Origin of the sequence: Brevundimonas lutea, from assembly GCF_003704105.1 — a bacterium.
In the GTDB taxonomy this organism is placed as follows: Bacteria; Pseudomonadota; Alphaproteobacteria; order Caulobacterales; family Caulobacteraceae; genus Brevundimonas; species Brevundimonas lutea.
The window spans coordinates 1-55,539 of sequence record NZ_QUOQ01000004.1 but is presented as its reverse complement, the minus strand read 5'-3'; the positions used below and the strand labels follow the sequence as shown (position 1 = coordinate 55,539).

The 55,539-nt window shown below is 67.7% G+C and carries 61 protein-coding genes and 1 other RNA gene (1 of these 62 only partly in view); 37 read left to right on the top strand and 25 right to left on the bottom strand.

The genetic code is table 11. The features are described 5' to 3' along the window. The 15 genes from sufC to EES48_RS07495 all read left to right on the top strand — a co-directional run. On the top strand, window positions 1-5 hold the end of the coding sequence (sufC, locus tag EES48_RS07565) for a Fe-S cluster assembly ATPase SufC (protein ID WP_122465797.1). The gene continues 745 nt to the left of window position 1, outside the view; only the last 5 of its 750 coding nucleotides appear in the window; the start codon falls outside the window, past its left edge; the stop codon is at window positions 3-5. Further along, window positions 2-1,015, top strand: a complete 1,014-nt coding sequence (gene sufD / locus EES48_RS07560) for a Fe-S cluster assembly protein SufD (RefSeq protein ID WP_122465796.1) — start codon at window positions 2-4, stop codon at window positions 1,013-1,015. The genes sufC and sufD overlap by 4 nt, the downstream gene beginning before the upstream one ends. Window positions 1,016-1,185: 170 nt before the next feature. Further along, complete coding sequence (locus EES48_RS07555) at window positions 1,186-2,391, top strand: aminotransferase class V-fold PLP-dependent enzyme (RefSeq protein ID WP_240623266.1); 1,206 nt, start codon at window positions 1,186-1,188, stop codon at window positions 2,389-2,391. Between the two features lie 29 nt (window positions 2,392-2,420). Further along, window positions 2,421-2,795: an SUF system Fe-S cluster assembly protein gene (locus tag EES48_RS07550; protein WP_122466198.1), complete on the top strand. Its 375-nt coding sequence runs from the start codon at window positions 2,421-2,423 to the stop codon at window positions 2,793-2,795. Continuing rightward, window positions 2,795-3,199 (top strand): HesB/IscA family protein, encoded by a 405-nt coding sequence (locus EES48_RS07545; protein WP_122465794.1) that lies wholly within the window; start codon window positions 2,795-2,797, stop codon window positions 3,197-3,199. Before EES48_RS07550 ends, EES48_RS07545 begins: the two co-directional genes overlap by 1 nt. 2 nt (window positions 3,200-3,201) lie before the next feature. Further along, entirely contained in the window at window positions 3,202-4,194 is a 993-nt protein-coding gene (locus EES48_RS07540) for a methionine ABC transporter ATP-binding protein (protein ID WP_122465793.1), read from the top strand. After that, entirely contained in the window at window positions 4,194-4,850 is a 657-nt protein-coding gene (locus EES48_RS07535; protein WP_122465792.1) for a methionine ABC transporter permease, read from the top strand. The genes EES48_RS07540 and EES48_RS07535 overlap by 1 nt, the downstream gene beginning before the upstream one ends. Window positions 4,851-4,916: 66 nt before the next feature. Next, window positions 4,917-5,159 (top strand): DUF4170 domain-containing protein, encoded by a 243-nt coding sequence (locus tag EES48_RS07530; RefSeq protein ID WP_122465791.1) that lies wholly within the window; start codon window positions 4,917-4,919, stop codon window positions 5,157-5,159. A 68-nt stretch (window positions 5,160-5,227) separates the two neighbouring features. Next, a complete protein-coding gene (locus tag EES48_RS07525; protein WP_122465790.1) occupies window positions 5,228-5,413 on the top strand; it encodes a hypothetical protein in 186 nt (61 codons plus the stop codon). Further along, on the top strand, window positions 5,410-5,649 hold the full coding sequence (locus tag EES48_RS07520; RefSeq protein WP_122465789.1) for a hypothetical protein: 240 nt from the start codon (window positions 5,410-5,412) through the stop codon (window positions 5,647-5,649). The genes EES48_RS07525 and EES48_RS07520 overlap by 4 nt, the downstream gene beginning before the upstream one ends. A gap of 48 nt (window positions 5,650-5,697) precedes the next feature. Next, window positions 5,698-7,506 (top strand): ABC transporter ATP-binding protein, encoded by a 1,809-nt coding sequence (locus EES48_RS07515; RefSeq protein WP_122465788.1) that lies wholly within the window; start codon window positions 5,698-5,700, stop codon window positions 7,504-7,506. Continuing rightward, window positions 7,503-8,204, top strand: a complete 702-nt coding sequence (locus tag EES48_RS07510) for a lysophospholipid acyltransferase family protein (RefSeq protein WP_122465787.1) — start codon at window positions 7,503-7,505, stop codon at window positions 8,202-8,204. Before EES48_RS07515 ends, EES48_RS07510 begins: the two co-directional genes overlap by 4 nt. Continuing rightward, on the top strand, window positions 8,201-9,508 hold the full coding sequence (locus tag EES48_RS07505) for a 3-deoxy-D-manno-octulosonic acid transferase (RefSeq protein WP_122465786.1): 1,308 nt from the start codon (window positions 8,201-8,203) through the stop codon (window positions 9,506-9,508). Before EES48_RS07510 ends, EES48_RS07505 begins: the two co-directional genes overlap by 4 nt. Then, window positions 9,505-10,521 carry a tetraacyldisaccharide 4'-kinase gene (lpxK, locus tag EES48_RS07500; protein WP_122466197.1) on the top strand — a complete coding sequence of 339 codons (1,017 nt, stop codon included), beginning with the start codon at window positions 9,505-9,507 and terminating at the stop codon, window positions 10,519-10,521. Before EES48_RS07505 ends, lpxK begins: the two co-directional genes overlap by 4 nt. A gap of 47 nt (window positions 10,522-10,568) precedes the next feature. Then, window positions 10,569-11,330, top strand: a complete 762-nt coding sequence (locus EES48_RS07495) for an alpha-amylase family glycosyl hydrolase (protein WP_122465785.1) — start codon at window positions 10,569-10,571, stop codon at window positions 11,328-11,330. A gap of 497 nt (window positions 11,331-11,827) precedes the next feature. On the opposite strand, the gene EES48_RS07490 is transcribed toward EES48_RS07495, so the two are convergent. The 7 genes from EES48_RS07490 to EES48_RS07460 form a co-directional block, all read right to left on the bottom strand. Then, window positions 11,828-12,151, bottom strand: coding sequence for a hypothetical protein (locus EES48_RS07490; RefSeq protein WP_122465784.1), 324 nt, complete (start codon window positions 12,149-12,151; stop codon window positions 11,828-11,830). A gap of 112 nt (window positions 12,152-12,263) precedes the next feature. After that, the gene (gene copM, locus EES48_RS07485) at window positions 12,264-12,707 is read right to left on the bottom strand and encodes a CopM family metallochaperone (RefSeq protein ID WP_122465783.1); all 444 of its coding nucleotides are present in this window, start codon (window positions 12,705-12,707) and stop codon (window positions 12,264-12,266) included. After that, a complete protein-coding gene (locus EES48_RS07480; protein WP_122465782.1) occupies window positions 12,704-14,797 on the bottom strand; it encodes a heavy metal translocating P-type ATPase in 2,094 nt (697 codons plus the stop codon). The genes copM and EES48_RS07480 overlap by 4 nt, the downstream gene beginning before the upstream one ends. After that, entirely contained in the window at window positions 14,794-15,396 is a 603-nt protein-coding gene (locus tag EES48_RS07475; protein WP_122465781.1) for a cation efflux transmembrane domain-containing protein, read from the bottom strand. Before EES48_RS07475 ends, EES48_RS07480 begins: the two co-directional genes overlap by 4 nt. Continuing rightward, a complete protein-coding gene (locus EES48_RS07470; RefSeq protein WP_122465780.1) occupies window positions 15,393-18,614 on the bottom strand; it encodes an efflux RND transporter permease subunit in 3,222 nt (1,073 codons plus the stop codon). The genes EES48_RS07475 and EES48_RS07470 overlap by 4 nt, the downstream gene beginning before the upstream one ends. Window positions 18,615-18,625: 11 nt before the next feature. Then, a complete protein-coding gene (locus EES48_RS07465; protein WP_122465779.1) occupies window positions 18,626-19,834 on the bottom strand; it encodes an efflux RND transporter periplasmic adaptor subunit in 1,209 nt (402 codons plus the stop codon). Then, window positions 19,831-21,084, bottom strand: a complete 1,254-nt coding sequence (locus EES48_RS07460; RefSeq protein WP_122465778.1) for a TolC family protein — start codon at window positions 21,082-21,084, stop codon at window positions 19,831-19,833. The genes EES48_RS07465 and EES48_RS07460 overlap by 4 nt, the downstream gene beginning before the upstream one ends. Before the next feature lie 921 nt (window positions 21,085-22,005). On the opposite strand from EES48_RS07460, the gene EES48_RS07450 reads away from it, so the two are divergent. Both EES48_RS07450 and EES48_RS07445 read left to right on the top strand, forming a co-directional pair. Further along, complete coding sequence (locus EES48_RS07450; RefSeq protein ID WP_205679398.1) at window positions 22,006-22,533, top strand: hypothetical protein; 528 nt, start codon at window positions 22,006-22,008, stop codon at window positions 22,531-22,533. Between the two features lie 9 nt (window positions 22,534-22,542). After that, on the top strand, window positions 22,543-23,004 hold the full coding sequence (locus EES48_RS07445; protein WP_162998080.1) for a hypothetical protein: 462 nt from the start codon (window positions 22,543-22,545) through the stop codon (window positions 23,002-23,004). Window positions 23,005-23,022: 18 nt separating this feature from the next. Here the strand turns inward: EES48_RS07445 and EES48_RS07440 are convergent, their stop codons facing one another. Both EES48_RS07440 and EES48_RS15260 read right to left on the bottom strand, forming a co-directional pair. Beyond that, window positions 23,023-24,342, bottom strand: coding sequence for a DUF3644 domain-containing protein (locus EES48_RS07440; RefSeq protein ID WP_122465774.1), 1,320 nt, complete (start codon window positions 24,340-24,342; stop codon window positions 23,023-23,025). After that, entirely contained in the window at window positions 24,339-24,464 is a 126-nt protein-coding gene (locus EES48_RS15260) for a hypothetical protein (protein WP_276309602.1), read from the bottom strand. The genes EES48_RS07440 and EES48_RS15260 overlap by 4 nt, the downstream gene beginning before the upstream one ends. A gap of 472 nt (window positions 24,465-24,936) precedes the next feature. Here EES48_RS15260 and EES48_RS07435 point away from each other — a divergent pair, with 472 nt between their 5' ends. The 4 genes from EES48_RS07435 to EES48_RS07420 all read left to right on the top strand — a co-directional run bounded on the left by EES48_RS07435 (window position 24,937) and on the right by EES48_RS07420 (window position 27,449). Continuing rightward, the gene (locus tag EES48_RS07435; RefSeq protein WP_205679397.1) at window positions 24,937-25,140 is read left to right on the top strand and encodes a DNA-binding protein; all 204 of its coding nucleotides are present in this window, start codon (window positions 24,937-24,939) and stop codon (window positions 25,138-25,140) included. Between the two features lie 71 nt (window positions 25,141-25,211). Continuing rightward, entirely contained in the window at window positions 25,212-25,433 is a 222-nt protein-coding gene (locus tag EES48_RS07430; protein WP_122465773.1) for a hypothetical protein, read from the top strand. Beyond that, window positions 25,433-26,683 (top strand): tyrosine-type recombinase/integrase, encoded by a 1,251-nt coding sequence (locus EES48_RS07425; RefSeq protein WP_122465772.1) that lies wholly within the window; start codon window positions 25,433-25,435, stop codon window positions 26,681-26,683. The genes EES48_RS07430 and EES48_RS07425 overlap by 1 nt, the downstream gene beginning before the upstream one ends. A 79-nt stretch (window positions 26,684-26,762) precedes the next feature. Beyond that, window positions 26,763-27,449, top strand: coding sequence for an alpha-glucosidase C-terminal domain-containing protein (locus EES48_RS07420; protein WP_205679396.1), 687 nt, complete (start codon window positions 26,763-26,765; stop codon window positions 27,447-27,449). On the opposite strand, the gene EES48_RS07415 is transcribed toward EES48_RS07420, so the two are convergent. Then, a complete protein-coding gene (locus EES48_RS07415) occupies window positions 27,446-27,877 on the bottom strand; it encodes a PaaI family thioesterase (RefSeq protein ID WP_122466195.1) in 432 nt (143 codons plus the stop codon). The two genes, EES48_RS07420 and EES48_RS07415, sit on opposite strands and share 4 nt — an antisense overlap. Before the next feature lie 82 nt (window positions 27,878-27,959). Here EES48_RS07415 and EES48_RS07410 point away from each other — a divergent pair, with 82 nt between their 5' ends. From EES48_RS07410 to EES48_RS07395, 4 genes are all read left to right on the top strand, one after another. Then, window positions 27,960-28,226: a DUF3253 domain-containing protein gene (locus EES48_RS07410; RefSeq protein ID WP_122465770.1), complete on the top strand. Its 267-nt coding sequence runs from the start codon at window positions 27,960-27,962 to the stop codon at window positions 28,224-28,226. After that, a complete protein-coding gene (locus tag EES48_RS07405; RefSeq protein ID WP_122465769.1) occupies window positions 28,223-28,804 on the top strand; it encodes a uracil-DNA glycosylase family protein in 582 nt (193 codons plus the stop codon). Before EES48_RS07410 ends, EES48_RS07405 begins: the two co-directional genes overlap by 4 nt. Beyond that, window positions 28,801-29,808: an alpha/beta fold hydrolase gene (locus EES48_RS07400; protein WP_338067378.1), complete on the top strand. Its 1,008-nt coding sequence runs from the start codon at window positions 28,801-28,803 to the stop codon at window positions 29,806-29,808. Before EES48_RS07405 ends, EES48_RS07400 begins: the two co-directional genes overlap by 4 nt. Window positions 29,809-29,898: 90 nt before the next feature. Then, window positions 29,899-30,993, top strand: a complete 1,095-nt coding sequence (locus EES48_RS07395) for a Glu/Leu/Phe/Val family dehydrogenase (RefSeq protein ID WP_122466194.1) — start codon at window positions 29,899-29,901, stop codon at window positions 30,991-30,993. A 153-nt stretch (window positions 30,994-31,146) separates the two neighbouring features. Here EES48_RS07395 and tkt read toward each other — a convergent pair whose 3' ends face one another. After that, window positions 31,147-33,096: a transketolase gene (tkt, locus tag EES48_RS07390; RefSeq protein WP_122465767.1), complete on the bottom strand. Its 1,950-nt coding sequence runs from the start codon at window positions 33,094-33,096 to the stop codon at window positions 31,147-31,149. Window positions 33,097-33,233: 137 nt separating this feature from the next. Between tkt and EES48_RS07385 the strand changes: the two genes are divergently transcribed. The 8 genes from EES48_RS07385 (at window position 33,234) to EES48_RS07350 (ending at window position 37,971) form a co-directional block, all read left to right on the top strand. Beyond that, complete coding sequence (locus EES48_RS07385; RefSeq protein WP_122465766.1) at window positions 33,234-33,521, top strand: hypothetical protein; 288 nt, start codon at window positions 33,234-33,236, stop codon at window positions 33,519-33,521. Then, complete coding sequence (locus EES48_RS07380; RefSeq protein WP_122465765.1) at window positions 33,521-33,865, top strand: cell division protein ZapA; 345 nt, start codon at window positions 33,521-33,523, stop codon at window positions 33,863-33,865. The genes EES48_RS07385 and EES48_RS07380 overlap by 1 nt, the downstream gene beginning before the upstream one ends. Window positions 33,866-34,060: 195 nt before the next feature. Continuing rightward, a non-coding RNA gene (gene ssrS / locus EES48_RS07375) (6S RNA) lies at window positions 34,061-34,222 on the top strand. 144 nt (window positions 34,223-34,366) lie between these two features. Continuing rightward, window positions 34,367-34,915 (top strand): 5-formyltetrahydrofolate cyclo-ligase, encoded by a 549-nt coding sequence (locus EES48_RS07370; RefSeq protein ID WP_240623265.1) that lies wholly within the window; start codon window positions 34,367-34,369, stop codon window positions 34,913-34,915. Next, on the top strand, window positions 34,915-35,739 hold the full coding sequence (locus EES48_RS07365) for a TIGR00282 family metallophosphoesterase (RefSeq protein ID WP_122465763.1): 825 nt from the start codon (window positions 34,915-34,917) through the stop codon (window positions 35,737-35,739). Before EES48_RS07370 ends, EES48_RS07365 begins: the two co-directional genes overlap by 1 nt. A 164-nt stretch (window positions 35,740-35,903) precedes the next feature. Continuing rightward, window positions 35,904-36,245: a MotA/TolQ/ExbB proton channel family protein gene (locus EES48_RS07360; protein ID WP_162998079.1), complete on the top strand. Its 342-nt coding sequence runs from the start codon at window positions 35,904-35,906 to the stop codon at window positions 36,243-36,245. Further along, a complete protein-coding gene (locus tag EES48_RS07355; RefSeq protein WP_276309605.1) occupies window positions 36,194-36,565 on the top strand; it encodes a BlaI/MecI/CopY family transcriptional regulator in 372 nt (123 codons plus the stop codon). The genes EES48_RS07360 and EES48_RS07355 overlap by 52 nt, the downstream gene beginning before the upstream one ends. A gap of 56 nt (window positions 36,566-36,621) precedes the next feature. Continuing rightward, the gene (locus tag EES48_RS07350; RefSeq protein WP_122466193.1) at window positions 36,622-37,971 is read left to right on the top strand and encodes an MATE family efflux transporter; all 1,350 of its coding nucleotides are present in this window, start codon (window positions 36,622-36,624) and stop codon (window positions 37,969-37,971) included. Here the strand turns inward: EES48_RS07350 and EES48_RS07345 are convergent. From EES48_RS07345 to EES48_RS07330, 4 genes are all read right to left on the bottom strand, one after another. Beyond that, complete coding sequence (locus tag EES48_RS07345) at window positions 37,968-38,870, bottom strand: cobalamin biosynthesis protein CbiG (protein ID WP_122465760.1); 903 nt, start codon at window positions 38,868-38,870, stop codon at window positions 37,968-37,970. The genes EES48_RS07350 and EES48_RS07345 overlap by 4 nt on opposite strands. Before the next feature lie 77 nt (window positions 38,871-38,947). Continuing rightward, window positions 38,948-39,457: a hypothetical protein gene (locus EES48_RS07340; protein WP_122465759.1), complete on the bottom strand. Its 510-nt coding sequence runs from the start codon at window positions 39,455-39,457 to the stop codon at window positions 38,948-38,950. A gap of 64 nt (window positions 39,458-39,521) precedes the next feature. Further along, on the bottom strand, window positions 39,522-40,301 hold the full coding sequence (gene xth / locus EES48_RS07335; protein ID WP_122465758.1) for an exodeoxyribonuclease III: 780 nt from the start codon (window positions 40,299-40,301) through the stop codon (window positions 39,522-39,524). 92 nt (window positions 40,302-40,393) lie between these two features. Then, a complete protein-coding gene (locus EES48_RS07330) occupies window positions 40,394-41,497 on the bottom strand; it encodes a hypothetical protein (protein ID WP_162998078.1) in 1,104 nt (367 codons plus the stop codon). 461 nt (window positions 41,498-41,958) lie between these two features. On the opposite strand from EES48_RS07330, the gene EES48_RS07325 reads away from it, so the two are divergent. The 3 genes from EES48_RS07325 (at window position 41,959) to EES48_RS07315 (ending at window position 44,883) form a co-directional block, all read left to right on the top strand. Beyond that, complete coding sequence (locus EES48_RS07325; protein ID WP_240623264.1) at window positions 41,959-43,038, top strand: MBL fold metallo-hydrolase; 1,080 nt, start codon at window positions 41,959-41,961, stop codon at window positions 43,036-43,038. After that, complete coding sequence (locus EES48_RS07320) at window positions 43,035-43,799, top strand: enoyl-CoA hydratase (RefSeq protein WP_122465756.1); 765 nt, start codon at window positions 43,035-43,037, stop codon at window positions 43,797-43,799. Before EES48_RS07325 ends, EES48_RS07320 begins: the two co-directional genes overlap by 4 nt. Before the next feature lie 64 nt (window positions 43,800-43,863). Then, window positions 43,864-44,883 carry an adenosine deaminase gene (locus EES48_RS07315; protein ID WP_122465755.1) on the top strand — a complete coding sequence of 340 codons (1,020 nt, stop codon included), beginning with the start codon at window positions 43,864-43,866 and terminating at the stop codon, window positions 44,881-44,883. Window position 44,884: 1 nt separating this feature from the next. On the opposite strand, the gene tatC is transcribed toward EES48_RS07315, so the two are convergent. The 9 genes from tatC to EES48_RS07270 form a co-directional block, all read right to left on the bottom strand. Beyond that, window positions 44,885-45,778, bottom strand: a complete 894-nt coding sequence (gene tatC / locus EES48_RS07310) for a twin-arginine translocase subunit TatC (protein WP_122465754.1) — start codon at window positions 45,776-45,778, stop codon at window positions 44,885-44,887. Next, a complete protein-coding gene (gene tatB, locus EES48_RS07305) occupies window positions 45,775-46,347 on the bottom strand; it encodes a Sec-independent protein translocase protein TatB (protein ID WP_122465753.1) in 573 nt (190 codons plus the stop codon). The genes tatC and tatB overlap by 4 nt, the downstream gene beginning before the upstream one ends. 26 nt (window positions 46,348-46,373) lie before the next feature. Then, window positions 46,374-46,592 carry a twin-arginine translocase TatA/TatE family subunit gene (locus tag EES48_RS07300; protein WP_122465752.1) on the bottom strand — a complete coding sequence of 73 codons (219 nt, stop codon included), beginning with the start codon at window positions 46,590-46,592 and terminating at the stop codon, window positions 46,374-46,376. A gap of 126 nt (window positions 46,593-46,718) precedes the next feature. After that, window positions 46,719-47,873, bottom strand: coding sequence for a beta-ketoacyl-ACP synthase III (locus tag EES48_RS07295; protein WP_122465751.1), 1,155 nt, complete (start codon window positions 47,871-47,873; stop codon window positions 46,719-46,721). A gap of 39 nt (window positions 47,874-47,912) precedes the next feature. Continuing rightward, window positions 47,913-49,952: a capsular polysaccharide biosynthesis protein gene (locus EES48_RS07290; RefSeq protein ID WP_205679395.1), complete on the bottom strand. Its 2,040-nt coding sequence runs from the start codon at window positions 49,950-49,952 to the stop codon at window positions 47,913-47,915. Then, entirely contained in the window at window positions 49,949-51,238 is a 1,290-nt protein-coding gene (locus tag EES48_RS07285) for a capsular biosynthesis protein (RefSeq protein WP_240623263.1), read from the bottom strand. Before EES48_RS07285 ends, EES48_RS07290 begins: the two co-directional genes overlap by 4 nt. A 54-nt stretch (window positions 51,239-51,292) precedes the next feature. Then, the gene (locus tag EES48_RS07280; protein WP_122465750.1) at window positions 51,293-52,135 is read right to left on the bottom strand and encodes an HpcH/HpaI aldolase/citrate lyase family protein; all 843 of its coding nucleotides are present in this window, start codon (window positions 52,133-52,135) and stop codon (window positions 51,293-51,295) included. Continuing rightward, window positions 52,135-52,812: an SDR family NAD(P)-dependent oxidoreductase gene (locus EES48_RS07275; RefSeq protein WP_122465749.1), complete on the bottom strand. Its 678-nt coding sequence runs from the start codon at window positions 52,810-52,812 to the stop codon at window positions 52,135-52,137. Before EES48_RS07275 ends, EES48_RS07280 begins: the two co-directional genes overlap by 1 nt. Window positions 52,813-52,859: 47 nt before the next feature. Then, a complete protein-coding gene (locus tag EES48_RS07270; protein WP_122465748.1) occupies window positions 52,860-53,930 on the bottom strand; it encodes a CaiB/BaiF CoA transferase family protein in 1,071 nt (356 codons plus the stop codon). Window positions 53,931-53,993: 63 nt separating this feature from the next. Here EES48_RS07270 and EES48_RS07265 point away from each other — a divergent pair, with 63 nt between their 5' ends. Next, window positions 53,994-55,238: an MFS transporter gene (locus EES48_RS07265; protein WP_122465747.1), complete on the top strand. Its 1,245-nt coding sequence runs from the start codon at window positions 53,994-53,996 to the stop codon at window positions 55,236-55,238. A 2-nt stretch (window positions 55,239-55,240) separates the two neighbouring features. Here the strand turns inward: EES48_RS07265 and EES48_RS07260 are convergent. Continuing rightward, a partial coding sequence (locus EES48_RS07260) for a M10 family metallopeptidase C-terminal domain-containing protein (protein WP_205679394.1) occupies window positions 55,241-55,539 on the bottom strand: 299 nt, incomplete at its 5' end.

The following is a 55,539-nucleotide window of genomic DNA, read 5'->3' as shown; positions in this document are numbered from 1 at the left end:
CGTGAGCGCGCTGAATATCCGCGACAGCTCCACCTTCCCCTCGCGGCGGGTCGAGGCGTGGAAATACAGTGACCTGCGGCGGTGGCTGCGGGAGGCGCCTGAGGTTTCGTCGGCCGTCGCGGTATCGGGCGACGGGCCGTGGGCCGGCCTGGGCGGTGATCAGCTGGCCTTCGGCAACGGCGCGGCGGCGGGGGCGGACGCCTTTGTCGGGTCGGGCGAGCAGGTGTTGAGACTGCGGTTCGTGTCGGAGACTTCGGGCACGGGGCATACTGCGGCGGCGCGGATTTCGGCGCGGCCGGGGGCGCGGCTGCTGCTGCTGGAGAGCCATGAGGGTGCGGGTTCAGGCTATGTCGCGCACAACCGGCTGGAGATCGATGTGGCGCCGGGGGCAGAAGTGACGCGGCTGGTGCTGGTCGAGGAGCCGGAGGACGCGATCTCGGTGACCGAGGCCGAGGTGCGGCTGGGCGAGGGCGCTCGGTATGCCCAGACCATTGCCGCGACGGGGGCGAAGCTGCAAAGGCTAGAGACCCGGATCGTGCACCCGGGCCAAGGCGCCGACGTGCGGATGGACGGGGTCTATGCGCTTTCGGGCGCGCGGCACGTCGATCTGACCAGCGTGGTCGATCACCAGGGGCCGGACGGACGGACCAGTCAGCTGGCCAAGGGCGTGGTCAGGGACACCGCGCGCGGCGTGTTCCAGGGCAAGATCGTGGTCCAGCGCGGAGCCGATGGCACCGATGCGCGGATGGGGCACCATGCCCTGATCCTCGGCGAGCGGGCCGAGATCGACGCCAAGCCGGAACTGATCATCTATGCCGACGACGTGCAGTGCGCGCATGGCAATACGGTCGGCAATCTGGATGAGAGCGCCCTGTTCTACATGCAGCAGCGTGGGCTGCCGGCCGACGAGGCGCGGGCGCTGCTGACCCAGGCGTTTCTGTTTGAGGTCATCGACCGGATCGACCATGAGGGCGCGCGGGAGAGGGTGCGGGAATGGCTTGGAGACAGGCTGTGAGCGCCGACGGCACTCCCTTCCCCCTGGAGGGGGGAAGGGCCGGGGATGGGGGAGGAAGCCTGTCCGCGGGTGGTTCGTCGGCCGCGCGTGACCCGGCGGCTCGCGAGCGCGACGCCGGCGCCTCCACCCCCATCCCAACCCTTCCCCCCTCCAGGGGGAAGGGCTTTGACGTGGCCGCCGCGCGCGCAGACGTTCCCATTCTCGCGCGCGAGGTGAACGGCAAGCCCCTGGTCTATCTGGACAACGCCGCCTCGGCCCAGAAACCGCGCGCGGTGATCGACGCCATGACCGCGGCGATGAGCGGCAGCTACGCCAACGTCCACCGGGGCTTGCACACCCTGGCCAATGAGACGACCGAGGCCTTTGAGGCGGCGCGCGAGACGATGGCGGCGTTCCTGAGCGCGCCGGCGGCTGAAAACATCGTCTGGACCAAGGGCGGGACCGAGGCGATCAATCTGGTGGCGGCAGGCGTGGGCGCGACGATCCAGCCGGGCGACGAGATTGTCGTCAGCCAGATGGAGCACCACTCCAACATCGTGCCCTGGCACATGCTGCGCGAGCGGCGCGGCGCGGTGCTGCGCTGGGCGCCGGTGCGGGACGACGGGTCGCTGGATATGGCGGCGTTCGAGGCTCTGTTGAGCGAGCGCACGCGGGTCGTGGCCGTCACCCACATGTCGAATGTTCTTGGGACCATCAATCCCGTGGCCGAGATCACGCGGCTGGCCCACGCCGCCGCGGCGCGGGTGCTGATCGACGGCTGTCAGGGCGCGGTGCACGCCGCGCCGGATGTCCAGGCGATCGGCTGCGACTGGTATGTCGTCACGGGTCACAAGCTGTACGGCCCAACCGGGATCGGGGCGCTGTACGGGACCGCCGGGGCCCTGGACAGCCTGCCGCCGTGGCAAGGCGGGGGCGAGATGATCGAGCGGGTGACCGAGGATCGGGTGACCTATGCCCGGCCGCCGCACCGGTTCGAGGCCGGGACGCCGCCGATCCTGGAGGCGATCGGGCTGAAGGCCGCGCTGGACTGGATCAATGGATTCGATCGCGCGGCGGTGCTGAGCCACGAGAATGCGCTTTACGACCACGCGCGGGCGCGGCTGGCGGACATCGAGGGCGTGCGGGTGATCGGCGAGGCGGCGGGGAAGGGGGCGATCCTGACCTTCACCGTCGAGGGCGCCCACGCGCATGACATCGCCCAGATCATGGACCGTTACGGCGTCGCCGTGCGGGCCGGGCTGCATTGCGCCGAGCCTCTGGCCGAACGGTTCGGGATCAGTTCGAGCACGCGCGCCAGCTTCGCCCTATATAACACCCTGGAGGACGCCGACGCCTTCGCCGACGCGCTGATCAAGGCGCGGAGATTCTTTCAGTGACCGACGTGAATAGCCAGAACAGTCCCAAGATTTCTGAGAGTTCAGAGTTCGCCGCCGCCTGGGACGAGCCCCAGAAAAGCGCGCTGAGCCAAGCCGAGTTGGACACCCTGACCGACGATCTGGTCACGGCCCTGAAGACCGTGTTCGACCCGGAAATCCCGGTCGACATCTATGAGTTGGGCCTGATCTACAAGGTCGACGTGAACGACGAGAAGGACGTGGTGGTCGAGATGACCCTGACCGCGCCCGGCTGTCCGGTGGCCGGCGAGATGCCGGGTTGGGTCGAGGACGCGGTGATGAAAGTCGACGGCATCAAGTCGGCCCGCGCCAATCTGGTGTTCGACCCGCCGTGGGATCCCTCCAAGATGAGCGACGAGGCCAAGCTGGCCCTGAACATGTTCTGATGACCCTGTCCGCATCCCCACCCCAGGCCACCAGCCCCCGCGAGCCACGCAAGCGGCCGCCGATCGTCACCCTGACCGAGGCCGCGGCCGCCCGCGTGCTGGAGATCATGCGCCGCGCCCCCAGGCCTTATGCCGGACTGCGCGTGGGCGTGAAGAACGCCGGCTGCGCGGGGCAGGAATACACGCTGGACTACGCCGAGGAGGCCCGGCCGACCGACGAGATCGTCGAGAGCCGGGGGGTCAAGATCCTGATCGAGCCCAAGGCCATCCTGTTTCTGATCGGGTCGGAGATCGACTGGGAGGTGACCCGGCTGTCGTCCAAGTTCGTGTTCCGCAACCCGAACCAGACCGACGCGTGCGGCTGCGGCGAGAGCGTCACCATCGTGCCGGCGAAACAGGCCTGAGCATGATCCGGCTAGAGGGGGTCACCCGGCGCTTTCGGAGCGCCGCCGGGGAGCGGACGGCGCTGGACGGCGTCGATCTGGAGGTCGCGCGCGGCGAGGTGTTCGGTGTGGTCGGACGCTCCGGCGCCGGCAAGTCGACCTTGATCCGTACGATCAATCTGCTGGAGCGACCCGACGCCGGACGGGTGTTCGTGGGCGAGCGAGAGATGACGGCGCTAGGCCCCGCCGACCTGCGCGCGGCGCGGCGACGGATCGGCATGATTTTCCAGCATTTCAATCTGCTGGACGCCAAAACGGTGGCGGAGAATGTGGCCTTTCCGCTGAGGCTGGAGGGGCGACTGGCGGCCGAGGTCCGGACGCGGACGGCGGAGCTGTTGGAACGGGTCGGGCTGGTGGAGCATGCGAAGAAGCACCCCGCACAGCTATCGGGCGGCCAGAAGCAGCGGGTGGGCATCGCCCGGGCCCTGGCCTGCGGTCCTGATGTGCTGCTGAGCGACGAGGCGACCAGCGCCCTGGACCCCGAGACCACCGACGAAATTCTGGGCCTGCTGGATCAGCTGAACCGCGAGCTGGGCCTCACCGTGGTGCTGATCACCCATCAGATGGAGGTGGTGCGCCGGGTCTGTGACCGGGTCGCCGTTATGGCCGACGGACGGGTGGTCGAGATGGGCGCGACCGCCGACGTCTTCCTGCATCCCGAGCACGCCGTGACCCGGTCGATGATCGCCGAGACCGATGCGCTGGACGGGCTGGACGAGACGCCGCCGCAGGGGACGCGGCGCCTGCGCCTGACCTTCCGGGGGGCGACCACCTATGGACCGGAGCTGAGCCAGGTGGCGCGAGAGACGGGCGTCGATGTGGCCATCCTGTCGGGTCGCATCGCGCGCATCCGGGGCGAGCCCTATGGCCAGATGCTGGTGTCGATGTCGGGGGGCAACGCGGACGCGGCCGTGGCGCGTCTGACCGAGCGCGGCGTCGCGGTGGAGGCCGTCTGATGTTCGCCAATGTCGCCTGGGACGAGATCGGCCGCGCCACGCTGGACACCCTCATGATGCTGGGCGGGTCGCTGAGCCTGACCATTCTGTTCGGCGTGCCGCTGGGGGTTCTGCTGTATTTGTCGGGACGCGGGCGGCTGACGGCCAATCCGGTGCTGAACGCCATGCTGTCGCTGATCGTCAACGTGCTGCGCTCGATCCCCTTCATCATCCTGTTGATCGTCATGCTGCCGGTGACGGTGCTGCTGGTCGGGACGTCACTGGGGGTGCTGGGCGCCATTCCGCCGCTGGTCGCCGGCGCGGCGCCTTTTTACGCCCGGCTGGTCGAGACGGCGCTGCGCGAGGTCGACAAGGGGGTGGTGGAAGCCACCCAGGCGATGGGCGGCACAACCTGGCAGATCGTCACCCGGGCGCTGTTGCCCGAGGCCATGCCCGGCCTGATCGCCGGGGCCACCGTGACGGCCATCGCCCTTGTGTCCTACACCGCCATGGCCGGCGTGGTGGGAGCGGGAGGCCTCGGTGATCTGGCCATCCGCTTCGGCTATCAGCGGTTCCAGACCGACGTGATGGTGGTGACCGTGGTGCTGCTGCTGATCATGGTCCAGGGGCTGCAGATGCTGGGCGACTGGCTGGTCGGGCGTGTGTCGCACCGGTGAACAGTTGATCCTGAAGCGCGAGCGCCTTATGCCCCGGCCCATCGCCTTCCCAGCCGAGATTTCGCCATGACCGACACCGCCGCTCCGCAACTGCTGCATCTGGTGATCGGCGGCGAGCTGAAGGACATCAGCCGCCCGGAGTTCCGCGACCTGAGCCAAGTCGAGTTCGTCGGCGCCTTCGGCACCTATGCCGACGCCAAAAAGGCGTGGAAGGCGCGGGCTCAGGCCACGGTCGACAACGCCCACATGCGCTATTTCATCCTGCACGCCCATCGGCTGATCGATCCGGCGCAGGACGCGCCCGTCTGACGCAGGCCCGAGGCGGAACCGACCGGGCCGTCGGGGCGCTGACTCCGGTATAGAATCCGGAGGCCATCATGGAAGTCGTGCTTCTCGTCCTTGCCCTCGCCGCCCTGGCGGTGGGGCTGGTGGTGTGGAACATCAAGCGCAAGCCCGCCGAGACACCCCACAAGGGGCCGGACGAGGGCGACACCGCCTGGAACGACCGGGTGCATCCTGACGCGATCGATCGCAGCCAGGACGCGCCGGGACCGCGCCCGTGAACCTGTTCGGCCAGCAGCTGGACGGCGCCATGCTGATGAGCGTGGTGTCGATGGTGCTGTTGCTGGTGTTCTGGGTCTTCGTGCTGAAGCGTCGCAAGGACGGCGACCGCTGGGTCGACCAGCGGCTGCTGGAACGCGAGCGCGAGAAACAGGCGGCTCGTGAACGCATCGTCGCGCCGGCGCGTGACGATGGCGTCGCCCCCCCGGTCGATCCCGGCAAGGGGCCCTGGGGATAGGCGGCCTCTCGCCTTGACAGGGCCACGCTAACCGCCGACCGGGTGAGCATGGCCGCGACGTCCGCATCCGCCGCGATTCCCTCGCCGGCCCCGGCTTCGGAGACGGAGCTTGAGCCCCTGCGGCCGTTGCTGGCGCGCATCTGGCGCGACTATCTGAAACAGCGGCGCGGCAAGCTGATCCTGTCGTTGATGGCGGCGGCGGTGACGGCCGCGACCACAGCCTGGGTGGCCAGCCTGCTGGACCCGGCGGTGGACCGGCTGTTCGTCGAGCGGGACACCTCCGCCCTGTGGCAGATCCCGGCGGCGATCTCGGCGGTCGCCGTGCTGAGGGCCGTGGCGGCGGTGGTTCAGGCTCTGCTGGTCAACCGACTGGGCCACGGTCTGGTCGGAGAGGTCCAGGGGCAACTGTTTGAACGCACCATCCGGGCCGACCTGGCGCGGCTACGCAGCCAGCATTCCGGCGCCTTCGTCTCCAGCGTGCTGTTCGACGCCAATCTGATGCGAGAGGCGTTCACGCAAGGCGTGGTCAGCTACACCCAGCACGCGCTGACGCTGATCGTGCTGTTCGCCTGGATGCTGTGGACCGATCCGTGGCTGACCCTGGTGGTGGCCATTGGCCTGCCGATCGTCTCGAGCCTGATCCGGCGCTTCGGCAAGAAGGCGCGCAAGGCCGCCAAGGGGGCGATGGCGGAGACAAGCGTCCTGTCCACCGCCCTGATGGAGAATCTGGACGGGGTGCGCCAGGTCAAGATCGAGAACCGCGAGGGGGCCGAAAGCGCCCGCGTCGACGAGGTCATCGCCCGGCGCCAGCGGTTCATCATCAAGGGCGCCGACGCCCGCGCCCTGTCGGGGCCGACGTCGGAGATGGTGTCGATGTTCGTGCTGGCGGCGGTACTCGCTTACGCCGGCTGGCGCGCCCAGTCGGGGGCCATGACCATCGGCACGTTCACGGCCTTCATCGCCGTGCTGCTGATCGCCGCCCAGTCACTGAGGAACCTGGCCAATTTGCAGACGGTGATGGCCGAGGGGCTGACGGCGGCGCGCCGGCTGTTCGGGGTGCTGGACGTGCAGCCGACCATCACGGATCGGCCGGGAGCGAAGGTCTTGCCCGAGGGGCCGTGCGCAGTGGCCTTCGACGATGTCAGCTTCGCCTACTCCGCGGCCACGCCGACACTGTCGCATGTGTCGTTGTCGGTGGCGCCCGGAGAGACGGTGGCCCTGGTCGGGCCGTCTGGCGGGGGCAAGTCGACGATCCTGAGCCTGATCCCGCGCTTCTACGAGGCGACCGGCGGCGCGGTGCGGGTTTGCGGCGAGGATGTGCGCGACGTGACCCTCGACAGCCTGCGCGCCAAGATCGCACTGGTCACACAGGAGCCGTTCCTGTTCGACGAGACCCTGGCCTACAACATCGCCTACGCCCGTCCGGCTGCGACGCAGGACGAGATCGAGGCGGCGGCGCGCGCAGCGGCGGCGCACGACTTCATCATGGCCTTGCCCGAGGGATACCAGACGCGGGCGGGCGAGGCGGGCGTGCGACTGTCGGGCGGGCAGAGGCAACGCATCGCCATCGCCCGGGCGTTCCTGAAGGACGCGCCAATCCTGCTGCTGGACGAGGCTACCTCGGCGCTGGACACCGAGAGCGAGGCCCTGGTCCAGTCGGCGCTGGAACGGCTGATGGAGGGCCGCGCCACCCTGATGATCGCCCACCGCCTGTCGACCGTGCGCCACGCCGACCGCATCCACGTGCTGGACGGCGGCCGGGTGGTGGAGTCCGGCACGCACGCGGCTCTGAGCGGAGCGGGCGGCCTCTACGCCCGGCTGGTGCGCCAGCAGAACCTCGAGGGGGCGCCCGCATGAGGCCGCTGAGGAATCCGGTGGTGCGGGGCGTCCTGGCCTTTCTGCTGGCCGAATGGATGCGGTTCTGTTTCGCCACCATCCGCTGGACGCATCAGGATCGCGACAAGGCCGAGGCGGTGTGGGACGCCGGCGGCGGGGTCATCTGCGCCTTCTGGCACCAGCGGATCGGGCTGTCGCGCGCCGGCTGGCCCTTGCCGCGTGCGCAGGAGGCGCGAGCGCTGATCTCGCTGTCGCCCGACGGTCAGTTCATCGCCGACGCCGTGGCGCGGCTGGGCATTCCGGCGATCCGGGGCTCGTCCCAGAAGGCGGCGGCTCCCGAGCGGGCCAAGGGCGGCTCGGCGGCGATGCGCGACGCGCTGCGCTGGTTGCGGACCGGGGCGCTGGCGATCACGCCGGACGGCCCGCGCGGACCGGCCAGGACCATGGGCGAGGGGCTGCCGGTGATGGCGCGGCTGTCGAAGCGGCCGGTGCTGTTCATCGGCCTGGCCTGCAAGCCGGCGATTCGACTGAACAGCTGGGACCAGGCGATCCTGCCGTTGCCGTTCGGTCGCGGCGCCATCGTCTGGGACAAGGGGCATTACCCCGAGGGGCTGGAGCCCGAGGCCGTGGTTCCGCTGTGGATTGAGCGGTTGAACGCGGTCGAGGCGCGCGCCGACCGCCTGGTCGGCGCGACGCCGAATACCGGAGCCGCGGCATGAGCTGGGCGCTGGACCTGTATCGCTGGGTGACCGGCGGGCTGGAGCGTTATGCGCCGCGCCTGCTGGAGATGCGCGTCCGGCGCGGCAAGGAACATCCCGAGCGGTTTCTGGAGCGGCTGGGCCAGGCGTCGGCGCCGCGTCCGCCGGGGCCGCTGGTCTGGCTGCACGGGGTGAGCGTCGGCGAGGCGGTGTCCCTGTTGCCCGTGGTCGAGCGGCTGCGGCAGAAGCGGCCGGACCTGACCGTGCTGATCACGTCGGGCACAGTGACCAGCGCCGAGGTGCTGGCGCGGCGGTTGCCTGAGGGCGTGATCCACCAGTTCGCGCCCGTCGACGGGCCGGAGGCGGCGGCGAGGTTCCTGGAGCACTGGCGGCCGTCGGCGGCGATCTTCGTCGAGAGCGAGTTGTGGCCCAATCTGATCGGTCAGGCCCATGAGCGTGGCGTGCGGCTGGCCTTGGTCAGTGGGCGGATGACCGAGGGGTCGGCGGCCAACTGGCGGCGGTTCCGGGGTGCGGCCGAGGCGCTGTTCGGCCAGTTTGATCTGATCCTGCCGCAGGACCGCGAGGCGGCCGAACGGTTCCAGAGCATCGGGGCGCGGGTGGACGGCCTGGTCAATTTGAAGCTGGCGGGCGGGCCGCTGGGCCACGACAGCTCGGCGTTCGCGCCCCTGTCGGCCGCGATCGGCGACCGGCCAGTGGTGGTGGCGGCCTCGACCCACGCCGGCGAGGAGATCGCCATCGTGCGGGCGCTGGACGCCCTGCATGAGCGGCTGTTCCTGATCCTGATCCCGCGACATCCGGAGCGGGCCGACGGGGTGGGCGAGGCGCTGGCGGCCGAGGGCTATCAGTTCGCACGGCGCTCGCGCGGCGAGCCGATCACGGCGGAGACCGACCTCTATCTGGCCGACACCCTGGGCGAGATGGGGCTGTTCCTGAGACTGGCCGATGTGGTCGTGCTGGGCGGCTCGTTCGGGCCGGCGTTGGGGACGGGCATGGTCGGCGGGCACAATCCGCTGGAGCCCGCGCGTTTGGGCAAGCCTGCGGTCAGTGGCCCTGACATTTCGAACTGGAAGGGCGTATATGCCGATCTTCTGGCGGCCGGCGGGATGCAGATCGTGCCCTGTCCGCATGACCTGACGACGGTTCTGGGGCCGTTGTTGAGCAACCCGCCGATGGCCCAGGCGATGGGGGAGCGAGCGCGGCGGGCGGCGACGGCGGCGGACGCCGACCTGGACCGGTTGTGGGCGGCGCTGCAGCCCCTGTTGCCGCCCACCCCGGCGCGGGCGAACGGCGGCCGCCGCCGGTGAGACTGTCGACGCCCCGCTGGTGGTATCGGCGCGAGCGGTCGCATGCGCCGGTGACGCGGATGTTGCTGAGGCCGCTATCTTGGATCTGGGCAGGGGCGACGGCGCGGCGGATCGCAAAGGCCACACCGGTCGATCCGGGGGCGCCGGTGATCTCGGTCGGCAATCTGACGGTCGGTGGCTCGGGCAAGACGCCGGTGGCGCGGGAACTTCTACGGCTGCTGCGGGCCGAGGGGATCGAGGCGCAGGGGCTAACGCGTGGACATGGCGGGCGGCTGGAGGGGCCGGAGCGGGTCGATCCGGCGACGCACTCGGCTGTCGATGTCGGAGACGAGCCCCTGCTGTTGGCGAGCGAGGCGCCGGTGTGGGTGGCGCGCGACCGGCCGGCGGGCGCGAGGGCTGCGGTCGCCGAGGGGGCGGCGGTGCTGGTCATGGACGACGGCCATCAGAACCCCAGCCTGAACAAGGCGCTGTCGCTGATCGTGGTCGACGGCGAGACGCGCGACGATGAATGGCCGTTCGGCGACGGGGCGGTGTTTCCGTCCGGGCCGATGCGCGAGCCGCTGGCCAAGGGTCTGGCGCGGGCCGATGCGGTGGTCGTCCTGCTCCCGGACGACGCGCCGGGCCTGGATCCGGAACTGCGCGCCGTGTTCGGGGACCTGCCGGTGTTCATCGCACGGCTGGAGCCGGCCGGACCGCCGCCGCCGGGGCCACAGCTGGGCTTCGCCGGGATCGCCAAGCCGTGGAAGGTGGAGCGGGCCCTGACCGCCGCCGGCTGCGAGCTGGTCGACTTCGCGAGCTTTCCCGACCACGCGGCTTTTTCAGACGGCGACCTGAAGGCATTGGCGGATCAGGCCGAGGCGCGCGGCGCCGGGCTGGTGACCACCGAAAAGGACTGGGTGCGCCTGCCGGCGGAATGGCGCGATCGGGTGGCGGCCTGGCCCGTCGCGGCGCGGTTCGAGGATGAGGCGGCGGTGATGGTCCTACTGCGGCGGGTGGTGGCGCCACCAGCTTGACGCAAATCTTTGCCTGACGCCTGCTCGGGAAAACGTCGGAGGACGGGATGATCAAGAGCATGAACCGCTGGGCGCGTGGCGTGGCCGTGGCTCTGGCGCTTGGCGCTGTGGCGGGCGGGGCGGCGGCGCAGACGCCCGTCCCCCTGGATCGGGTCGATCCGATCTATCAGCCGCGACCCATGGTGACGATCGAACACCCCGAGTGGTCGAAGAATGCGGTCCTGTACCAGCTGAACACCCGCCAGTTCACGCCCGAGGGCACGTTCGCGGCGGCGCAGGAACAACTGCCGAGGCTCAAAGAGCTGGGCGTCGACATCATCTGGCTGATGCCCATCCATCCGATCGGAGAGGTAAACAGGAAGGGCACGCTGGGCAGCCCCTATTCGATCAAGGACTATTTCGCCGTGAATCCCGAGTTCGGGACAATGGACGACCTGAAAGCCTTCGTGGACGCGGCGCATTCCCAGGACATGAAGGTGATCCTGGACTGGGTGGCCAATCACACCGCCTGGGACAATCCGCTGACCCAGACCCACCCCCAGTGGTACGAGCGCGATCTGGACGGGGATTTCCGACCGACGCCGTGGTGGGACTGGTCCGACATCATCAACCTGGATTACTCGAACCCCGACCTGCGCCAGTACATGACCGAGGCGCTGATGTTCTGGGTGCGGGAGGCCGACATCGACGGCTATCGGGCCGATGTCGCCGGCTTCGTGCCGCTGGATTTCTGGAACACGGCGCGGGCGCAACTGGACGCCATCAAGCCGGTGTTCATGCTGGCCGAGTGGGAGATGCGCGAAGTGTAGACCAGAGGCTACGAATCTGAGGGTCGGACGTTCGAATCGTTCCGGGCGCGCCATTTTCTCTATATTTTCCAAAGACTTGATTAGGCGCGGCGGGGCCGCTCTTGCGATTCCCGGCGGTAACCGAACGTTTCTGAACGTTCCTGAATGAAAACAGCCCGTTACGGCTAGTGCCACTTTGATTCCGGTTTCTTCGCAGTGCTTCCGTGGAGCATTTTTGGAGCACGGGAAGTGCCTGCGCCGCAGGCCGCCCTTCGTGCCTAGGCGGCTTGAGATACCCGAGGGTGGTCTTGGTGGCCGAGGCGCGAGATGGGTTGGTCAATCTCATTCCGACGGTCCCTCTGACATCGAGGTGAGCGCGAATGACGTCGTATGTCCGACCCGGTGTTAGCCAGGTTGGCAGTGGGTGTTGGGTAGGGTGTCAACGAAATACTCTGACGAGTATCAACGCGGATGACACTGGGTGTCAGGTGCAGTGTGAGCAAAGCTGGCAGAGCGCCTCAGGTAGAGCCTTGACCGCCCTGGCTCTCAACGATGACCGGCTGGACCACGGTCGCATGTCGATGCGGGGATATGACGATGTCCGCTCGCGCTGCGAACAAACCGGCTGTTCCGATCAGCCACAAAAGACCTATGCCACCAGCGACCATCCGGCCGCCCCGGTCCTTCGGGCCGATCGCAAAACAGAGAGCACCAACGCCGCCCAAGATCACGGCGTAGCCGAGGTACAGGGGCACGTTGTGAGACCCGAATAAGATGAAGGCGAGGCAGAAGACGACGCCCCCACTGACGGCGCTGGCGACTCCAGCGACGACGAGGTCCACGACTATGTTCGGCTTGGGCGGACGCCTCGGCCGCGACCGTCTGGTCTTGGGGCGCCCCTCCTTCCACCGAAGGTCGCGTCCCCGGACTGTAAACCGCTTCCCAGCCACTACCCTATGGCCTGACGCCAAGGGCTGGCACATCCTCGTGGCGCGCCAGCAGGATTCTCATACGGATGATCTCGGCTTCCTGTGCCGCGATGATTTCCCGAGCAAGGCTTTGAACGTCTGCTGCCTCGCCGTGGTCGACGGCGACCTTCGCCATGGCGACGGCCCCATCATGGTGCGCAATCATGCCTCGAAGGAAGTCGATGTCGGCGTCCCCGGTGTAGGCGATCGCCATGTTCCGATGCATCCGGTCGTTTGCTTCGCGATAAGCCAGTGTCGAGGGAGCGTCCGCCGTCGGCGTAGCCTGAGGGTCATGGGTTCCGGCATGCTGGACCAACGACGGAGGCGTCGCGTCCGCTGGGGGGCGTGCCCGCGCCGACAACATGCCGTAGGCGAAAGCCGACAGCGCGAGGAAGACGGCGATGACCGACGCCCAACCGATGCGCTTCATGAGATTTTCCTCTTGGGGTTCGGGCCTGCGGCAGGGTCGGCCGCGCCGTGCGATGCGCTGACGAGTCTGGTCGGGTCGCGATAGCCCAGAAGCCGGAGGGCGTTGAATACGACGAGGAGCGTCGAGCCTTCGTGCATCGCCACCGCAGGACCGATGCCAAGCCCAAAGATGGTGGCTGGCACGAGGAAGGCGACTACCCCCAAGCTGACCACCAGGTTTTGCAGGATGATGCCGCGCGTTCTGCGGCTCAGCCCCACCGCGAACGGCAGTTGCGAGAGATCGTCGGACATCAGAGCGACGTCAGCGGTCTCCAGAGCGACGTCAGAGCCTGCGGCGCCCATAGCGATACCCACAGTCGCCGTTGCCATGGCGGGGGCGTCGTTCACGCCGTCCCCGACCATGGCGATTTTACCGTCAGCGCGAAGCCGTTTGATGGCCTCGACCTTGTCCTCGGGCATGAGGTCGCCCCAGGCTTCGGTCAGGCCGACCTGGCTGGCGATGGCCTGGGCCGCCTTCTGATGGTCTCCCGAGATCATGATCATCCGAGAGACACCCAGCGCTCGCAGGGCATCGAGCGTCGTGCGGGCTGTGGCCCGTGGTGTATCCAGCAGGCCGATCACGCCGAGATCGCGCTCGCCCCGCCGGACGACCATCAGGGTTCGGCCATCCAGCCGCAGGCGGGTGACGGCTGCCTCCGCCTCGTTGCTGAGCGGGCCGATCCCGTCCACACCGAACATCTCCGGCTTGCCGATCCAAACCTGGCCACCGTCATACTGGGCCGTCACGCCCTTTCCGGTCAGACTCTGCAGGTCGGAAGCCGCTGCGACCGTTGCGCCCTTGAGGCGCTCCAAGCCGTCACGCGTGATCGCCTCCGCTAGAGGGTGATCGCTCAGCCGCTCCACCGCGACGGCGGTTGTCAGAAGGTCGAGTTCCTTCGCGCCGCCTACCGGCACGATCTCGGTGATCCTGGGCCGTCCCTCCGTTAGGGTGCCGGTCTTGTCGAACGCTATCGCGTTTAACGATCCCAGGTTCTCAAGGGGGGCTCCCCCCTTGATCAGAACGCCGGCTCGGGCCGCACGAGCGACACCCGAGAGAACGGCGCTCGGCGTGGCGATGGCGAGGGCGCACGGGCTGGCCGCCACCAAGACCGCCATGGCCCGATAGAAGCTGTCGCGGAACGGCTCATCGACAACCACCCAGGCGAAAAGGAGGATGAAGGCTAGGCCAAGAACTACCGGGACAAAAATCCGTTCGAAGCGGTCGGTAAATCGCTGGGTGGGGGACTTTTGGGTTTCGGCCTCGCTCACCATACGGACGACTTTGGCCAGCGTCGTGTCGTTGGATTTGCGCGTTGCCTCTATCTCGATCGATCCGGACCCATTGATGGTCCCAGCGAAAACGATCGAAGCAGACGCGATCTGCGCGGGTCGTGCGCGGGCGGCCTCGGCATCGGTCACGGGCTGCTTGTCGACTGGCATACTCTCCCCTGTCACCGGGGCCTGATTGATGCTGGTCGCACCGACCACGACGAAGCCGTCCGCAGGCAGCCGTTCGTTCGGTCGAACTACGATCGTGTCGCCGACCTCGACCTCTTCGACCGGCACTTCAACAACCTCGTCGCCCCGACGGACGTGGGCGGTGCGGGGCGCCAAGTCGGCCAGGGCCTCAATCGCGCGTTTAGCGCGCCCCATGGCGTAGTGTTCGAGAGCGTGGCCGATGCTGAACAGAAAGAGGAGCAACGCGCCTTCCGCCCAGGCACCGAGCGCTGCTGCACCGGCGGCAGCCACGAGCATCAGTGTGTCGATCTCGAACCGCTTGTTGCGAAGGTTGTCGAAGGCCTCGCGAACCGTGAAAAAACCGCCGAAGGCGTAAGCGACGACATATAGCGTGATAGGCAACCACGCCGGGATGCCGGCAACGAGCTTTTCCAGCCCGAAGCCCAGCGCCAGCGCGGCGCCGCTCGACAGCGCGAAAATCACCTCAGTGTTCGGCCCGAGCATGCCTCCATGCGCGTGGGGGTCTGCTCCCGCCTTCTCGCTTGCATGATCGTGGCCATCCCCGGTTTGATGGTCGGCAGCGGACGAACTCATCGGATCACCTCTTCGTTAGTACCGGCAAGAGCCGCGTTTCGGAGAATTTTGACGCCGCCCTTGATCGCGAGCGCGGCGACCAACAGCCCGACGACGAGGTCTGGCCAAGCCTGATCGAGCCACAGCACAAGCCCGCCAGCGACGAGAATGCCGCCGTTCGCGGCGAAATCGTTGAGGCTGAAGGTTTCGGCGGCCTCCATGTTGACGTCGTCCGAGGTGACCCTGTTCAACAACATCAGGCAGATCAGGTTCACGATCGCTGCGACCAGGGCCAGACCCATCATAGTCCAGCCGACGGGCTCCGCGCCGAAATACCAGCGCCGGCCGACGTCGATGACGACGCCGGCCGCAAAGAGCAGCAGCAGGACGCCAGACAGACGGGCTGCACCTCTTTTCCATGACAAGGCTCGGCCCACGGCAAGGAAGCTGATCAGGTAGACGACCGAGTCCGCTCCGTTGTCGACCGCGTTCGCCAGGAGCGCGCTGGAGTCGGCAAGAATACCGCCGGCCCCCAAGCCTACGAACAAGAGCGCGTTGAGCACCAGAACCAGCAGCAGCGTATGTCGCTGCTGCTGGTCGCTTGATTTGGCTCCAGTCAATCGTCCATCCCTTCCGAGGACCTGTGTTTCACGGCCCTGGCGGCAAAAGTCGGCAGGACGAGCAAGGTCAGGATGGTCGCGGTCAGGAGGCCGCCGATAACCACTGTCGCCAGCGGCTTCTGAACCTCGGCCCCGGCGCCGTGAGCCAGCGCCATGGGGATGAAGCCGACGATGGCGACCATCGCGGTCGTCAGCACGGCGCGTAGGCGGCTGGAGGCGCCCTCAATGGCGGCGTTATAAGGCGTTAGACCCGCCGTCAGCCGCTCTCGGATCGCTTGCATCAGAACCAGGCCATTCAGGGTCGCCACGCCGGAGACGGCGATGAAGCCGACTGCCGCAGAGACCGAGAAGGGCATCCCGCGCAGCAGCAGCGCGAGCGCGCCGCCGACCAGTGCCAAGGGAACGCAGGCGAACACCAGACCGGCCTCCGCGAACGATCCCAGCGCCAGGAAAAGCAGCACGCCGATCAGCACGAAGACGATCGGGATGACGAGACCGAAGCGCTGCACCGCCCGCTCAAGGTTCTCGAACTGACCGCCCCACTTCAGATAGACCCCCGCCGGTAGGTCGATCTTCGAGACCTGGCTTTGGGCATCTGTAACGAAGCCGCCCAGATCGCGACCGCGAACATTGGCCTGAACCACCATGCGGCGGCTGCCGTTCTCGCGGCTAATCTGGTTCGGGCCTTCTCCGACCTGAATGCGTGCCACCGAGGACAGCGGCACGATGATCCCCGTGTCGGAGACGATCGGCAGGGCCGCCAGAGACGCCGGATCGTTGCGGGCGTCGTCCGGCAGGCGGACGACGACGTCGAAGCGTCGGTCGCCCTCGAAGATGCGCCCGGCCTCGGCGCCACCGACACCGGCCGAAACTGCCTCGCTGACATCAGCGGCGGACAAGCCGTAGCTGGCGGCAGCGATGCGATCGACGCTGACGGTCAGGGTGGGCAGGCCGGAAGCCTGCTCGACCCGAACGTCCGCCGAGCCAGTCGTCGCCCTAAGCGAAGTTGCGACCTGATCCGCGACGCGCTGGAGCGTGTCGAAGTCGTCGCCATAGACCATGACGGCGAGATCGGTGCGGACGCCGGAGATCAGTTCGTTGAAGCGCAGTTCGATCGGTTGGCTGAACTCGAAGTTGTTGCCGATCTGTAGCGCAGCAACACCTTCGATCCGTTCGATTAAAGCTTCCTTCTCCAGGCTCGGATTGGGCCAGTCCTTGCGGTCTTTCAGCACGATCACGCTGTCGGAGATGTTGGGCGGCATGGGGTCCACCGCTGCCTCCGCCGTGCCGGTGCGCGAGAACATGGTCTCGACCTCGGGCTGAGCCTTGATGGCGCGCTCCAGGGCCATCTGCATGGCGAGGGATTGCTCCAGCGAGGCCGAGGGCACCCGCAACGCCTGCATGGCGATGTCGCCTTCATCGAGCGTCGGGATGAACTCGCGCCCCAGGGACATGAAGGAGACCGCGCCGATGGCGAGGGTCGCCACCGCAGAGATCAGCACGATCTTGGGCCGCGAGACCGCTGCCTGGATCGCCGGTTGAATAAATCGGCGGGCGAACCGCAGTATCCAGGTCTCGTGTTCGATCGCCTGACCATCCGGACCGACGTGAACCGACTTGGGATCACGCACGAGCAGGGCCGTCATGGCGGGCACGAAGGTGAAGGAGAAGATGAAGGCGCCGACCAGTGCCAGCATGACGGTTGCGCCCATGGGCTGGAACGTCTTGCCCTCGACGCCTTCCAGCATCAGCAGCGGGGCGAACACCAGAAGGATGATCAGTTGTCCAAAGGCGGCCGGCTTGACCATCTGGCGGGCGGACTGAACCGCCACGTCCAATCGCTCATGGCGGGTCAGCATCCGTCCCAAGGACGCCCGGCGCTGGGTAAGCATCAGCAGGGTGTTCTCGATCACCACAACCGCGCCATCGACCATGAGACCGAAGTCGAGTGCGCCTAGGCTCATCAGGTTCCCGCTGATACCGAACCGATTCATGCCAATGACGGCGAACAGGAAGGACAATGGGATCATCAAGGCGGTGATGCTCGCCGCTCGGATGTTGCCCAGCAGCAGGAAGAGAACAACGATGACCAGCAGCGCGCCTTCGGCAAGGTTGCGGGCGACCGTCGAGATGGTCGAGTTGACCAGTTCGCTGCGATTCAGCACCGGCACAGCGACGACGCCGGGAGGCAAACTGTCGTCCACGACCGACAGCCGTTCGGCGGCGGCCTGAGCCACGGTGCGGCTATTGCCGCCCGCGATCATCAGCGCCGTGCCCAGCACCGCTTCATGTCCGTCTCGGCTGGCGCCGCCTAGACGCGGAGCCTGGCCGATCTCGACCGTCGCGACATCGGCGACCCGAACGACCAGACCCCCGCGATTTACGACCGGCGCCTGCGCCAGATCGTCGATCGTAAGCGCCAGGGCGTCGGTGCGCACGACCAGGGCCTCGCCCGCGCGCTGGATGTAGCCGGCGCCTGCCTGGGTGTTAGCGCGCTCGACCGCCTCGACCAGATCGTTGAGGCCGAGACCATAGGCGGCCAGTTGCGATGCATTGGGTCGGACGGCGTATTCCTTGACGTAGCCGCCGACAGTATCGACCCCGGCCAGGCCGGTCGTGGTTCGCATTTGGGGCGCGATGATCCAATCCTGAACCGTGCGCAGATAGGTCGCGCGCTGCTCGGGCGTGGTCAGTCGGTCGCCTTCGGGGGTCAGATAGGCCCCGCCAGCCTGCCAGCCCGGCTGGCCGGGCTTGGACATATTGTTGCTATTGAACGGCACATAGTCGACCGTCCACATCAGCACTTCGCCCAGACCCGTGGTGATGGGCGACAGGCCGGGCTCGACGCCCTCGGGAAGTCCTTCCGACGCTGCAGCCAATCGTTCGGCGACCTGCTGACGCGCAAAATAGATGTCCGTCTGGTCGGTAAATATCGCGGTGATCTGACTGAAGCCGTTGCGCGATAGCGACCGCGTGCTGGTCAGGCCTGGGATGCCGGCCAGGGCCGTTTCCAATGGATAGGTGACCTGACGCTCGATCTGTTCGGGGGCCAGGGCGGGGGCGACCGTGGTGATCTGCACCTGACGGTTGGTGATGTCGGGGACCGCGTCGATCGGCAGTTTGGTCAGTTCGAACAGACCCAGCGCAGCGACAAGGCTGACGGCAAGGACGATGAACCAGCGGAACCTGACGGACGCTGTGATGATGGCTGTAAACATGATCGTCGCCCCTAGTGGCCGTGCTCGGCCTCGCCCTTGGCGAGTTCGGCTTTGAGGAGGAAGGCATTGGCCCCGGCGATACGTTCGGCCCCGGTCAGGCCGCTCAGGATTTCAGTGCGATCTCCGGCCCGCCGACCCGCAAGGACCGGAACAGCGCGGAAGCCCTCGGCGGTGCGGACGAACACCACGGTAGCGCCCTCAACGGTCTGGATAGCGTCGGATGGCACGGTCAGGCCGCCACCTTCGCCGCCCGTAACGACTGAGCCCGAGACGGCTGATCCAGCAGGGGGCAAGCTTGCACCCGTCGGTCGCGCGCGAATGACGGCTCCACCACCCTGCGCGCCCGCCCCGGCGGCAACGCCGGTGACGACGGCGTCGAACTCGCCGTTGGGTCCCTGCACACGCACCGACGATCCGGCGCGAACCTGAGCGGCAAGTGCCGGCGGCGCGTTGAAGACGATCTCGACCCGTGCGGGGTTCGTGACCTCGGCGATGATCCCACCTTGGGCCGCAAAGCCGCCAGGGCCCACCTGAACGCTCGTGACAACGCCCGAGATGGGGCTCGTCACGCTGAGCCTGCCCGATGCGTTGGGCGAGCCAGCGGCCGACGCTCTGGCGCGCGCCGCACGCGCCGAGGCTTGGGCGCCGAGGGCCTGCGCATGGGCGACCTCGGCGTCGCGACGGGCGACCACGCCCTGATCGGCGAGGCTCTCTTCACGACTGTGCGCCTGCTCGGCGGCGACGGCGTTGGCCTGGGCCGCATCCGCATCGGCGCGCAGTGTGGCGGCGTCGCCGCTGACCAGGATGGCCAGCGACTGACCGGCGCGCACCGATTGCCCCGGTGCGACCAGAACGCGTTCGACACGACCACCGACACTGGCGGCGACAGCAGCCCTGGCGTCGACCATCGGCTCCACCCGGCCAGACAGACGGGTCTCACCGCCGCCGCCGCCCGTGACTGCGACAATCGAGATGTTCGCGGCGGTGATCTGCGCCGCCGTCAAGACGACGACGCCTTCTTGACCGGCCCCCTCCTCGGCGTGGCCTTCCTCACCCTCGGCATGTTCGCCTTCTTCTCCGGCATGCTCGCCTCCAGTAGAGGCTGCGGGTGCCTCCGCCGATGACCGCGTCATGACGTAGAAGCCTGCGCCGCCCAGGACGACAGCGGCGGCGACCCCGGCCATCAGCCAGGTCTTGTTGATCCGTGATGTGCGTTTCATTGCGATGTTCCAAAGGGGGCGCGGCCTTGCAGGCGCGCGAGATCGATTTCCGCCCGGACCCGCGCAAGGCGGGCGTCCACGGCGGCGTTGCGTGCGGAGATCAGCGCGGCCCGAGACGACCGCAGTTCCAGTTGCGAGATGCGGCCTGCTTCAAAGCCGATGCGTGAGAGCCGGTAGGCTTCCTCGCCGGCGGTGACACCCGCGTCGGCAGCCGAAACCCGGCTGGTCGAGGCGGACAGGCGAGCAACGGCGGCGTTGCGATCAGCCTCCGCTTCCTGACGGGCTCCCATCAGTCGCGCATCGGCAGCCCTGAAGTCGGCCTGCGCTGCGTCGATGTTGCCCCGGTTCCTATCGAACAACGGCAGCGGGATGCTCAACCCGAAGGTCAGGGCGGTTGCATCTTCAGCCTCGTAGCGGCGCACACCGACAGAGGCGCGGACGTCGGGTCGGGCGCGAACCCGCTCCACCTCGATCCGGCTTTCGGCTGCCGATCGCTCTGCTTCGGCGACCCGGACCTGAGGTGTCGCACCGACCGTCGCCGCCGCAGTGGCCGGCACCCGATCGATCAGGCTGGAGTCGATCGACGTGACGGGCGCCGGAAGCATCGCCACAGCCGTGAGACGGGCGAACGCCGCGTCTCGCTCGGCCTTAGCTTCATCTAGCGTCGCACGGGCCGCAGCGGCTTCGCTCTCACCCTGGATGCCCCGCAGCAGGGGCTCGCGTCCCTCTTCGACGAGGATCAAGGCCGCGCGGGTGTCGGCGATAGTGACGGCCAGCGCTTCCTCGGCCAGCAGGAACCGACGCTGGGCAGCTTCGGCTTCTGCATAGACCAGAGCCAGCCTGCCGCCGGCTTCCACCGTGGCCAGATCGCGCCTCAGCCCGGCCGTGCCGGCGTCCGCCTGCGCCACCGCCACCCGCGCACCGCGACGACCCCAGAGTTCGAGGTCCTGCGTCAGCGACAGAGTGGTTTCGGCATTGTCGTAGCCGGAGAAGGGTCCGGAGCCGAAGGCGTTCTCCGCCTCCAGCCCAAGTTCAGGGTTAGGGCGAACCCGAGCCTGACGGACTCTAGCCTCCGCCGCGTCCAGAAGCGCATCGGCTTCTAGAGACGTCGGCGCCAAGCCGATACGTTCGAGCAACGCGTCGAATGACGGTGCAGGGTCAGCCCACGCGGGGCTGCTAAGCGCCGTCGCAATTGCGACCATGGCGCAGCCGAACGCCAACTGCGTACGGCGTATAAAGAGGGGTGGCATTTGAATGTCCCAGAGATTGCTGACGAGGTGCGCGCACGGGCGCGCGGCTCGTCAGCCCCTGGGTGGACGCTTCAGCCCGTTGGGCGAATGCGAGGTCGACGGCGCGTTGCTCGGCTTGAACGTCGGCGTGGCCGAGTGACTCGCGGAGAACTTCAGCGGGGCCGGTTGCGGGAGTGCCACGCCGCTATGATGACAATGACCATGAGCGCAAAGGCCATGATCAGCCGACGGAGCGTTGGTGGGTTCTTCGGGCTGAGAGATCGAAGTCGATGTATGGGAGACTTGGGCTTCGACGGCACACGCCGCCGCGTCTACCGCCGGCACAAGAACGAACACGGCGACGACCAACGCGAGAAGCGCCGCGATCATCCAGTGTCTGTTCGACGTCAGGCCCATGAGGCCCCTTAACACGGATGGCCGTTCAATCAATGTTCGGATCGTCGCACCCGACCAGCGACACCAACGGTGTCCCACCACCGGGTGAACGCAGGGTGGCTTGGCGGGAAACTAGGTTCTGGGATCGCTCCGTCTCAACCCACTAGGCTCTATCGGTTCCGCGAGACGGACGCCTGCTCCCATCTTGCCGGCGTCTATAAACAGCACGCCCGCCCCTTCGAGGGTGGCCCTTAGAAGGAGCGCGTTCGGCTTGTAAACCGTCGTATAGTTCTGAGGATGCTCGGCTTTTCTTACAGTGTTCATCGCAAGGCCGGTTTGCTCACATAACTCGGACACGGACCAGTTAAGGAGACCCCGCGCTGCTCGAAGCTGGGCCGGCGTCACAACGACGCTATCCTGAACATCACTTTTCTTCGCGGGCATGATTGACGTTTTATACCATCGATGCAAAATAGCACCTTCTGCCGTCAGGAGGTGCCTGTGCACATTTATAATGCCCTTCCGGAGATTTGTCCGGATCATGGAATGCCCAAACACCGTCAGACGTGCGCGGGCTGCAACGCTGCCTATATGCGCCACTATCTCCGTCGTCGTAGCCGACAACAGCCTGAGTGGGCAGTCCGGCAGCGCGCGAAGAAGCGCGCCGAGAAGCTGGGCGTGCCGTTCGATCTGCCGCTTCACGCTGTCGTCATTCCCGCCTTGTGTCCTGTCCTGAACGTGCGCCTGGTCATCGGCGAAGGCCGCTTGCCTGAATCCCCCTCGTTGGATCGCATCAAGCCGGACAAGGGTTACGTGGTCGGGAACTGCCGGGTGATCTCAGACAAGGCCAACCGCTTGAAGTCCAACCTCAACCTGATCGAGTTGAAGACGCGTCTTAAGTTCGGGTCGTCCGCTTTACGCGCTGACTATGCCATGATCGTCGATTATGTGGACCGCGAAGAGGTCTTGGCTGAGGTGCGCCGCAAGGCCGCTTTCGGTGGACGAATGAGTGACGAATGGGAGACGATCGCCGACTGGCTTGATCGTCGCTTCGCGCACGGCCCGGTCTGCTAGGTGACTGTCATGAGCATGAAGAATGCTAAGCCGCCGACCCTGCTGCATACCGACTGCTTGCAGAGAGACATAGCCCTGGTGCCGCAGGGACCAGGTGCGTTTGCAGTGGCTTTGCGACGTGACATCCGCATCGAAAGCCCTTTCGACGTTGAGACCATCTGCCTGCCGACTGGAACGCCCCTGGTGGGTACGCCCCAGGTCGACAGCTTTGCTGACGCAGTCCACCAGCATCTCCACGGTGATACGGACCAGTCTGATCTGCGGCTAGGCGTGGCGCTACTCCTCGGCCACCACCCTACCTTCACCATGGAACATCCGCTCGGCAGCGCAGTGCGCGCAGACATCGATGCCTGGCTGGGAGCCTACACGGCGTTCGTCTTCTGGCCACGGACCGGCAGCGCTTTTGAAGCCTGCAACGAGGGCTTCTTCGTTGGGGTTGCCCGGTCTTGGCGCTTACAACACATTCAGTGACCAGTGGTTGGTCGATGGCTAATCTGGTACCGCTGCCGTTCTGTAGCGGTCAGGGTTTTGTTGGCACTCTTCCAACACGCGGTTGAGCCACGGCTCATACCAGCACCACTGCTTGCCGACAGCGACGGCTCCGTAACCTTTCGCTAGGTCCTTGGCACCGAGCCGTTGCCACAGCCGCGTGTGGCTATCCATCGTAAAGCGGTTCCAGCCTTCAGCCCGGACCTTTTCTACGACTTCGGTGGGCAAATACTTGCGCTTCTCGACCTCCTTTAGCGCCATGCTGAACTTCTCTTCCACATCGGAGCCGGGCGGCACGAGTTCTACGGCAAGGTCGGCACCGGGAGCGCGGTTCGCTGTCTTGCGGATCATGAAGACGCGATAGGCGAAGCGCGGATCGTCCTGCTGCTCAGGCGTCAGCTTCTGCTCGAAGCCCTCCATCATCGTCTCGAGGTGGCGTGGCAGGTTGCCTGCCTTCTTGAGCAGGGCACGCTGGTCCGGGCTGAAGGTGACGAACTGGAGCGCGATCGGCAGGCGCCGCTCCAGAGCATACTGCGCGCCGAACTGCCCCTTGATGACGTCGTTGAAGTTGATGCAACAGGCTTGCAGCTTGGCACTGACGGCGTCGTCGATTCGGCTGGTTGATTGATGTTCGATCTCATGGCGCAGTTCGAGGAGGTAGAGCAGATTGTCGGCCGAGCCGCGCTCGACCGGGCATCGTGCGTGCTTCAGGCACTGGGCCAGTTCCCAGTATTTGTCGGCCCCGTTCGGCGTCTTCGAAACGACCCTAACACCAGCTTCCATCTTCGTGTGGCGGTAGTCGATTCCTTCGCGCTTGAACCAAGCGTGCAGCAAGTAGGTCCAAGCGATCACGGCGGTGACGATAAACAGTTCGGCGCGGAACGTCAGGCCGGCGCCGTTGAAGATGTGAACCGCCGCGATCATGGCCTCGCGCGCCTTGATCAGCAGTTCGTCGCCCTGAAGGCTGAGCCCCGTCTCCGGATCAACGTCAGGCCAACAGGCCAGGAATGCGTCCAAGTCCTCGGCGGCTGCGGGCTTGACGGCTGTATGCTTCTTCTTCGTCCGAATTTCGGCGATGGCGCGATGGTTCACCGACCGAGTTGGGCGGGTGAAGTGTGCCAGGATGTCCTGATCGTTCGGCCATCGGCCGTCGGCGATCATGGCCTTGATTAGGGCGATCTCCCATCGCTCCAACGAATTGCCACGCCTGCGAACGGGAGATCGGTTGCCCGGCGTTGGTACCGGTGCCGGCGCGGCCGGAACGACAGGATTGGGCGCGGTGGCGTCCGGCGCAGCTTCCGGCTTGAGGGGGGGCCTCATCCAGCGATCTCAGCATCGAGCTGGCCCGCCATCAGAGCGTTGATCCAAGCCAAGGCCAGATCGCCGCCGAGATGGTCGGTGCCGAAGAGCGCACCAGCGCTGAGGAATGTGGAATCAGACAAGCGTGGCCCCCTATGCCTGACCAATAGCCACCCACGTGCGGATGTAGCAAAGGCGTCGGTGCCATCAACCCCTGCGGGTTTCGGGTGTCTCGCCATGGGTCAGTCACGTTTCGGGAGCGCCATTCCGAGACTGGATGTCCTGAAAATGGGCGGTCGGAGCCGATAAGATGGTGCCTGCGTGGATAGCGCCGACACGCTGACCGACAAAATTCTCGGGCTGCGGCATTATCCAACGCCTCTGCGGAACCGACCCCTGATTTCAATAATCGCAAGGGTTTCCTCAACGGGAAAGATGACTCCTCCGCAATGAGCAGTAATCGTGATCTTAACAAGTTGTTAAGCCTCAGCAAAAACTGAGGACAAATTGGTTAAAGCTGGCCAGTTCCTTGCTGCAAGCCTCCTCGTCTCTGGCATCCCGTCAGATCAATATGAGGATATGACTATGCACTCCCATTCTAACCCTGCGCGCCGCGTGCCCGACCACCCGTTGGATGTGCTGAAGGGGGCTGCGGCGATCGCAGAGTTCCTCTTCGGGACAAAGCGTCGTCGTCGCGAGGTGTACTATCTCGTGGAACGCAACGGGCTGCCGCATTTCAAAATGGGCACGATGATCTGCGCCCGCACATCGACCATCATGGCGTGGATCGCAGATCAAGAATCGCAGGTGGGCCTGTAATGCGCGACCGCAGCCCCCCGACTGTCACCCTGTCCCGCAACCCCGGCGCAGGTAAGCCTTGGGCCGTGTGCTTGGCCGCGCCCAACACTTTCACCTTCCGCCTCTTCGATGCCTACCCTGACGCGTTGGCTGCGGCCCGCGCGATCGCCACCGGCAAGCTTGAAGGCGATCAGGATTTCTCCATCGCCATCGCGCGCCTGCCCTATGACGTGCCGGCGACTTCGGCGATCGAGGCCAGCATCGATTTGGCTGACGCCCTACTCGCTGCCGTGCTCGCCGGGAAGAAACGCTAATGGCCAGCGTTAGCAAGCGGAAATGGGCAGGTAACGAGGGCGGCGGCCGTAAGGTAGCCGGCGGGCGGTCTGGCGAGTCCTGGCAGGTGAGTTGGACTGAAGAGGGGAAGCGCCGGAAGAAGGCCGGCTTTACGACCCGTGCTGAAGCGGAACTGTTCGCACTTGAGAAGCAACAGGCCGTCAACGCTGGAACCAGCCGCCCTGAAGGCGATCGTATGTCGCTTACCCAACTCAGCGTCATCTATCTCCAGCATGAGGAGCAGCGCGCAGCGCGTGAAGCGATCGGCAAGGGGCATCTCCGGAATCAACGCGCTCATTTCAGGAACTACATCGTCCGCGCCCCCGACTTCCAGGGATCGACGCGCGGTCGGGCCGTTAAGCCTTTCTCCGACGCGATCGGTCACTACAAGTTGACGAAGATCAAGCCGTCGACCGTGATCCGCTTTCGCGACGCGCTCTTTGCCATCGGCCTTGGCTATAAGGCGGTCCGCGCACATCTCGTAACGCTCCGCTCTGCTCTCGAATGGGCGCGGCTGCGTGATCTGGTTCCCACCAACGCAGCCGACAAAGTGCCGGTCGATGCGCCCGCGAAGCAGAAAGATGCTCGGGTCACGCCGCCATCAACGACCGCAATCATGGAGGTGCTGCAAGCATCCCCGCCGGAACTTGCCGAGATTATCCTTTTCTCCGCATGTACAGGCCTCCGGTCAGGCGAACTGCGCTGCCTCCGCTACCGTCACATCGATCTGGAGAAGCTGACCGTCCGAGTGAAGGTCGCGCTGGAGATCGACGACACCGAAGGCCCGCCAAAAAGCAAGGCCGGCTACAGGACGATTCCCATCAGCGCCGAGTTGGGAACGCGTCTCCTGACACGTAAGACTGCGGCAGGCGCCAGCGCAAAATCGCTCGTGTTCTCCAACGACAAAGGCGGCTACATCTATCGCGGATCGCTCCTGAAGCAGTTGAACAAGGTCACCGCCGGACTGGGCTGGCTCGCCGCTGGTGACACTGAACTTGACGCCGATGAAGACGACGAAGACGACGGCAACACCCGCTTCACGTGGCATGCGTTGCGCCACTATGCGATCTCTTCGTGGATCGCCGCCGACTTCAACCTCAAGGCTGTCCAAGTCTACGCGGGGCATGCCGACGTCAACACGACTTGGAACCGCTACGGGCACCTCTTCCCCCAAGACGACCAGTCAGTTAAGATGGCCTTGGCTTCGGCTAGCATCATCGCGACCATCTAGATCGGCGAGGAGCAATTCGGGAGCAAGTTGGACGGTCGCCCCGCTAACTCCCGAGATTCCCCTGCATTTTCATAGCCGAATGCATGTCGCTGACCTGCATTACGCCGCGTTCGACGCCAGCTACGCCTGGACCTGGAAGGACGCCATGCAGGGGATCGCGGCCGGGCGGGCCGACACCGGGGCGCTGTTCGGCTTCTATTCCTGGAACGAGAGCGCCTATCCGCGCGAGGCCATGCGGATGATCTACACCTCCAACCACGACCAGAACGCCTGGGAGGGGACGGAGTACGAGAAGTACGGACCGCTGCGCGAGGCGGCCATCGTGCTGTCGGTGACGGGGGAGGGGATCCCCCTGATCTACAACGGGCAGGAAGTCGGCAATCGCAAGCGCCTGGAGTTCTTCGAGCGCGACCCGATTGATTGGCCGGAGGATTATGCGCTGGACAGCCAGGGGGCGCTGTATCGCGACCTGTTCGCCCTCAAGCACGCCAACCGCGCCCTGTGGAACGGGCAGTGGGGCGGCCGGATGTATCAGGTGGTCAATTCCGCCCCGCAGCAGGTGTTCAGCTTCTTCCGCGCGAACGAGGGGGATCAGGTGTTCGTCGCCCTGAACCTGTCAGACCAGGCGCAGACGGTGACCTTCCAAGGGCCGCACCACTGGGGCGACTATCGTGAATTCCGGACCGGCGATGCGGTGACGGTGGACGGCGCAACGACCATGACGCTGGAGCCGGGGGGGTGGAGGGTGCTGGTGCGGGGCGGCTAGCGCTTCTCGAACTTCCGGATCACGCCGGAGAACGTCATCAGCGTCCGCCCGTCAGCCTCGATCTGGCCGCGCACGAAGATCAGGCTCTTGCCGGCGCGGATGACTTCGCCGGTGGCCTCGACCAGTTCACCGACGTAGGCGCCGTCGATGAAGGTCGAGTCCAGCTGTACCGTCACGCCCGAGGCGCCTTCCATCTCCTGATAGGCGGTCTGGAACATGGCGATGTCGGCAAAGGTCATCAGGCAGCCGCCGTGCATGCGCCCGCCCATGTTCATGTGTTTGGGCTCGGCGCGGAATGCGCAGCGCATCCGTCCGTCAGGGTCGGGCCGGAAGTAGAAGGGGCCGACCACCTGATCGAAGGTGCCGTGGGTGTCGTAGGTCCGCCAGCCGGCGAACTCGCCCTCGGTGACCGTGATCTTCGCGACCATCATTTTCTCCTTGGCCTATCGGGCTTCACCCTACTTGAGGCCGTGCCTTCTTTCCGCGCTTCGCAGGCGCCATATAGGCGTCATGACCGATCCGATCGAAGCCTCCATCTTCGAAAAACTGAGCCAACGCGATGCCGGCAAGAGCATCTGCCCGTCTGAAGTGGCAAAGGCGCTGGAGCCCGAGCGCTGGCAGCGGATGATGCCGCGCGTGCGGGCCATCGCCGTCGGCCTGGCGCGAGAGGGCCGACTGGTCATCACCAAGAAGGGCAAGCCGGTGGACCCGAACGCCTTCAAGGGCGTGATTCGGCTGAAGCTGCCCGAGGCCGGGAGCCCGTCCGAACCGGAATGAGCCTGGACGCCGTCCTCGACGACATCCGCGCCTGCCGCGCCTGCGCCGGCGAACTGGCGCACGAACCCCGGCCGGTGGTGCGGGTGTTTCCCGAGACCCGCCTGTTGATCTGCGGCCAGGCGCCGGGACGCCGCGTACACGAAAGCGGCCTGCCGTTCACCGACCCCTCCGGCGACCGGTTGCGCGACTGGATGGGCGTGGATTCCGACGCCTTCTACGGCGACCGGCGCATCGGGGTAGCGGCCCAGGCCTTCTGCTATCCGGGGACGGCTCCAAAGGGTGGCGACTATCCGCCGCCACGCCGCTGCGCCCAGCTGTGGCGGCCCCGGCTGCTGGAGGCCCTGCCGCGGATGGAGCTGACCCTGCTGGTCGGCGGCCACGCCCAGGCCTGGGCTCTGGGCGAGCGGTTCGGCCCGACCATGACCAAGACGGTGGCGCGGTGGCGGGACTTCACGCCCGCCATCCTGCCGCTGCCGCACCCCTCGTGGCGCAACACCGCCTGGCTGAAGCGGCATCCGTGGTTCGAGGCGGACGTCGTGCCCTGGCTGCGTATGCGGGTGCGGGAGCTGCTGACGTGAGGGTGTCACGGCGCGGATTGCTGGCCTCGCTGGGCCTGGCCGGGCTCGGGGCTTGCGCGCCGTTGGCGGTGCAGGCGCCGCTGACGCCGCCGGAGAATTTTCCGGGCGCGTGGATCGACGACGATGCTCTGGTCATGGACGACGGGGCGCGGTTGCCTTTTCGGGTGTGGCGTGGCGCGGCCGAGCCCTGGGGCGTGATGCTTGGGCTGCATGGAATGAACGACCACGCCATGTCGTTTCACCGGGCGGGGCCCGCCTGGGCGGCGATGGGGATCGAGACCTGGGCCTATGACCAACGCGGCTTCGGCGGCGCGCCGGGGCGGGGCGTCTGGGCCGGTGAGGCCCGTATGGTCCAGGATCTGCGCGTGGCTGTGAGCCTGATCCGGGCGGTGCGTCCGCACGCGATCCTTGGCGTCGCGGGGGAGAGCATGGGCGGGGCGGTGGCTATCTCGGCCTTCGCGTCGGCACGGCCGCCGGAGGCGCATCGGGCGCTCCTGCTGGCCCCCGCCGTGTGGGGCTGGTCCAGCCAGCCGGCGCTGTATCGCTCCGCCCTTTGGGCCGCCGCACGGGTGGCCGGGGCCTTTGCCGCCGAGCCGCCGGACTTCGCCGTGCGCGACATCCGGCCGACCGATAACATCGCCGAGTTGCGCCGCATGAGCCGCGATCCGAAGATGATCCGCGCCACGCGGTTCGACACCCTGTCGGGCCTGGTCGATCTGATGGAGAGCGCCAGTCTCGACCTGGGCCGGCTCCGCGTCCCGACCCTGCTGGCCTATGGCGCGCTTGACGACATCATCGAGAAGCGGCCGATGGCGCTGGCGTTGCGGCGCGCGGGCGATCCGCCGTCGCTGAGAACCGCCTGGTATCCGGACGGCTATCACATCCTGAACCGCGACCTTCAGGCGCACCGCGTGTTCGCCGACGCGGCCGCCTTCCTGCGCGATCCCGACGCCGCCTTGCCCTCGGGCGCGGGCCCGATTCCGGACGATCTCGGCTCCCGGTAAGGTGACGACGGTGAAGCTTGCCGACGAACGCGTTTTCGGCGTATGGCGCGCGCAATAGAACAAAATGCCAGGAAGCGCCCCACAATGAGCATGACCCTTTTCGATTCGCCGTCGTTCTCGAACCATGAGGGGGTGCACGCCTTCTTCGACGAGAAGACCGGCCTGAAGGCCATCATCGCCGTCCACTCCACCGCGCGCGGCGCGGCCGTCGGCGGCACCCGCATGTGGAACTACGGCTCGGCCGCCGAGGCGCTGGAGGACGTGCTGCGCCTGTCCAAGGGCATGAGCTACAAGAACGCCGTGGCCGATCTGGAGATGGGCGGCGGCAAATCGGTGATCATCGGCGACTCCAAGACCCAGAAGACGCCGGAGCTGTTCCAGGCCTTCGGTCGCGCCGTGCACACCCTGGGCGGCTGCTACTATGCGGCCGAGGACGTCGGCGTATCGGTGGCCGACGTGGCCGAGGCGCGCAAGGTGACCCCCTATGTCGTCGGCCTGTCGGACGGCGCCTGGGGATCGGGCGATCCCAGCCCGGTGACCGCCGAGGGCGTGTTCCGCTCGACCCTGGTGGTGGCGAAGCGTCTGTGGAAGCAGGACGACCTGACCGGCCTGACCGTGGCGATGCAGGGCGTAGGGCATGTCGGCGGATACCTGGCCGACAAGCTGGCCAAGGCGGGCGCCAAGCTGGTGCTGACCGACGTCAATCAGGAACTGCTGAGCGAGGTCGCGGCCCGCACCAACGCCGAGGTCGTGGCGCCGGACGCTATCTATGACGTCAAGGCCGACATCTATGCGCCCTGCGCCTTGGGCGCGACGCTTAACCCCCAGACCCTGGACCGGATTTCGGCCAAGGCCGTGGTCGGCGCCGCCAACAACCAGCTGGCTACCCCGGACATCGGCCAGAGGCTGTTCGAGCGCGGCGTCGTCTATGCGCCGGACTATGTCGTCAACGGCGGCGGCATCATCAATGTGGCCTCCGAGCTCAAGGCCCGCCAGACCGGCGGCGCCTATGACCCCGCCTGGGTCGAGAAGAAGCTGAGCCGCCTGATGGAGACGCTGGAAGAGGTGCTGGACCGCTCGGCCACTGAAAAGCGCCCGACCCACGAGATCGCTGACGCCATCGCCGAGGCCCGCATCTCGGCCGCGCTGGACGAGAAGACCGATCGCGAGCGTCTTGCGGCGTGATGAAATCTCCCTCCCCTCTGGGGGAGGGGTGGTCGCGCAGCGACCGGGTGGGGGCGCTTGAAAGCTCTGAAGCTTCAGCGCGCGCGATCTTCGGCCCCTCCCACCCGTCGTCGCTGCGCGCCGACTGCCCTCCCCTGACGGGGAGGGATAAGGTCAGAGCCGCGCCTTGACCTCGCGGACCACGGCTTCAGCGGTGATGCCGAACTTCTCGTAGAGAACTTCGGCGGGGGCGCTGGCGCCGAAGCCGGTCATGCCCACAAAACCGCCGTCCTCGCCGATGAAGCGGTCCCAGCCCTGGCGGATGCCCGCCTCGACAGCGACGCGGGCCGTGTCTCGGGCGATGACCTCGCGGCGGTAGGCCGCGTCCTGGGCGGCGAATCGCTCGAAGCTGGGCACGGAGACGACGCGGGTCGGCGCGCCTTCGGCCTCCAGCTGCGTCTGGGCGGCAAGGGCGATGGCGACCTCGGTCCCGGTGGCGAAGATCGTGGCTTTGGCTTCGCCCGAGGCGGCCTTCAGCTCATAGGCGCCGCGCGCCGACAGGTTTTCCGAGGCGGCCGTGACGCGCACCGCCGGGGTTTTCTGACGAGACAGGGCCAGAGCCGAGGGCGTGGTCTTCGATTCCAGCGCGATCTTCCAGCACTCGAAGGCCTCCACCGTATCGGCAGGGCGGAAGACGTTCAGGTTGGGAATGGCGCGCAGGGCCGCCAGATGCTCGACCGGCTGGTGCGTCGGGCCGTCCTCGCCCAGGCCGATGGAATCGTGGGTCAGGACGTGGACCACGCGGATGCCCATCAGGGCCGCCAGGCGGATCGCCGGACGGCTGTAGTCCGAGAACACCATGAAGGTGCCGGCATAGGGAATGACCCCACCGTGCAGCGCCATGCCGTTCATGGCCGCCGCCATGCCGTGCTCGCGGATGCCCCAGTTGACGTAGCGACCGGCGTAGTCGGGCGCGTCCAGGGTCTCGGTACCCTTCACCAGGGTGTTGTTTGAGCCGGTCAGGTCGGCCGAGCCGCCGATCAGTTCGGGGATGGCCTGGAAGACGGCCTCAAGCGCGGCGCCCGAAGACTGGCGCGTGGCCTGGGCGGGCTTGGAATCGATCAGGGCCGTGATTCCGACGTCCAGCTGCTCGAAGGCGTTCTCGGGCAGGTCGCCGGCCATGGCGCGGGTGAAGTCGTCGCCTTGGGGATGGGCCTCCAGCCGCTGCTCCCAGGCCTTGCGGGCCTTGGCGCCGCGACGGCCGACCGCCTTCCAGGCCTTGGCCACATCCTCGGGGATGTCGAAGGGCTCGTGATCCCAGCTAAGGCCCAGGCGCGTAGCGGCGATCTCGGCGGCGCCCAGGGCCGCGCCGTGTGTCTTGTGGCTGCCTTCCATGGTCGCCGCGCCGCGCCCGATCTTCGTCTTGCAGGCAATCAGGGTCGGCTTGTCCTGTTTGGTCGCCCATTTCAGGGCGCGGCGGATCTGGCCCTGGTCGTGGCCGTCGATGGCGCGCACCGCCCAGCCCGAAGCCTTGAAACGCGCCAGCTGGTCGGTCGAATCCGACAGCGAGACCGCCCCGTCGATGGTGATCGAATTGTCGTCCCACAGCACGGTCAGCCGGTTCAGCTTCAACCGGCCGGCCAGACCGATGGCCTCCTGGCTGACGCCCTCCATCAGGCAGCCGTCGCCGGCGATGACCCAGGTGCGATGATCGACCAAGGTCTCCCCATAGCGGGCGGCCAGATGGCGCTCGGCGAGGGCGAAGCCGACGGCATTGGCCAGCCCTTGGCCGAGGGGGCCGGTGGTGGTTTCGACACCGGGCATGTGGCCGTACTCAGGATGACCGGCGGTTCTGGCGCCCCATTGACGGAAGTTGGACAGCTCGTCGCGCGTCGCGGCTTTGTAGCCCGTCAGATGCAACAGGGCGTAGATCAGCATCGAGCCGTGACCGGCTGACAGGATGAAGCGGTCCCGGTCCGCCCAGTCGGGGTGCGAGGCGTCGAACTTCAGATGCTTGGAGAAGAGCTCGGTGGCGACATCGGCCATGCCCATCGGCATGCCGGGGTGGCCGCTCTTGGCCTTTTCCACCGCGTCCATGGCCAGAACCCGGATGGCGTCCGCCATGCGGCGGGGGCTGGGCTTGGATCCGGGCAAGAGGGCGGCCATGGCGATTCACCTTGGTTGCGGCTGGAAATGGGGGCGCGGCCGCTTTACCCCAGTGGGCGGGCGGGTTCTATACGCAGACCGGAGGAAAGCGCCGAATGGCCGACGCCACCCAAGCCGCCAAGACTCGCCTGGACCGCGCCCTCACCGAGCTGGAACGCAAGGTGGGAGCCCGCATCGCCGCGCCGGCGCGCGCGTCGCTGCCGGACGACGACCTGTTCGCTCGCACCCCGCACGATCCGCGCGCCGACGACCGGGTGGCCGAACTGGAGGCCGCCGCCAATGACGCGGCGACGGCGCTGGCCGAGGCGGCCGAGGCGCTGAGGACGGCGATGGGGCAGGGGGACACGGCGTCCGATGAGGCTGCGGCCGGGGAGCAGCGCTGATGGCGACGGTGACGATCGAGGTCAACGGGCGCCCCTATGCCATCGGTTGCGCCGACGGCCAGGAGGAGCGGGTGCGCATGCTGGCCCGACAGTTCGACGGCAATGTGCAGCGCGTGGCCGGCGAGGTGGGTCAGGTCGGCGACATCCGCCTGTTCCTGATGGCGGCGCTGATCCTGGCCGACGAACTGCATGAGGCGCGGCTGGCGCCCGGGGGCCGTGCCGCCGAGGCGTCGGTGGATAATCCGGTCGAAGAGACCTCTCGCGAAGACCGCGCCGAGCCGGGTCTGGCCGAGGCTCTGAACGCCGCAGCCGCGCGCATCGAGCGCCTTGCCGCGAGTTTGTAGGGAATGGCCCGAGGAGGCCCGGACGGGGACCTCTGTCGCCCGAACCCCCTCGGAGAGCGAAAGCTCGCGCGTCCGCCTGCGGACATTCATATACGCAAAGTTGGCGACGGCGCGACGATAATCGTGTGAGGCGAACGGCGTCCTCCCGGACCGGCTTGTGAAGGGGGGGTGGCGGGCCTATCTTGCGCCTTGGCGGGACAGCTGCGGTTCACGTCGGAGGCGACACATCCCAGCGACCTTAATCGTCTCGAAGGGAGCTGTCCCTGTTTGGGCTCGAGGGCCCAGGCACACGGCGCCCACCTGGTCTACCCAGGTCGAGGGGATAGAACAGTCCTCAACGGTCCTCGCGGCTCCCGCCAACCCTTCTCTTCCTGTGCGCTATCGCTCGCCTCGCGGAGCCCCGCTGCTCGGGCGCGGTTCCGGCGCCAACGCTCGCCGCGCGGCGGCTCGCTACGTGAGCGCGACGAGGCGTCCGAACCGTAGTCGTCTGAGCGGAAGACGGTGAGCGCGCCTCAGAAATCGGAACTCCGGGCCCGGATGCGGGCTGAGCGCAAGCGGCTGGCCGGGCTTGACCCTGATGCGCCCCTGCGGCTCGCCGACCATGCTGGCGCCCTGCCGCCCGGCGGAATGGTGGCGGTCTATGCGCCGATCGGGTCGGAGATGAACACCGCCGTCCTGGCGCAGGCCCTGATCACACAGGGGCGGTTGCTGTGTCTGCCGGTGGTCATCCAGCGCGACGCCGCCATGATCTTTCGCCGCTGGTCGCCGGGGGAGCCGCTGGAGATGGACGTGGCCGGCGTGCCCGCGCCCTTGCCGCTGTCCGACACCGTGACGCCCGACCTGATCCTCACCCCGCTGCTGGCCTTCGACGCCACGGGCGCGCGGTTGGGGCAGGGCGGTGGCTATTACGATCGCACCTTCGCGGCGTTGCCGGACATCGTTCGGATTGGCGTCGCCTATACGGGTCAGGAAGTCGGCCACCTGGAGATCGAAGCCCACGACATCCGACTGCATGGCGTCCTGACCGAGACCGGCTATAGGTCCTTCTGATGAGACTGGCCTTTTTCGGAGACGTCGTCGGCAAGTCCGGCCGGGACGGGTTGAGCGATCACCTGCCGGGTCTGCGCCGTGACCTGAAACTCGATTTCGTGGTGGTCAACGCCGAGAACGCGGCGGGCGGCTTCGGTATCACCGAGAACACGGCGCGCGAGCTGTATGACGCCGGGGCCGACGTTCTGACCCTGGGAAACCACAGCTGGGACCAGCGCGAGGCCCTGACCTACATCGTGCGGGAGCCGCGCCTGATCCGCCCGGCCAACTATCCGAAACTGATGGACGCGCCGGGGCGGGGGGCCGACGTCTTCACCCTGGCCGACGGGCGGCGCGTGCTGGTGATCAATGTGCTGGGGCGGGTGCATATGGACCCGCAGGACGACCCCTTCTCGGCGGTAGAGCGCGAGCTGAACACCGCCCCGCTGGGCGTGGTCGCCGACGCGGTGATCGTCGACATGCACGCCGAGGTGACAAGCGAGAAGATGGCCATGGGCCACTTCTGCGACGGCCGCGCCAGCCTGGTGGTCGGCACCCACACCCATGTGCCCACCGCCGACGCCCAGATCCTGCCAGGCGGCACCGCCTATCAGACCGACGCCGGCGGCTGCTGCGACTACGACTCGGTGATCGGCAACGACAAGGAAGAGCCCTTGCGCCGATTCACCACTCGCCTGTCCGGCGGCCGTTATGCTCCGGCAAACGGGCCGGCCACGATCTGCGGCGTCTATGTCGAGACCGACGACCGGACGGGACTGGCCACGCGGGTGGAGCCGATCCGGGTTGGGGGCCGACTGAAACAGGCGATTCCAGACGCGTCTTGACGCCGTAGATTACGCGTGTAATCTCCTAAGATTACGGGCGTAAGCCATACGCGAACGCATGGCGTGCGCCCTCATCTCTGATCCAGGGGCGCCGGACGCCTCGGTCCAAGCAAAAGGTGGCGCTTATGACAACGTTGGATATTCTCCTCAACGCGGACCCGACCATGAAGCTGATGATGCTCTTGCTGATCGCGGCCAGTCTGGCGGCGATCGGCCTGACGGTGCGCAAGCTCATGACCGACCAGACTCTGACAGGCGGTTCGACCTTTCTGCAGGCGTTGCGATTGGGTGGGCCGCTGATCGGGCTTCTCGGCGCGGCCTACAATGTCCTGATCATCAACATCGCCATCGCCAACATCGGCGAGCAACCGTCCTACCCCGTGCTCGCTCCAGGGATCGCGGAGGGCGCGCTGCTGTTCGTGTTAGGCCTGATCGCCGGCCTCATCGCGGTGATCTGCAACTGGATCGTCGAGGCGCGCATCGATCGCGCGGTGTTGCGCTCCTGACCGGGCCGGCCATCACCGAGGCCGAGAGCGTGGTGATGGCCGCGCTCTGGCGGCGCGGGCCGCTGTCCTTCGCCGATCTGATCGATGAGGTTCGGCGCGGCTCGGCCTGGGGCGACGCCACCATCAAGACCCTGCTGAACCGGCTGATGAAGAAGGGGGCGGTCCGTTCGGTCAAGGCCGAGGGCCGGCAGCGGTACCATCCGGCGCTCAGCCGCGACGCCTATGTGACCGCCGAGGTCGACGCCTTGCTCGCGCGGCTATTCGGTGGGGATCCGGCGGCGCTGGCGGAGCACCTCCGGGCCAGGGCGATGCCAGTCTGATTGACGGCGGCGCGGAAACCGGCCACCTCGCGCGGCCCTCTCATTCCGTGCCCGTCATGACCGCCGTCTTCCGTCCCGAAACCCGCGCCACGCTGAAGGAACTGGCCCAGCTTGCCTGGCCGGTGATCCTGTCGCGTGTGGGCATCATGGTGATGGGCCTGACCGACGCCATCGTGGTGGGGCGGCATTCGGGGGTGGAGCTGGCCTATCACTCCCTGGCCTGGGCCCCGACCTCCATCGTCCTGACGACGGCGGTGGGCCTGCTGATGGGCGTCCAAGTGATGACCGCCCGCATGATCGGCGAGGGACGCCGCGAACAGGCCGGCGCGGTGCTCAGGCGCGGCCTGAGCTATGCGCTACAGATCGGCGTCGCGGCCGGTCTGGCCATGGCCCTGGCCGGGCCATGGGCCATGACGCGGATCGGGCTGGAAGACGGCCTGGGCGAGGGCGCGGGGCCGGCTCTGATCGTCTTTTCCCTGTCGCTGCCGTTCTACCTGGTCTCGATGGCGGCGCTATTCTTCCTCGAGGCCCTGGGGCATCCCAAGCCCGGCATGATCGCCATGTGGGTCGCCAACGGCATCAATCTGGCGCTGAACCTGTGGCTGGTCCCGGGGCTCTCGGGCCTGCCGGTGGATGGCGCGACGGCCTCGGCCTGGGCCACCTTCGGGGCGCGGGCGGCTCTGGCCGGTTTCCTGATCCTCTTCATCCTGCGCCTGCCCGAAGCGCGGACCCTTGGCGTCTTCGCCCGGCCACCGCGCGACCCCGCGGCCGCCCGAGAACAGCGCAAGATTGGCTATGGAACAGGCGCTTCTTTCTTCATCGAGGTGGGTGCGTTCTCCGGCCTGACCCTGATCGCGGGCCAGCTGGGCGCGCTTGAGACCTCCGCCTGGGCGGTGGTGCTGAACATCTCGGCCATTGTCTTCATGGTGCCGATGGGATTGAGCTCGGCCACGGCGGTGCTGGTTGGCCGCGCCTACGGAGCCAAAGACCGGGCCGGAGTGATCCGGGCCGGCGCCTGCGGCCTGTTCGCTGTGGCGGGCATCGCCACCCTGATCGGCCTGATCGTCTGGCCGACCGCTCCGTTGCTGGTCGGGGCCTATACCCGGGAGACGGCGCTGCTGGCGGTGGCGGTTCCGGCCCTGATCCTGGCCACCCTGTTCTTCGTGGCGGACGGTGTTCAGGTGGTCGCAGCCCTGGCGGTGCGATCGGCCGGCGACGTGTGGTGGCCGACGATCATGCACATCTTCAGCTACGGGGCGGTGATGTTCCCTCTGGGCTACGTCCTCAGCCACCAGGGCGGCCTGGGCGTCGACGGCATGGTCTGGGCGGTGATCGTGGCCAGCCTGATTTCGGCGACGCTACTGACCGGGCGGTTCATCCGGGTCGCGCGGCGGCTGCCGGCCTAGCGGACGCCCAGGATCCAGCCTTCCTCGGTCTCGACGGCCGCGCGCGTGTCGTCGTCGATGTCCTTCGGCGGGGCGAACAGGGCGGCGAGCTCGCCCTTGTCGTCCAAGCGGGCGAAATGCTCGGCGGCGGCCACGACCGAGGCCTGATCCTTGAACTCGCCCGGCTCGGGAGAGGATGGAACCATCGCCGGCCAGGCCTCGACCACCAGAGCCGAGAGCGGCGCGACGTCCTCGGCCGTCAGGGCGCGCCAGCCCGTGCCGAAGGGCCAAGCGGCACCCGACGAGCCCAGACGCTCCAGAAGGCGGCGCACCATCGGCTGGCCGACCAGGGCCAAGCCACCGGTGGCTCCAGCGCCGTGCATCTGCCATTGGCCCTTGGGCTGGATCTTGCCAACGCGGGCGCGGCGGTCAGTCTCACGCATCTCGGGAATGTCGGCGGGGTGTGGCGGCTTGGTGGAAGACAGCCAGCGCTGGGCCTGACGCGCCGGCGCGCCCCACATCGGCCAGGCCTCGTCGGTCATCAGCCGGTTGATCTTGGCGGCGACCTGATAGCGGTTGTTGGTGTTGTCGGCTTTGTCCACGACGTTCGAGGCCACGAACTTGCTCATCGCCGCCCAGGGCTCTCCCGACAGCTTCAGTCGTTCGGCCGTGCCGCGCGGCCAGCCCAGCGGGAAGTCGAAGCCGATCAGGGCGCGGTCGCCGCGCTTGGCCAGATCGCCCAGAATGGTGGCCAGCATTGCTTCACCCTCGGCGCGGGTGGCGGCGTTGTGGCTCTCGGTCTTCAGCCGCATGCGCACGTCGCGCTTGGCCACGCCGATCCACAGCGATTGCTCGCCGGTCTTCTTGCCCTCGGCGGCGGTCCAGATGGCGATGACATAGGCGTCGAACAGGCGGGCCACGGCGGGCTCCCGAAAAACAGGGTGGTCGAAGGATCGCGCCTTCTAGACCCTCGGGATGGCCACCGGAAGGCCGCCGATCATTTCAGCAGGGCCTCGACATGGCTGAGCCAGCGACGGCCGAGACGCAGGGCCTCGGGCGGCGAGCCGGCCGGGGTGGGCAGGCCGGTGGTCCAAAGACTGAGCTCGAATTCGGGATTGCGGGCGTCGTCGAAGATGAGGCGGAGCACGACCTGTTCCGCATCCGGGGCCATGACGTCCAGTTGCTTGCGCTGTTCGCCGCGTCGGACACGGGCCACGACATGCCCGTCGACGATCAGCTCGGCGCCATCGACCTCCTCGAACTCATAGACCAGGCCGCCCGCTCCGCGATTCCAGAGCACCAGGAGCTGGCCGGTCTGGAAGTCGAGCGCCGCCGCCTTGCCTTCGCTTGGCGAGAGGGCTTCGGCTTCCGCGCCGTCGCCGAGCGCCTTTCGCAGAGCCCGCCGTAGACGCCGCTCCGGCTCCATCCACCACGCCAGGGTCAGGCCCGCGGTGGTCAGCACCGCCGCGCCCAGCGCCGCCAGCAGGATGATGCGGATCGCCTCCACCGATTCGGCCCTCCCAAGCCGCGCTCAGCAGGCTAGCGGCATTCGGCCGACGCGTGAAATCGGATCAATCGGCCAGATCGATCACCACCGGCACGTGGTCCGAGGGCTTCTCCATATCGCGCGCGTCGCGATGGGTCTCGATGCTCTGGAAACGGTCGGCCGCCTGAGGCGACAGCAGGTGGAAGTCGATACGGATGCCGTGGTCGCGTTGCCAGGCGCCGGCCTGATAGTCCCAGAAGGTATAGGTTCCGGCCGGCTCGTTTCCGATTTCATGGGCGTCGGCCAGACCCAGGTATTTCAGGGCGCGGAAGGCGGCTCGGCTCTCAGGCTGGAACAGCGCGTCGCCGGTCCAGGCGGTGGGGTTTTTGGCGTCTTCCGGCATGGGGATGACGTTATAGTCGCCGCACAGGACGAAACTCTCCTCCAGGGTCAGCAAGTCGGTCGCGTGGCGACGCAGCCGCTCGAACCAGGCCAACTTGTAGGCGAACTTCTCGGTCGCGATCGGATTGCCGTTGGGCAGGTAGAGGCCGCCGACACGCACCGGGCGCGGCGCCTCGATCAGGGCCTCGATGTAGCGGGCCTGCTCATCGGTATCGTCGCCGGGCAGGCCGCGCCGCTCGACGCTCATCGGCAGTTTCGAGAGGATGGCCACGCCGTTGTAGGTCTTCTGACCGTGGGTCTCGATGTTGTAGCCCAGCGCCTCGATCGGCTCCCTGGGGAACTTCTCGTCGACGCATTTGATCTCCTGGAAGCAGACCACGTCGGGCTGGGCCGCCTCCAGCCAGGCCAAGACGGTCGGCAGGCGGGCGTTGACGGAGTTCACGTTCCAGGTGGCGATGCGCATGGCGGCGACGCTAGGCGGGGGCAGGGGCGTGGGCAAGAGAAAGGCCCGCCGGATTTCTCCGACGGGCCTCGTCTCTCACGCGGCTGCAGCGATCAGAGTTCGCAGCGGTCGCCGACCTGGGCGGCCTGGGCGCAGGTCTGGATCTGACCAGCGGCGGTGCGCGTGGCCGGGAATTCTCCGAGGAATCCCGAACCACTGGCGCACTTGACCTCGATGACCTGGCCGTCACCCTCGGCCATCAGGCCGGCGATGCGGTAGTCACTGACGTCGCAGGCGCGATTGGAAGCCTGCAGCATCTGGCCCAGCACGCCCTTGATCTGGTCCTCGGTGGTGAACTGGCAGGTCAGGGAGCGACCCTTCGCGGTCAGGCAGTCGATGGCCTCGCTGCCCTGGGCTCCTTCGGCGGCAAACAGAGCCACCAGCCCCAACGGCGCATCCGAGCAGCCGAACTCCACCACTTCCCGCTGGGCGCCGTCGCCCTCGCGGCCAATGACGCGCTGGTCAGTCACCGTGCAGGGACGACCGAGTTCGGCCAGTCGCGCGGCGCGCTTTTCGCCCTGAGCAGCCACGGCGGCGCCCGCGTCTGACAGCTGGCAACCATCACCGATATTGGCGGCCTGAGCGCAGTCATAGGCCTGCTGGAACGCGCCATCGTTGCCGAGGCGGACGACCTGACCCACGCCCGAGGCGCATTTCAGCTCAAAGAAACGACCATTCTGATTAGCGCCCATGTAACGGGCCTGGCTTGCGGCGCAGTCGGCGGCGGGAGAGCCGGCGAGGCGCGCCTGGATGCCAGCGGCGGACTCGGCGGCAGTCGTATATTCACAGGCGCCCGCGTTGGCGGGGATCTGGAGGCAATCGAGCGTGTTGGTGACCGAGCCGTCCTGGCCGATCTCGATCCAGGCTCCGCCTGCTCCGTTGCAGCCGACTTCGTAGCGGTCGGAGCCGTTGCCCGTGCGTCCGACCCACTGCACCTGATCAACCTGGCAACTGAGACCAGCGGCCTGGACCCACGGCTGGACGGCGGCGAGCACGTCGGCGTTTTCCGGCAGTTCGCAGCGCGGCGGCGTCGCTTCGGGATTGGCGGCGACGGCGTCGTCCGCCTGATTAGCGGCGATCAGGCAGTTGAACACGACCGGCGGCGTGGCGGTGGTTAGAACATAGCCGGGACCGGTGGCGCAGGCGGCTTCAAGCACGGATGACGACCCGTCCGGCAGACGCCCGATCTCTCGGGCGTTTGTGACCTGGCAAGAGACGCTGGCGGCGGTGAGCGCCTGGGTCGCTACGGCGGCGATTTCTTCCGGCGCCTGCGCAGCGGCAGCTTCCCGTTGAGGCCGCGCGCGCCCCAACCGCGACGCGCCGGTGTCTCTTTGAGCTTCGGGAACATCGCCTGGTTGGGTCCGTCGGACTTCCTGTGCGTGCGCCGGGATCGGAGTGAAGGCGAAAAGGGTTAGCAGCATGCCCGCCTGGGCCATGACGTAACGCGACATATCCGGGGTTTCCTCTGGTCGTCGATCAGGTGGACGCAGGCTTGGCCAAGCGGCGCGCCGGGGTCAAGCCGCAACGCTCGGGGAGAAAAAGGGCTTCATCAAGGTGACCCTTTGACCCGGTCCAGCCCTTGAGGCAGGGTCAGCGCGTTGCGATTGGAGACCCACTCTTGGCCGACGGACAGCCCGTGCGGGACGGCGAGACGGCGCGTGGCCTGGCCTATTCAGGGCCGCCACCGCCCATGCCCGGCGAGGCCGTGGAAGTCGCCGACGGCGTGCTGTGGCTGCGGTTCCGGCTGCCCATGGCGCTGGATCATGTGAATGGCTGGGCGCTGCGGGACGGCGACGGCTGGCTAATCGTCGATACCGGGCTGAACCTGCCGGACACGCGCGAGGCCTGGGAGGCGGTACTGGCCGGTCCGCTGGGCGGTCGTCCGGTCACCCGCGTGCTGGCCACCCACATGCATCCGGATCACATCGGCCTGGTCGGCTGGCTGTGCGAACGCTTCGAGGCGCCGCTGCTGATGTCGCGGCTGGAGTATGTGACGGCGCGCATGCTGATGGCGGATACAGGACCGGCGCCGGAGGGCGGGGCCGCGTTCTACCGCGCCGCCGGGTGGGATGAAGGGCGGATCGAGGCTTGGCGGAGCGGTTACGGCCGGTTCGCCATGGGTGTCGCGCCGTTACCGCCGTCTTATCGGCGGATCGTCGGCGGCGAGAGGCTGAGGATTGACGGCCGGGACTGGCGGCTCGTCGCAGGGGAAGGGCATTCCCCCGAACATGTCGGCCTGTGGCGGTTGGACGACGGGGTGTTCATCTCGGGCGATCAGGTGCTGCCGAAGATCAGCTCAAACGTGTCGGTGTGGCCGACCGAGCCCTTGGCCGATCCGCTCGGCGACTGGATCGCGGCCTGCGAACGGTTGAGGTCCGAACTGCCGGCCGATCTCTATGTGCTGCCCTCGCATGGCGAGCCGTTCAACGGGCTGCATCCGCGGCTGGACGCGCTGGTGAGGGGTCATGGGGTGGCTCTGAAGCGATTGAAGCGGCGGCTGGCCGAGCCGGCGCGAGCGGTGGATGTGTTCGGCAGCCTGTTCGCCCGGCCGGTGTCGGACGGCGTCTACGCCATGGCCACGGGCGAGGCGGTGGCGCATCTGAACTATCTGGAACGGCGAGGCCGGGCGGAGCGCAGGCGCGACGGGGACGGCGTGGACTGGTGGCGGGCGACAGGCCCGGAGGAGACCGAGACGTGAGTGAGATCGTGGTGCGGACCGAAGACGGCGTGGTCGAAATCCGGCTGAACCGGCCGGACAAGAAGAACGCCATCACCCAGGCCATGTACGCCGCCATGACCGAGGCGGTGACGGCGGCCCAGGCTGATGCGACCGCGCGCGTGGTGCTGTTCAGCGCCGAAGGCGACAGTTTCTCGGCCGGCAACGACATCGCCGACTTCGTCGCCATCAGCTCGGCCTCGGGCGGCGAGATGGGCCTGGACGCGCCGGTGTTCCAGTTCCTCAAGGCGATGGCCGAGCTGGACAAGCCGGCCGTGGCGGCGGTTCGCGGTCGGGCCGTCGGCATCGGCCTGACCTTGCTGCTGCACTGTGATCTGGTGGTGGTCGCCGAGGACGCCCTGTTGTCGGCGCCCTTCGTCAATCTGGCCCTGACGCCCGAGGCGGCGTCCAGCTTGCTGTTGCCGCACGCCATCGGCCATCAGCGGGCCTTCGAACTGTTCGCTCTGGGCGAGCCGATCGACGGCGTGACCGCCGCCGCCTGGGGCCTGGCCAACCGCGCGGTGGCGGCCGATCAGGTCGAGGCTGTCGCGCGCGATCTGGCCCGAAAGCTGGCCCGGCGCGCACCGGGGTCGATCCGGGCCTCCAAGCGCCTGATGCGCGACGGCGAGCGGCTGTGGGCCATCATGCAGGCCGAGGGCGCGGCCTTCGGCGTCCAGATGAAGAGCCCGGAGGCGATGGAGGCCTTCATGGCCTTCAGCCAGAAGCGGGCGCCGAAATTCTGATGGGCTCTCGACCCAGTCGCGTCCTGTCGGCCATGATGCGGGCTCGCTGACCTTGAGGCCCACCATGTCGTCCGATCTCGTCACCTTCGTCGCCGGCCTGCCCAAGGCCGAGCTGCATCTGCATATTGAGGGGTCGCTGGAGCCCGAGCAGATGTTCGAGTTCGCGCGGCGCAACCGGGTGGCGATCCCGTTCGACAGCGTCGAGCAGGTGCGGGCGGCCTATGACTTCTCCAACCTGCAGGACTTCCTCGACATCTATTACGCCGGCGCCGACGTGCTGCGGACCGAGCAGGACTTCCACGAGCTGGCGCTGGCCTATTTCCGAAGGGCGGCGGCGGACGGCGTGCGGCACGCCGAAATCTTCTTCGACCCCCAGACCCACACCGACCGGGGCCTGCCCTTCGCCGTCGCTGCCGACGGTCTACTGTCCGGCATGGTGGCGGCCGAGGCCGAGCTGGGCGTCAGTTCGAAACTGATCCTGTGTTTCCTGCGGCATCTGGACGAGGAGGCCGCCTTCGCCACGCTGAAGGCCGTCGAGCCGTGGCTGGACCGGATCGCGGGCGTCGGTCTGGACAGCTCCGAGGTCGGCCATCCGCCGTCCAAGTTCCAGCGCGTCTTCGCCCGCGCGGGAGAGATGGGGCTGAAGCGCGTCGCCCATGCCGGGGAGGAGGGACCGCCGGCGTATGTGCACGAGGCGCTGGACCTGCTGCGTATCGACCGCATGGACCACGGCAACCGGTCGATGGAGGACGAGGGCCTGATCCGCCGTTTGGCCGATGAGCGGATGACCCTGACGGTCTGCCCGCTGTCGAACCTCAAGCTGTGCGTCGTCGACGATCTGGCTGACCACCCCGTGCCGGAGATGCTGCGGCGCGGGCTGCACGTCACCCTGAATTCCGACGATCCGGCCTATTTCGGCGGCTATGTCGCCGACAACTATGTGCGCTTGGCGGAGGCGACCGGACTGTCCCGCGAGGCGCTGGTCCAGATGGCGCGGAACAGCTTCGAGGGGGCGTTCGTGGATGACGCGGCGAAGACGCGGCATCTGGCGGAGATCGACGCCTATTTGGCCGAGGTCGGTTGAATTAGGCCGCCAGGGCCTCCGCCGCGTCTTCCTTTTTGCGACGCAGCTCGATCAGCCGTACGCACCAGATCGAGACCTCGTAGAGGATGACCAGGGGCACGGCGAGCATCAACTGGCTGATCGGATCGGGCGGGGTCACCACCGCCGCCACCGCCACCACGGCGACGATGGCGTAGCGCCGGCCGGCCGCCATGGCCTTGGAGCTGACGATGCCCGCCAGGCCCAACAGGGTGGTCACCACCGGCAGCTGGAAACACAGGCCAAACGCCAGGATCAGCGAGGTGACCAGGTTCAGATACTCGGAAATCTTGGTCATCAGCTCGACCGAGATGCCCTCGGCATTGATCTGCTGGCTCAGCGAGAACCACATGACGAAGGGCAGCATGACGAAATAGACCAGCGCCGCGCCCAGCAGGAACAGCACCGGCGCCGCGAAAAGGAAGGGCAGGAAGGCGCCCTTCTCGTTGCGGTACAGGCCCGGCGCGACGAAACGGTAGAGCTGCCAGGCCAGCACGGGGAAGGCCAGGATGATGGCGCCGAAGCCGGCGATCTTCATCTTGGTGAACAGCTGTTCCAACGGCGCGGTGGCGATCAGCTCGACCGCCGACATGCCCCCCTCGGGAAAGGGGCGCAGGCCTGCCGTTACGGCGATCAACTCGAACGGATTGCCGCCGTGCGCGCCCTGGTTCTGGGCCACGGTGTGCAGGGCGGCGGCGGCCTGGAAGGGCTTGATCAGGAACACCTGGATCTGGGCCGCGAAGTAGAAGCACAGGATGAAGGCGGCGACGAAGGCGATGACGCAGACCAGAAGCCGGCTGCGCAGCTCGACCAGATGATCCATCAATGGCGCGCGCGACGCCTCGATCTCGGCTTCGTCGCGCTCGTCCCGGCTCACGGCTGCACCTTGCGCGCGCTCTTGGCGGACGTTTTCCGAGCGGCGGCCTTGGGCGCGCTCGAGGCTTTCGGTTCAGCCTTGGGGCGCGACGCGGTCTTGGGCGAGGCCGTCTTGGCGGCGGATGTCTTCTTGGCCGTCGCGGGCTTTGCGGCGCGGGGCCTGGGTTTTGGCTTAGGCTCTGGACCAGCGACGGGTTCAGCCGGAGGCGCGATTGGCGTCATCTGCGGGGCCGGATCGGGCGCGGCCAGGGCGGCGGCCTTGGGTGTCGCGGGGGCGTTCAACCCATCCTTGATGTCCTTGAATGCCGCGTCGGCGTCGGCGCCCAGACGGTGCACAGGATTGGCGTGGCGCAAGGCCTCGACCTCCTTGCGCAGCTCGTCCAGTTCGGACTGGCGCGCCATCTCGTCGAAGCTGGCGCGGAACTCGGCGGCCATGTTGCGGGCGCGCGCCATCCACTGGCCGACCCGACGCATCAGGACCGGCAGGTCCTTGGGTCCGACAACCAGCAGGGCCACCAGCCCTATGACGAGAATTTCGAGGCCCCCGATCCCGGGGCCGAGGCCGCCCATGCTTACGCCCGCTCAGACGCCGCGGCTCAGCGCCGCAGCTCGTCCTTCTCCGCCTCGGTGCGTGGCAGGGAGCTGACGCCATGGTCGGGACCGTCCTTCTTGCCGTCGTCCGCGAGGCCGTCCTTGAACGCGCGGATGCCCTTGGCCGCATCGCCCATCAGGCTCGACAGCTTGCCGCGCCCGCCGAACAGCAGAAGGACGACGAGGGCCAGGATGACCCAGTGCCAGATGCTCATGGCGCCCATGGGGAGAACTCCGTGAATCGGACCGACGCGGCCCGAATGAAACCGTGGGCCCCGATATAGGCCAGCCGAGGGCGCTGCGCCAAGCGACAGGCGGTCACGTTGTCGCGGCGTATCGCCAACTCATATTCAGGGGCGCTTGCGGACGAACACCGTGCCCGCCGAATAGCCGGCCCCGAAGCTGCAGATCAGGCCGGTATCGCCGGGGTCGAAGCCGTCGTGGTGCAGATGGAAGGCGATGATCGAACCGGCGGATGAGGTGTTGGCGTAGTCGTCCAGGATGATGACGTTCTCGCCCGGCTCCGGATCGCGGCCCAGGACGCGGCGGGCGATCAGGTCGTTCATGTTGATATTGGCCTGGTGCAGCCACAGGCGCTTGAGGGTCGTAGGGTCGATGTCGAGGTGGCCGGCGTGGTCGACGATCATCTCGGCGACCATGGGCACGACCTCTTTGAAGACCTTGCGGCCCTGCTGGACGAAGAGCTTGTCTGTCTGCCCCCCTACCGCGTCGCTAGATGAGGGGGGCGGAGCGCTGGTGTCTGCTTCCGTGCGGTTCAGGAAGCCGAAGTTGTTGCGGATGTTGTTGGAGAAGACCGTCTTTAACCGCGTGCCGAGGATATCCCAGCCGCCCGGGCCCGCAGTCTCGCCGCTCTCGACGATCACGGCGGTGGCCACGTCGCCGAAGATGAAGTGGCTGTCGCGGTCGGTGAAGTTCAGGTGGGCCGAGCAGATCTCGGGATTGACCATCAGCACCGCCTTGACGGAGCCCGAGGCGATGAAGTCGGCGGCGGTCTTGAGCCCGAACGTCGCCGAGGAGCAGGCCACGTTCATGTCGAAGGCGAAGCCCTCGATCCCCAGCGCCTGTTGCACCTCTATGGCCATGGCCGGATAGGCGCGCTGCATGTTCGAAGCGGCGCACAGCACCGCGCCGATCTCGGACACATCCTTGCCCCAGGCGGCGATGGCCTGTCGCGCGGCCTTGACCGCCATCTCGGCCAGGACCGACAGCTCGTCGTTGGAGCGGGGTTCGAGGCGCGGCGCCATGCGCTGGGGGTCGAGCACGCCGGCCTTGTCCATGACGAAACGGCGCTTGATGCCCGAGGCCTTCTCGATGAACTCGGCCGAGGAGGGGGTCAGGGCGTCCATCTCGCCGGCGGCGATGGCCTCGGCGTTGCGGGCGTTCTCGGCCTCGGCCCAGGCGTTGTAGGCCTCGACCAGTTCGGCGTTGGAGATCGATTGCTCGGGGGTGAACAGGCCGGTGGCGGCGATGACGGATGCGGGCAAAGGTCGGTTCCTGTCGCTCGGCGCGCGGCGCCTCGCAGATCAATAAGCCGGGGGCGGGGTTCGGTCGAGGCTGGCGCGGACGCCTTTCCACCAGCGCTGCACCTGGCCGCGCGGGGCGGCGGGGGGCGGGGCGTCCCTGGCGGCGATCAGGGCCTCGACCAGATCCTCCGCCTCGCAGGGGAAGCCGTTCGGGGCGACATAGACGGGATAGAGGAGCAGGGCGGCGGCCACGAGGCTATCGAGTTCCAGCGTGCGGCCTCGGCGGGGGAAATCCAGCCGATCTTCGGTCAGGCCCCAACCGGCGTAGAAGGGCCGGCCCCAGGTCATGACAGGCTTGCCACGCAGCAGCGCCTCGAACCCGGACAGGGAGGTGAGGGTGGCGAGCGCGTCCGAGGCGTCCAGCGCCTGGACGATGTCGAGGTCGTCGGCCTGGGCATCGACGAGGGCGCGCGCGCTGTCGTCGAGGCGGCCGGGGCGGTTGCCGGCGACCACATCGGGGTGGGTCTTGAAGATCAGGAAGGCGTCAGGGTGCTCGGCGCGGACGGCCTGGACCAGGGTGGAATTGGTGCGGATGTCGGCGCAGCCCTTGAGGATAGACTGGTCGTTCTCGACCTGGCCGACGATCAGAATGCGGCGGCGGTCGGCGGACCAGGCGGGGCCCGTCTCGGCCGGCGGCAGATTGTATTTGCTGAGACCGGCCGAGACGATGCGCTCGCGCAGACGACGGGCGCGGGCCTTGATGTCGTCCGGAAAGGGGTGGGTCGCCAGCAGGGTCTCGAGCCGCGAGGGCGCGGACGGGTCGTAATAGACCCCTTGGTCGTCCAGGGCGACGCTGAGGGCGCCGAAGAAGTCCGAGCCCAAGCCACGCGAACGGATGAAGCCGTCCTCCATTCGGATCAGGGGCGCGGAGGAGCCAGCCATGATATCGGCGACGCCCTCACCGGCGCGCGAGGCCCAGGCGACGACCCGGCCATTCTCCACCTCGGCCGCGCTGCGCGCGGCGACGGTGGAGCCGAAGTAGCGGACCTGGCCCAGCGGTGAGTTCAGCAGGCGGCGGACCGGCGGGCGCTTGGCCGGCGCGAAGCCGACGCAGGCGTGCAGGCCGGATAGACGCCGGGCGCGGTCACGAAGGACGACGAGCCGCTCGACCGCCTGTTCCACCTCGATCGCGCGACCTGTGACCGGATCGACATAGCGGGCGTAGCGGATCAGGGCGGCGGCGGCGAGCTGTTCGATCGTGCGGGGTTGGCCTCGGCGCTCGACGGTGACGCGGTCCTGGGTCAGGCCCCAACCGGCGTAGAAGGGCGCCCCCCAGCAGGTCACGGGCAGGCCGCGCCACAGGGCCTCGAAGCCCAGACCGCTGGTGACGACGTGGACGGCCTGGACCTCAGACAGCAGCGAGGCAGGAGCGACGTCGGTGTCGATCAGGGTAACGCCGGTCAGCGCTTCGGCGGGGATGCAGCCGCGCTTCTTTCCCGCCGCCACGGCCGGGTGGCGCTTGACCAGGATCTGGGCGTCGGGATGGGCGGCGCGGACGCCGGCCAGCATCTCGGCGAAGGTCTGTTCGGTCGCCAGGCCGTGGCGGATGGAGGCGTCGCCCCAGGTCTGGTCGACCACCAGAACGCGCGGGCGGTCCTCGATCAGTGCGGGATCGACGGGGGCGCCGAGGTTGGTCTTGGACAGGCCCGTCTCGACCAGCCGGTCCAGCAGGGCGCGGGCGCGGCCGGCCAGGGCGGCATCGCACCAGTCGGGCGCGGTGCGGATCAGGTCCTCGAGCCGCGAGGGGCGGGTGGCGTCGTAATAAACGCCGAGGTCGTCGACGACGATGCCGAGGCTGGTCGCTCCGGTCTCGCCAAGGCCGACGGAGCGGAGAAAGCCGTCCTCAAGCGCGGTGAAGGGCAGGCCCCGTTTCGTCGCCCAGCGCCGGCCGAGCGCGCCGGAGGGCTTGAGGCCCCAGCCGATGACGGCGGCGACGTCGGCCCGCGGCGCGGGGACAAGCTCATGATCGGGTAGGAAGGCCGCGAGGTTGGGGATGCGACGGACTCCGGGCGCACACACCCAGGCCTTTGGGCGGCTCACCTGACTTGGGCCTCGTCCCAGCCGCCGGCCAGGGCCGCGACGACCTTGCTGGCGGTGAAGTCGCGTAGCTTGGGATCGTGATAGCTGCCGTTGATCTGGGTGCGGTGGAGCACATGCTCGCGGAAGCGGGCGAACAAATCGGCGTCGGGCGCCTGAGGCGCAGCCCAGAAGCCGTCCAGGGGCTGCTGGTCGGTCAGACCCTCGAAGTCGAAAAAGGCGTCGCCCATGACCTTGACCGGCGTGCCGAACCCGGTGGCGGCCAGGGCCGCGGTTGAATTGTTGACGATCAGTCCCTGAGACGCGCGGCAAAGCGCCGCCAGATTGCCGCCGTCGATGAAATCGACCCGGTCGGCGATGCCGCGATCGCGCGCCATCTTGCGGGCCTGGGCCGCCTGGTCGATCAGCCCGGGATCCAAGGGGTGGTTCTTGATCACGAGGCGCAGGTCCGCGGGCGCCTCGGCGGCGAAGCTATCCATGACGGCGGCGAGGAAGGCCTCGTTGTCCGGATAGGCCGAATAGCGCAGCAGGGTGACGTCGCCCTCGCGCTGGAGACAGGCCAGCATAAAGCGGCCCCGCGCGGCGATGACCTCGGTGTCGAGCCGGGCCGGTGGCGTCAGGTGAAGCTTGAGATAGCGCCAGATATGGCCGGCGCACTGGAGCCAGGCGGGCTGGGTGTAGGGCTTGCGGAAGCGCGGGAACAGCAGGCGGCCGGGAAGTTGGATCAGGTGATAGTTGGACAGCCGGATGACGTGATACGGCAGGATGGTTCCAGCCGGCTTGAACGGCGGCTCCTGCGGGGCCGGCGGGGCGTAGCCGGACGCGTCACGCGGCAGGTTGGTGCGGGCGTTCACGCCGTTGCGCTCCAGCGTGATCCAGTGGGGGCGAAAATAGCCATTCTCCAGCACCCAGACGGAAGCCTGGAGCGCGGGGATGCGCTCGATCACCGCCTGATTGTAGGGGCCGCCCTCTCCGAACAGCAGGATGTCCGTGTAGCCGGGCGCGATCCGCTCCAGCTCCGCCGCCCAGTCAGATGGTTCGTCCTGGAACCAGCGGGCGTTTTTCGAGCCCCAGTCAAGCAGATCGCCGGCGTTGAACAGCATGCGATCGACGGCCGCACCCTGCTGTCGCAGCAATGTCGCGAGATGGCGCGAGAAAGGACCGAAGGGCGCTGACACGATCAGGAAGCGGCGCTGGTTCAGGCCTTGGGGCGCGTGCTCGAGCGCGCGCGCCAGCTTGGGCGCGGACTTGCGCGCGGCAGGCGGCGGCACGGTGTGAGCCAGAGACACGAGCGGTGAGATTCCCGGACCGGTCCCTGCGGCCGGCCTTCTAGGGGTGACTGTCTAGGCGCTTTCGGTCTTCGCGTGCAAGGCGAGCAGGCGGCGGGCGCGGTCGAGGTGCAGGCGTTCGACCATGCGGCCATGAACCCGAATTGCGCCGGATTCGCGGCTTTCGGGTGTGTCGTAGGCCGCGACGATGGCTTGGGCCTGGGCGATCTGTTCGGGGGTTGGCGAAAAGGCTTGGGTCGCGATCTCGACCTGGCGCGGGTGGATCAGGCTCTTGCCATCGAAGCCCCAGCGAAGGCCCTGCTCGCATTCGGCGCGAAGGCCGTCGTCATCGTCCATCGCATTGAAGACCGCGTCGATGGCCAGCAGGTCGTGGGCGCGGGCGGCGGCGACCACAGCGCTCATGGCCCAGTGCAACGGCGCCCGGTCCGCGCCCGACTCGCAGCCCAAGGCGGCGGACAGATCGTTGGAACCCAGCATGAGGCCTGAGCCCGGCCTGTCAGCGAGGTTCGCGGCGATGGTTTCGAGCGCGAACAGGGCGGCCGGCGTCTCGATCATGGCCCAGACGGCGGCGCCCGGCACGGCGGCCATGATAGGGGTGAGCGCGGCGCGGGCCTCGACCTTGGGGACGACGATGAGATCGAGTTCGGCCCGGGCGGCGGCGGCCAAGTCCTCGGCGCCCCAAGGCGAGCCGCTTCCGTTCAGGCGAACGCCCACCGTGGCCGCGCGAAAGCCGCCCGCGGTCAGAGCCTCGACGGCCAATTGGCGAGCTGTAGCCTTGTCCTCCGGGCCGACCGCATCCTCCAGGTCGAGGATGACGACATCCACCTCCAGCCCGCGCGCCTTTGCAACCGCCGAAGCGCGTGAGGCGGGGACGTAGAGGACGGAACGCGCGCGCATCAGACCCGACCGGTGACCGGAACCAGGGCGCCGGTCATGGCGCGGCTGGCGGGCGAGGCGAGGAAGAGAATGACAGCGGCGAGATCTTTCGGCGCCACCCAGGCGGCGGGGTCGGCGTCGGGCATGTCCTTGCGGTTCTGCAGCGTGTCGATGATGGAAGGCAGAACGGCGTTGACCGTGACCGAGGTCGCCTTCAACTCCTCGGCCAGGCTCTGGGTCAGGGCGTGGACGCCCAGCTTGGCCGCGCCATAGGCGCCCATGCCGGCGCCCGGTTTGATCGCGGCGGCCGAGCCGACATTGACGATGCGGCCATCGGGGGCGGTCTTGAGCGCGGGGAGGGCGGCGCGGGTGGCGTGAAGAGCGGTGGTGACGTTCAGGGCGTGCTGGCGGGCCCAGACGGCGGGGTCGCCGTCCTCGACCGTCTGCCAGGCGAAGCCGCCGGCTATGTTGGCCAGGGCGTCGATCCGGCCGAGCTGGGCGACGACCTGATCCAAGGCTGACCGGGCGGCCTCAGGATCGGTCAGGTCCACACCGTCCACCACCATGTCGGGGCCCTCGGGTTCGCACCGGCCGTGATCGACGGCAGCGACGCGCCAGCCTGCCGCCTTGGCCTCCGCGACCAGCACACGGCCCAGCGCGCCGGCGGCGCCGGTGACGACGAGGACGGGATCGGACATAGGCGGCTCCTTGCATTTGCTGGGAGGCTTCTAGCGCGCCAAAGCCTTCAGGCGACACCCCAAGCCTTCAAGCGGTCGGCGCCGCCAATGCCCGCTGCGACAGGCGGGCCCTGGATTCGGCCGGGGGTGCGGGACAGTCGGGGAGCGACATTGGGCTGGGTCCGGCCGTCCAGTTCGGTGAAACTCTGGCGGGCTGCGAGGTGTGGGTGGCCGGGGGCTTCGGCGAAGTGGAGGACGGGGGCGACGCAGGCATCGGTGTCCTCAAGGAGGACAGTCCAATGGTCGCGCGGGCGGGCGCGAAATGCCGCGGCCAATTCTTCGCTCTGGGCGTCGAAGCCCGCGGGCGCCTCGGCGGGCAGGTCAAGTCGGCGGCGGAGCTCGGCATGGAACTGAGGCTCCAGCGCGCCGACCGCGACATGACGGCCGTCAGAGCATTCATAGGTGCGGTAAGTGGGCAGGGCGCCCGCCAGCATGCCCTCGCCCGTGGCCATGGAGGTGACTCCGTCGCCCGTCAGCCAACTGAACAGCCCCATCATCGAGACCACGCCATCGACAACGGCGGCGTCGATCACCTGGCCCCGGCCAGAGCTCTGGCGCTCGTGCAGGGCGGCGAGGACGCCCATGACCAGATAGAGGGCGCCGCCGCCATAGTCGCCGATCAGGTTCAGGGGCGGGACCGGCGGGCCGCCCCGGGGGCCGATGGCGTTCAGGGCTCCCGTGACGGCGATGTAGGTCAGGTCGTGCCCGGCGCGCGGAGCCAGCGGCCCGTCCTGGCCCCAGCCGGTCATGCGGCCGTAGATCAGACGCGGATTGGCGGCCAGCATCGACTCGGGCCCCAGGTCCAGCCGCTCCATGACGCCGGGCCGGAAGCCCTCGATCAGCACGTCGGCGGCGGCGATGGCAGCCCTGGCGGTTTTGAGGTCCGTCTCTGACTTGAGGTCCAGCGCCAGGGAGGCGCGGCCCCGGGCGGTGACGTCGCCGGGAGCGGGGCCGGCGCCCGGCCGGTCGATCCGCAGGATTTCGGCCCCCAGGTCCGACAGCAGGGTGACGGCGAAGGGCGCGGGACCGATACCGGCCATCTCCACCACCCTGAGGCCCTTCAGCGGTCCCTGACCCATGCGCGGTTCCCCTCGTCACACGGCGTGATTGGAGCGGGGCGGCCCGCCCGATACAAGGCTTGAATGTCGAGGGGCGCAGTCAGGGCTGGGGGAAGTGTATTCGGTTCGGACCTGGCGATCCGGCTGGGTCTGGCCAACGCCGCCGGCTTCATCGCCTTCATGCCGCTGCTGACCCTCTTGGCGCCGCTCAGGATCGAGGCGGTGGACCCGGATGCCAAGGCGCTGATTCTCAGCGGAGTGGCGCTGGTCGGGGCGGTGGTCGCCAGCCTGTCCAATATCGTCGCGGGATGGCTGTCGGATCGAACGCGGAGCCGGATGGGACGCCGCCGGCCGTGGCTGCTGACGGGCGTGGTCGGCGCTCTCGCCGCTTATCCGCTGATCCTGTTCGCCCAGACCGGCTGGGGCGTCCTGATCGGCGTGGTGCTGTTCCAGCTGATGTTCAACCTGTTCTTTGGGCCGATGAACGCCCTGCTGCCCGATCATGTGCCGGACGCGCGCAAGGGGCTGATGTCTTCCGCCATGGCCATGGGGGCGCCGGTCGGCCTGGCGGTCGGGGCGGTGCTTGCCGGCATGGGAGATCTCAGCGAGGCGACGCGGTTCGCGCTTGTCGCCGCTGTGTTCGCGGCCGGCGTGACGCCGCTCTTGCTGTGGCGCGAGCCGCCGGGGCCAACCGTCCCGCCATCGATCAATGAGCAGGCGCCGGCGACGCGGCGGCGCGCCGACTTCGCCCTGGCCTGGAGCTCGCGGCTGATGATCCAGCTAGGGCTGTCAGCCAGCCAGGTCTATCTGCTGTACTTCGTGGGGCGGGCCGCGGCGGACGGGGCGGCGTTTCCCGAGCGCGCGCCGGCGGCCCTGGTCTCGACCCTTATCCTGGTATCGACCTCGACCTCGGTGGTGACAGCTCTGGCGGCCGGCTGGGTGTCCGATCGGACCGGCGGCCGACACCTGTACGTCGCCGCGTCCGGAGTGCTGGTGTGCGCGGGCATGGCGGTGTTCGCGGCCGACCCGAGCTGGACCACCGCCCTGATCGGACAGTTGCTGTATGGCGCGGGAGTTGGGCTGTATTCGACCACGGATACGGCGCTGGTGGCGCAAATCCTGCCGTCGCGAGCGGACTCGGGACGCGACCTGGGTCTGTTCAACCTGGGCAACACCCTGCCGCAGGCTCTCGCGCCCGGTCTGGCCATTCTGGTGTTGGCGGGCGCCGGCTGGGGCCCGATGGGTGGCTATCCGGCCCTGTTCGCGATCGCCGGCGGCAGCGCCCTGTTCGGAGGGATCGCCGCCGCCTTCATCAGAGGGGTACGCTGAGCTTACCAAGCCCAGTTTTCATGGCCGCGATGGTCGCCCTGCATGCGGAGCATGAAGTCGGCGACACCGTCTCCGTTGACGTCCAGGTTCAGCAGGGTGACGCCGCCCTGGTAGGTCAGGGTGGCCTGGCCGGCCTGGTTGCTGAAGGCGTCGACGAAGGCGAACGCTTGGTTTCCGTTGGTGGTGGTGTCGGCGTCGATGGCCGACAGGTCGATGATGTCGCCGGCGCTCAGATCGGTGATCCGATCAGAGGCAGCGACCGTCGAGTCCAGGATCGACCGGAACACGAAGGTGTCGACGC

Coding starts and splice junctions, on each gene's coding strand:
- EES48_RS07460 (WP_122465778.1), bottom strand. CDS start 21,084: ATGCCACCCCTCTTTATACGCCGTACGCAGTTGGCGTTCGGCTGCGCC.
- EES48_RS07380 (WP_122465765.1), top strand. CDS start 33,521: ATGGCGACGGTGACGATCGAGGTCAACGGGCGCCCCTATGCCATCGGT.
- EES48_RS07535 (WP_122465792.1), top strand. CDS start 4,194: ATGTTCGCCAATGTCGCCTGGGACGAGATCGGCCGCGCCACGCTGGAC.
- EES48_RS07415 (WP_122466195.1), bottom strand. CDS start 27,877: ATGGTCGCGAAGATCACGGTCACCGAGGGCGAGTTCGCCGGCTGGCGG.
- EES48_RS07425 (WP_122465772.1), top strand. CDS start 25,433: ATGGCCAGCGTTAGCAAGCGGAAATGGGCAGGTAACGAGGGCGGCGGC.
- EES48_RS07365 (WP_122465763.1), top strand. CDS start 34,915: ATGAGACTGGCCTTTTTCGGAGACGTCGTCGGCAAGTCCGGCCGGGAC.
- EES48_RS07515 (WP_122465788.1), top strand. CDS start 5,698: ATGGCCGCGACGTCCGCATCCGCCGCGATTCCCTCGCCGGCCCCGGCT.
- EES48_RS07270 (WP_122465748.1), bottom strand. CDS start 53,930: ATGGGTCAGGGACCGCTGAAGGGCCTCAGGGTGGTGGAGATGGCCGGT.
- EES48_RS07505 (WP_122465786.1), top strand. CDS start 8,201: ATGAGCTGGGCGCTGGACCTGTATCGCTGGGTGACCGGCGGGCTGGAG.
- EES48_RS07405 (WP_122465769.1), top strand. CDS start 28,223: ATGAGCCTGGACGCCGTCCTCGACGACATCCGCGCCTGCCGCGCCTGC.
- xth (WP_122465758.1), bottom strand. CDS start 40,301: ATGCGCATCGCCACCTGGAACGTGAACTCCGTCAACGCCCGCCTGCCG.
- EES48_RS07360 (WP_162998079.1), top strand. CDS start 35,904: ATGAAGCTGATGATGCTCTTGCTGATCGCGGCCAGTCTGGCGGCGATC.
- EES48_RS07300 (WP_122465752.1), bottom strand. CDS start 46,592: ATGGGCGCCATGAGCATCTGGCACTGGGTCATCCTGGCCCTCGTCGTC.
- EES48_RS07280 (WP_122465750.1), bottom strand. CDS start 52,135: ATGCGCGCGCGTTCCGTCCTCTACGTCCCCGCCTCACGCGCTTCGGCG.
- EES48_RS07315 (WP_122465755.1), top strand. CDS start 43,864: ATGTCGTCCGATCTCGTCACCTTCGTCGCCGGCCTGCCCAAGGCCGAG.
- tatB (WP_122465753.1), bottom strand. CDS start 46,347: ATGGGCGGCCTCGGCCCCGGGATCGGGGGCCTCGAAATTCTCGTCATA.
- EES48_RS07480 (WP_122465782.1), bottom strand. CDS start 14,797: ATGAGTTCGTCCGCTGCCGACCATCAAACCGGGGATGGCCACGATCAT.
- EES48_RS07265 (WP_122465747.1), top strand. CDS start 53,994: ATGTCGAGGGGCGCAGTCAGGGCTGGGGGAAGTGTATTCGGTTCGGAC.
- EES48_RS07450 (WP_205679398.1), top strand. CDS start 22,006: ATGCCCAAACACCGTCAGACGTGCGCGGGCTGCAACGCTGCCTATATG.
- tkt (WP_122465767.1), bottom strand. CDS start 33,096: ATGGCGGACGCCATCCGGGTTCTGGCCATGGACGCGGTGGAAAAGGCC.
- EES48_RS07530 (WP_122465791.1), top strand. CDS start 4,917: ATGACCGACACCGCCGCTCCGCAACTGCTGCATCTGGTGATCGGCGGC.
- EES48_RS07445 (WP_162998080.1), top strand. CDS start 22,543: ATGAGCATGAAGAATGCTAAGCCGCCGACCCTGCTGCATACCGACTGC.
- EES48_RS07525 (WP_122465790.1), top strand. CDS start 5,228: ATGGAAGTCGTGCTTCTCGTCCTTGCCCTCGCCGCCCTGGCGGTGGGG.
- EES48_RS07395 (WP_122466194.1), top strand. CDS start 29,899: ATGACCCTTTTCGATTCGCCGTCGTTCTCGAACCATGAGGGGGTGCAC.
- EES48_RS07440 (WP_122465774.1), bottom strand. CDS start 24,342: ATGAGGCCCCCCCTCAAGCCGGAAGCTGCGCCGGACGCCACCGCGCCC.
- EES48_RS07510 (WP_122465787.1), top strand. CDS start 7,503: ATGAGGCCGCTGAGGAATCCGGTGGTGCGGGGCGTCCTGGCCTTTCTG.
- EES48_RS07545 (WP_122465794.1), top strand. CDS start 2,795: ATGACCCTGTCCGCATCCCCACCCCAGGCCACCAGCCCCCGCGAGCCA.
- EES48_RS07495 (WP_122465785.1), top strand. CDS start 10,569: ATGATCAAGAGCATGAACCGCTGGGCGCGTGGCGTGGCCGTGGCTCTG.
- EES48_RS07350 (WP_122466193.1), top strand. CDS start 36,622: ATGACCGCCGTCTTCCGTCCCGAAACCCGCGCCACGCTGAAGGAACTG.
- EES48_RS07465 (WP_122465779.1), bottom strand. CDS start 19,834: ATGAAACGCACATCACGGATCAACAAGACCTGGCTGATGGCCGGGGTC.
- EES48_RS07385 (WP_122465766.1), top strand. CDS start 33,234: ATGGCCGACGCCACCCAAGCCGCCAAGACTCGCCTGGACCGCGCCCTC.
- EES48_RS07410 (WP_122465770.1), top strand. CDS start 27,960: ATGACCGATCCGATCGAAGCCTCCATCTTCGAAAAACTGAGCCAACGC.
- EES48_RS07275 (WP_122465749.1), bottom strand. CDS start 52,812: ATGTCCGATCCCGTCCTCGTCGTCACCGGCGCCGCCGGCGCGCTGGGC.
- EES48_RS07470 (WP_122465780.1), bottom strand. CDS start 18,614: ATGTTTACAGCCATCATCACAGCGTCCGTCAGGTTCCGCTGGTTCATC.
- EES48_RS07420 (WP_205679396.1), top strand. CDS start 26,763: ATGCATGTCGCTGACCTGCATTACGCCGCGTTCGACGCCAGCTACGCC.
- EES48_RS07540 (WP_122465793.1), top strand. CDS start 3,202: ATGATCCGGCTAGAGGGGGTCACCCGGCGCTTTCGGAGCGCCGCCGGG.
- copM (WP_122465783.1), bottom strand. CDS start 12,707: ATGAAGCGCATCGGTTGGGCGTCGGTCATCGCCGTCTTCCTCGCGCTG.